This is a genomic window from Arcicella rosea (assembly GCF_040543805.1).
Classification (GTDB): Bacteria; Bacteroidota; Bacteroidia; order Cytophagales; family Spirosomataceae; genus Arcicella; species Arcicella rosea.
Map to the genome: position 1 here is coordinate 1 of NZ_JBEUMS010000003.1, position 57,671 is coordinate 57,671.

At 36.0% G+C, this 57,671-nt stretch carries 36 protein-coding genes (1 of these 36 running past the window's edge); 11 read left to right on the top strand and 25 right to left on the bottom strand.

Annotated features, from left to right (window positions below; all coding sequences use genetic code 11):
• Nucleotides 1-127: 127 nt before the first annotated feature.
• The 3 genes from ABID42_RS04760 to ABID42_RS04770 form a co-directional block, all read right to left on the bottom strand.
• Nucleotides 128-691: a helix-turn-helix domain-containing protein gene (locus ABID42_RS04760; protein ID WP_367282683.1), complete on the bottom strand. Its 564-nt coding sequence runs from the start codon at nt 689-691 to the stop codon at nt 128-130.
• A 6-nt stretch (nt 692-697) separates the two neighbouring features.
• Nucleotides 698-2,956 carry a TonB-dependent receptor gene (locus ABID42_RS04765; protein ID WP_367282684.1) on the bottom strand — a complete coding sequence of 753 codons (2,259 nt, stop codon included), beginning with the start codon at nt 2,954-2,956 and terminating at the stop codon, nt 698-700.
• Between the two features lie 104 nt (nt 2,957-3,060).
• Nucleotides 3,061-3,492, bottom strand: a complete 432-nt coding sequence (locus ABID42_RS04770) for an HYC_CC_PP family protein (RefSeq protein ID WP_367282685.1) — start codon at nt 3,490-3,492, stop codon at nt 3,061-3,063.
• A gap of 349 nt (nt 3,493-3,841) precedes the next feature.
• Between ABID42_RS04770 and ABID42_RS04775 the strand changes: the two genes are divergently transcribed.
• From ABID42_RS04775 to ABID42_RS04785, 3 genes are all read left to right on the top strand, one after another.
• Nucleotides 3,842-4,132: a DUF2752 domain-containing protein gene (locus ABID42_RS04775; RefSeq protein WP_367282686.1), complete on the top strand. Its 291-nt coding sequence runs from the start codon at nt 3,842-3,844 to the stop codon at nt 4,130-4,132.
• Entirely contained in the window at nt 4,129-4,488 is a 360-nt protein-coding gene (locus ABID42_RS04780; RefSeq protein ID WP_367282687.1) for a TM2 domain-containing protein, read from the top strand. The genes ABID42_RS04775 and ABID42_RS04780 overlap by 4 nt, the downstream gene beginning before the upstream one ends.
• 207 nt (nt 4,489-4,695) lie before the next feature.
• On the top strand, nt 4,696-5,598 hold the full coding sequence (locus tag ABID42_RS04785) for a hydroxypyruvate isomerase family protein (RefSeq protein ID WP_323256682.1): 903 nt from the start codon (nt 4,696-4,698) through the stop codon (nt 5,596-5,598).
• Between the two features lie 62 nt (nt 5,599-5,660).
• On the opposite strand, the gene ABID42_RS04790 is transcribed toward ABID42_RS04785, so the two are convergent.
• The 3 genes from ABID42_RS04790 to ABID42_RS04800 form a co-directional block, all read right to left on the bottom strand.
• The gene (locus tag ABID42_RS04790; RefSeq protein WP_367282688.1) at nt 5,661-10,487 is read right to left on the bottom strand and encodes an Ig-like domain-containing protein; all 4,827 of its coding nucleotides are present in this window, start codon (nt 10,485-10,487) and stop codon (nt 5,661-5,663) included.
• A gap of 117 nt (nt 10,488-10,604) precedes the next feature.
• A complete protein-coding gene (obgE, locus tag ABID42_RS04795) occupies nt 10,605-11,660 on the bottom strand; it encodes a GTPase ObgE (RefSeq protein ID WP_367282902.1) in 1,056 nt (351 codons plus the stop codon).
• 78 nt (nt 11,661-11,738) lie between these two features.
• Nucleotides 11,739-12,311 carry an adenylate kinase gene (locus tag ABID42_RS04800; protein ID WP_323256686.1) on the bottom strand — a complete coding sequence of 191 codons (573 nt, stop codon included), beginning with the start codon at nt 12,309-12,311 and terminating at the stop codon, nt 11,739-11,741.
• Between the two features lie 221 nt (nt 12,312-12,532).
• On the opposite strand from ABID42_RS04800, the gene ABID42_RS04805 reads away from it, so the two are divergent.
• Nucleotides 12,533-13,540, top strand: a complete 1,008-nt coding sequence (locus ABID42_RS04805; protein ID WP_367282689.1) for a Gfo/Idh/MocA family oxidoreductase — start codon at nt 12,533-12,535, stop codon at nt 13,538-13,540.
• Nucleotides 13,541-14,063: 523 nt separating this feature from the next.
• Here the strand turns inward: ABID42_RS04805 and rpoC are convergent.
• The 3 genes from rpoC to rpoB form a co-directional block, all read right to left on the bottom strand.
• Nucleotides 14,064-18,398 carry a DNA-directed RNA polymerase subunit beta' gene (gene rpoC, locus ABID42_RS04810; RefSeq protein ID WP_323256688.1) on the bottom strand — a complete coding sequence of 1,445 codons (4,335 nt, stop codon included), beginning with the start codon at nt 18,396-18,398 and terminating at the stop codon, nt 14,064-14,066.
• A gap of 52 nt (nt 18,399-18,450) precedes the next feature.
• Nucleotides 18,451-20,442, bottom strand: a complete 1,992-nt coding sequence (locus ABID42_RS04815) for a hypothetical protein (RefSeq protein ID WP_367282690.1) — start codon at nt 20,440-20,442, stop codon at nt 18,451-18,453.
• Nucleotides 20,443-20,523: 81 nt separating this feature from the next.
• On the bottom strand, nt 20,524-24,384 hold the full coding sequence (rpoB, locus tag ABID42_RS04820; protein ID WP_323256779.1) for a DNA-directed RNA polymerase subunit beta: 3,861 nt from the start codon (nt 24,382-24,384) through the stop codon (nt 20,524-20,526).
• Between the two features lie 623 nt (nt 24,385-25,007).
• Between rpoB and ABID42_RS04825 the strand changes: the two genes are divergently transcribed.
• From ABID42_RS04825 to ABID42_RS04835, 3 genes are all read left to right on the top strand, one after another.
• The gene (locus ABID42_RS04825) at nt 25,008-26,648 is read left to right on the top strand and encodes a M28 family metallopeptidase (protein ID WP_367282691.1); all 1,641 of its coding nucleotides are present in this window, start codon (nt 25,008-25,010) and stop codon (nt 26,646-26,648) included.
• A 139-nt stretch (nt 26,649-26,787) separates the two neighbouring features.
• Nucleotides 26,788-27,285 carry a hypothetical protein gene (locus tag ABID42_RS04830; protein ID WP_367282692.1) on the top strand — a complete coding sequence of 166 codons (498 nt, stop codon included), beginning with the start codon at nt 26,788-26,790 and terminating at the stop codon, nt 27,283-27,285.
• 274 nt (nt 27,286-27,559) lie between these two features.
• Nucleotides 27,560-28,273, top strand: coding sequence for a carboxypeptidase-like regulatory domain-containing protein (locus tag ABID42_RS04835; RefSeq protein ID WP_367282693.1), 714 nt, complete (start codon nt 27,560-27,562; stop codon nt 28,271-28,273).
• A gap of 83 nt (nt 28,274-28,356) precedes the next feature.
• On the opposite strand, the gene ABID42_RS04840 is transcribed toward ABID42_RS04835, so the two are convergent.
• A complete protein-coding gene (locus ABID42_RS04840) occupies nt 28,357-29,346 on the bottom strand; it encodes a sterol desaturase family protein (RefSeq protein ID WP_367282694.1) in 990 nt (329 codons plus the stop codon).
• Between the two features lie 440 nt (nt 29,347-29,786).
• On the opposite strand from ABID42_RS04840, the gene ABID42_RS04845 reads away from it, so the two are divergent.
• Both ABID42_RS04845 and ABID42_RS04850 read left to right on the top strand, forming a co-directional pair.
• Nucleotides 29,787-30,875 carry a Fic family protein gene (locus ABID42_RS04845; RefSeq protein ID WP_367282695.1) on the top strand — a complete coding sequence of 363 codons (1,089 nt, stop codon included), beginning with the start codon at nt 29,787-29,789 and terminating at the stop codon, nt 30,873-30,875.
• Nucleotides 30,876-31,125: 250 nt separating this feature from the next.
• The gene (locus tag ABID42_RS04850) at nt 31,126-32,358 is read left to right on the top strand and encodes an alkaline phosphatase family protein (RefSeq protein ID WP_367282696.1); all 1,233 of its coding nucleotides are present in this window, start codon (nt 31,126-31,128) and stop codon (nt 32,356-32,358) included.
• Nucleotides 32,359-32,363: 5 nt separating this feature from the next.
• On the opposite strand, the gene ABID42_RS04855 is transcribed toward ABID42_RS04850, so the two are convergent.
• The 9 genes from ABID42_RS04855 to ABID42_RS04895 all read right to left on the bottom strand — a co-directional run bounded on the left by ABID42_RS04855 (nt 32,364) and on the right by ABID42_RS04895 (nt 45,196).
• Complete coding sequence (locus ABID42_RS04855) at nt 32,364-32,774, bottom strand: putative toxin-antitoxin system toxin component, PIN family (RefSeq protein WP_367282697.1); 411 nt, start codon at nt 32,772-32,774, stop codon at nt 32,364-32,366.
• Nucleotides 32,774-32,992: a DUF8507 family protein gene (locus tag ABID42_RS04860; RefSeq protein WP_367282698.1), complete on the bottom strand. Its 219-nt coding sequence runs from the start codon at nt 32,990-32,992 to the stop codon at nt 32,774-32,776. Before ABID42_RS04860 ends, ABID42_RS04855 begins: the two co-directional genes overlap by 1 nt.
• 111 nt (nt 32,993-33,103) lie before the next feature.
• Entirely contained in the window at nt 33,104-36,478 is a 3,375-nt protein-coding gene (locus tag ABID42_RS04865) for a VCBS repeat-containing protein (RefSeq protein WP_367282699.1), read from the bottom strand.
• 280 nt (nt 36,479-36,758) lie between these two features.
• Entirely contained in the window at nt 36,759-38,396 is a 1,638-nt protein-coding gene (locus tag ABID42_RS04870; RefSeq protein WP_367282700.1) for a RagB/SusD family nutrient uptake outer membrane protein, read from the bottom strand.
• A gap of 10 nt (nt 38,397-38,406) precedes the next feature.
• Entirely contained in the window at nt 38,407-41,760 is a 3,354-nt protein-coding gene (locus ABID42_RS04875) for a TonB-dependent receptor (RefSeq protein WP_367282701.1), read from the bottom strand.
• Nucleotides 41,761-41,920: 160 nt separating this feature from the next.
• Nucleotides 41,921-43,039 (bottom strand): FecR family protein, encoded by a 1,119-nt coding sequence (locus ABID42_RS04880; protein ID WP_367282702.1) that lies wholly within the window; start codon nt 43,037-43,039, stop codon nt 41,921-41,923.
• 167 nt (nt 43,040-43,206) lie between these two features.
• Complete coding sequence (locus ABID42_RS04885) at nt 43,207-43,800, bottom strand: RNA polymerase sigma factor (protein WP_367282703.1); 594 nt, start codon at nt 43,798-43,800, stop codon at nt 43,207-43,209.
• Between the two features lie 106 nt (nt 43,801-43,906).
• Nucleotides 43,907-44,428 carry a DinB family protein gene (locus ABID42_RS04890; protein ID WP_367282704.1) on the bottom strand — a complete coding sequence of 174 codons (522 nt, stop codon included), beginning with the start codon at nt 44,426-44,428 and terminating at the stop codon, nt 43,907-43,909.
• 108 nt (nt 44,429-44,536) lie between these two features.
• A complete protein-coding gene (locus ABID42_RS04895) occupies nt 44,537-45,196 on the bottom strand; it encodes a pyridoxamine 5'-phosphate oxidase family protein (protein WP_367282705.1) in 660 nt (219 codons plus the stop codon).
• Nucleotides 45,197-45,289: 93 nt separating this feature from the next.
• Between ABID42_RS04895 and pdxR the strand changes: the two genes are divergently transcribed.
• The gene (gene pdxR / locus ABID42_RS04900) at nt 45,290-46,744 is read left to right on the top strand and encodes a MocR-like pyridoxine biosynthesis transcription factor PdxR (RefSeq protein ID WP_367282706.1); all 1,455 of its coding nucleotides are present in this window, start codon (nt 45,290-45,292) and stop codon (nt 46,742-46,744) included.
• Between the two features lie 138 nt (nt 46,745-46,882).
• On the opposite strand, the gene ABID42_RS04905 is transcribed toward pdxR, so the two are convergent.
• The 6 genes from ABID42_RS04905 to ABID42_RS04930 all read right to left on the bottom strand — a co-directional run bounded on the left by ABID42_RS04905 (nt 46,883) and on the right by ABID42_RS04930 (nt 57,026).
• Nucleotides 46,883-49,756: a glycosyl hydrolase gene (locus tag ABID42_RS04905; RefSeq protein WP_367282707.1), complete on the bottom strand. Its 2,874-nt coding sequence runs from the start codon at nt 49,754-49,756 to the stop codon at nt 46,883-46,885.
• Nucleotides 49,757-49,824: 68 nt separating this feature from the next.
• Nucleotides 49,825-50,145: a hypothetical protein gene (locus ABID42_RS04910; RefSeq protein WP_367282708.1), complete on the bottom strand. Its 321-nt coding sequence runs from the start codon at nt 50,143-50,145 to the stop codon at nt 49,825-49,827.
• A 29-nt stretch (nt 50,146-50,174) separates the two neighbouring features.
• Complete coding sequence (locus ABID42_RS04915; protein ID WP_367282709.1) at nt 50,175-51,629, bottom strand: RagB/SusD family nutrient uptake outer membrane protein; 1,455 nt, start codon at nt 51,627-51,629, stop codon at nt 50,175-50,177.
• A gap of 12 nt (nt 51,630-51,641) precedes the next feature.
• Nucleotides 51,642-55,016 (bottom strand): SusC/RagA family TonB-linked outer membrane protein, encoded by a 3,375-nt coding sequence (locus tag ABID42_RS04920; RefSeq protein WP_367282710.1) that lies wholly within the window; start codon nt 55,014-55,016, stop codon nt 51,642-51,644.
• 240 nt (nt 55,017-55,256) lie between these two features.
• Entirely contained in the window at nt 55,257-56,360 is a 1,104-nt protein-coding gene (locus ABID42_RS04925) for a FecR family protein (RefSeq protein ID WP_367282711.1), read from the bottom strand.
• A gap of 75 nt (nt 56,361-56,435) precedes the next feature.
• Entirely contained in the window at nt 56,436-57,026 is a 591-nt protein-coding gene (locus ABID42_RS04930) for an RNA polymerase sigma factor (RefSeq protein ID WP_323256734.1), read from the bottom strand.
• 352 nt (nt 57,027-57,378) lie between these two features.
• On the opposite strand from ABID42_RS04930, the gene ABID42_RS04935 reads away from it, so the two are divergent.
• Nucleotides 57,379-57,671, top strand: the 5' portion of a protein-coding gene (locus tag ABID42_RS04935) for a serine hydrolase domain-containing protein (RefSeq protein WP_367282712.1). Its footprint extends 1,222 nt past the window's final position; the window shows 293 of its 1,515 coding nt (coding positions 1-293); it begins with the start codon at nt 57,379-57,381; its stop codon lies off the right edge, out of view.

Consider the following 57,671-nt stretch of genomic DNA (forward strand, 5'->3'; position numbering starts at 1 on the left):
AAAGCTAAACTTTTGCATCGAGTTATTTCGGTCGTCCAAAGAAAAGAAAAATATGAAAATTCCGATAAATTTCCCTTGTTTTTGTCATAGAAATCGAAGGCGGAAATTACTATTTACCAATCACTACTTAAATCGCATCAATGGCTTTTCTTTTATGATTTTGCAATTCTTTAAAGCGACTGGGTGTTAGTCCCGTTACTTTTTTGAACTGATTCGATAAATGTTGAACACTGCTGTAATGCAATTGGTCGGCGATTTGGCTTAATGTCAATTCATCGTAAATTAACAATTCTTTTACTTTTTCTATCTTCTGGAAAATCAAATATTGTTCTATCGTCTTTCCTTCTACCTCCGAAAACAAGGTACTTAAATATTTATAATCTCTGCCAACACGTTCTGAAATCAGAAAAGAAGGCGTAATTTTATCGACATCCGCATCTGATTGATGCACCATTTCAATCACTACATTCTTTATCTTCTCAACAATTTTTTTACGTTTATCATCCAACAATTCAAAGCCAATATTTTCTAATTGTTTTGCTAAAGTACTTTGAATATTTTCGTCTAAATCCAGTTTAATTGTTACTTCACCCAGTTCCATTTGTTGTACTTCTATATTTAACTGAGTAAGTATTTGGCTAACCGCCATTTTACAGCGGTCACAAACCATATTTTTGATGTATAATTTCATGACAGCCTATTTAATTTTATAACGCATCCCCACATAAACCATTCGCCCAATCACTGGTCCCCAAACCATTGAGGCATCAAAATTTCTACCGAAAGGGTCATTCGCCGCAATAATCGGATTACTTTGTGTAAAGTTATTTAAGTTTTCTCCACCCACATACATTTCCCATTTCAAGAAAGCCTTCGTAACCTGTGCATTAATATTTGAAAAAGCAGGAGCGAAAACCTCTGGAGAAGTAGCAGAATGTACGTGTCCTTCTGTACTATTAGGAATACGACGCTTGCCATTCCATTGCCAAGTGAAATCAAATTTCCATTTATTGTAAGGCAAAGCATAAGCAATGTTGAATAATACTCTTTCACGGTTGACAAACTGTTTCGGCAACAAAGTAAGCTCACCCGTTGGGGTTAAAACATCATTTTGAACATCAAATAAACGATATGCCAATTTGGTTTCGATGCGTTTGCTTGGGGCATAATTTACTTCTGCCTGAAAACTATTCGAGAACGAGCGACCTTTTAAATTATAGAAACGGACTAAATCAGCATTTTCCATATCTACGATTAATTGGTTTTGGAAGTTGGTTCTATACACATCTAAAATGATAGTTCCTTTTTTGCCAAAGAGATAAAAATCGTTACTTAAACTCGCTCCGAAATTCCAAGATTCTTCTGGACGAATAACTTCTGGCACAGACAGTTGTCTGGAATTGACTAACATTCCGAAGTTTTCGGCAATGGCATTGGGCATTCTCCAACCTTTTCCTGCACTTAAACGAAGATGTGTTTCAGAGGTAATATCATACTTCAAATGCGCACGAGGCGTGAATCTTGTTCCGTAAAGGTTATGAAAATCTACTCTTCCACCCAAAACAAGCGTTAATTTATCAGGAATGGTTTCAGTATATTCTACAAAAGCACCTGGGACAGATTCGGTTCTTTTGAAAGTAGAATCAAGATACTTTTCGTTATAATCGTCTAACAAATAACTTAAACCAGCTTTGTATTGATGATTGGTATTTCCAAGAATGTTTTGATAGATTAAGTTAGCATACAAACCTTTCTGAGTACCCGAGTAGTTTTTAAAACCAAAATAAGAAACATTATCATGATAAACACCATTGACGATAAAACCTAAACCTTGATAAGGCTTTGTTTGATAGAGTTTGGCAGTTTTGCTAAAGAATTCATAGCGTTTGGTAGTACTTCCGAAACCATAAGCTTTGGCAGTATTGCGGTCGGTATCGGGATTAAAATTTACTTGTCCGCCCAGACGGTCTTCATAAAGTGCTTTAATTCCAAAAGAAGCCATCATTTTATCACTTTGATACTTCCAACGATTGATGGCGTTGTATTGAGTGTAAAGTGGTAAATCTAAAAAACCATCTTTGTTTTGGTCTAACTTAGTTTTTAAAGTACTAGCGTGCGTAAGCAAACCAACAGACCATTTTTCATTGATTTTATTGGCTAAATTCAAATTGATTTCTCCCCTACCCTGACTGTTCATGTAAGTATTCAAATACAATTTTTCGGCTACATCGGGTTTAGCTAATTCCACATTCAAAGCCCCCGTCATAGACTCATAGCCACTTACTACCGAACCAGCACCTTTGCCCACATCAATCGAAGAAATCCAAGTCCCGGGAATATAATTCAAACCAAAAGTGCTGTTTAATCCACGAATGGCAGGAATATTTTCAACATTGGTTTGGATATAATTGCCAGATAAACCTAATAATTGGATTTGTTTTGCTCCCGTTACGGCATCTGAATAACTCACAGAAACAGAAGCATTGGTTTCAAAACTTTCGGATAAATTACAGCAAGCCGCTTTGGCAAGAGCCTTTGAAGTAATGATTTCGGTATGAATAGGATTCATTCTATCCATTGAAGTAGCTTCGGCTTTTACAACAACTTCCGATAAAGCCGCATTTTCTGGATTGAGATAAATCTCTAAAAATTCTAAGGAATGAACCATCAACGTATCAGTTCTATATCCTACTGAGCTAACGATTAATTGATGGTTTTGGGGAGCTTTTGATAAGGAGAATTCTCCTTTTTCGTCGGAAGATGTTCCTCTTTGTGCATTCTGCCAACGGAGTGTGGCACCGATAATGGCTTCTTTTTTTCCGTCAGATTTTTTTTCTAAAACGATTCCACGAACAATTTCTCCACTTTGAGAAAAAGCCTGAAAGCTAAACACTATATTACTGATTATAAGGATAATAAATCCAGAGAGTCTTTTTAAAACAACAGTAGAATCCATGATTTTTGATGTTAAAATTTTTAAACGAAGAGGCTTTTGCTTATTTATCAATAATAAGATAACGCAATTACCTGAAAGATAACGTTTGAGATTCTAACAAAAAATCAGATTAAGAAAGACTGGATGAAAATAAGGCGTTCTCGCCCAAACAAAGGCGGAGCAGTATTGTAGTAATGAGGGATTTTAAAAGAAACCGACTGTGCAACCCAAGCAAATGTAGGTAAAACAGGTGTTTCTACCAACCAATCGAAAGCAGGAAAATGAAAATCTGCATTTACTCCTTGCGAAGCATTAGGAGTAATTTTATAATGCGTAACTGCATCAGAACAACACTTGGCTCTTTTGATAGTAGTCTTAGATGAACCATTAGTCATCTTAGCTTTACTGGCGCAACAAGAACGTTTGGGTTGCGTATAAGTAACTTTACTTTTACCACTAATTTTACAAAGATGCTCATACATAGCAAATCCAACGCTTGCGAAAAGCACTTGGAAGGCCATCAAAAGGCAAAATATGCGTATGAGTATTTTTTTCATTTTTAGCTTTGAGCTATGAGCTTTGAGAAGTAAGCTTTATTGTAAAATAGTAATTGGTAGCTGACAGCTTAAATCTCAAAACTAAAACTCATTGCTTTGAGATTTATTATAAAATCGTAATTGGTAGCTGACAGCTCAAAGCTCATGGCTCAAAGCTGATAGCTGTCACAAAGATACACATTTACAACATTACAAGTATTTATATTTGTTTCTGATAATGTTGCATAATTTTCTGATTTAAGAAGTATAAATATTTTCATCCTTCAAAACGAAGTATCCAACCATAAAAAAGACAATTGGTGTATAATTATAGCCAATATTCAGAAAATCAATCCACCTTTGATTCACAATGAAACGAAAACTCAATATCGAACTGATTTTCTGGCTAGGTGCTTTAATCTGGCTATTTTTTGATAATCCACTGGAAAATCATTTTACGCTTTGTCCGATAAAGAATTTAGGGTTTTCATTTTGTCCGGGTTGCGGAATTGGGCATTCGATTTCGTTTTTATTACACGGAAATTTAGAGCAATCATTTGAAAGCCATCCACTTGGAATTTTCGCTTTGATTGTCATTATTCACAGAATTATTACTTTAATAAAAACATACTTACCAACATTTAAACATACAAAACTATGAATCCGAACCTAATGATGATGCTTTCTAACCTTGAAGCTGAGGAAGCCATGTTTATCCAAAATTTAATCAAAGATTATTCAGAAGACCAACAAAAAACCTTCGTGATGATGTATCAAAACAAACGCCGTGACAGCACACTTATTTTAGTAACAACAGTGGTTGGTTTCTTTGGTTTTGCTGGTATTCAAAGATTCTTGACAGACCAAATCGGAATGGGAATACTTTATTTCTTTACGGGCGGTTTATGCTTTATCGGTACAATTGTCGATTTAGTAAATTATAAAAGCTTGGCTTTTGAATACAATCAAAAAGCCGCTTACGAAACTTTACATTTAATGAAAACTTGGAATCAATAATTTGTGGTACAATTTCCATAAAAGGCTTTCTATCAGGTATTAAAAACATTAATATCTTGTTAGAAAGCCTTTTTTTATTATCCTTTTCGTAAATCAACAGAGGTTATCAGGATTGTTTTTTCAAAAAAATATCCTAAATTTCATAGAATTTGAGTATTAATTCTTTCAGCTATACTCTTTAGGTTCAAATCAGGAATAATATAAACTATGGAAAAAACTTTTTCACGCCGAGCGGCTCTACAGGGAGTCGGTGCGGTAACTGCAACCATGCTTACTTCTTCGCTCAGCAATCGCATTGAAGCGGCAGACACACAGATAGGTGCCGCATTAAAAGGTCGAGTAAATCACTCTGCCTGCCGTTGGTGTTATTCATCTATTCCTTTTGAAGATTTATGTAAATCTGCGAAAGAAATCGGAATGCAAAGTCTTGAATTGACTGGACCTTCGGAATGGGAAATCTTAAAAAAATATGATTTGACATCTGCTATGGGTTGGCCAGAGGCTAACAACTGGGGAAATGGCATGGGTTTAACAAGCTGTTTCAACAATGTTAAAAATCATGATGCTTTAGTGGCTTTGTATGAAGATTTAATTCCGAAAGCGGCTAAAGCTGGTATTAAAAACCTAATTACTTTTTCTGGAAACAGAAATGGTTTAAGTGATGAAGATGGATTGATTAATTGTAAAAAAGGTTTGCAAAGAATCATGAAAACAGCCGAAAAACATGATGTAACTATCACGATGGAGCTGTTGAACTCTAAAGTAAATCACAAAGATTATCAATGTGACCATACTGATTGGGGCGCTGCTTTATGCGAAATGGTTGGTTCTGATAAATTCAAATTGCTTTATGATATTTATCACATGCAAATCATGGAAGGGGACGTAATTGCAACGATTAAAAAATATCATCAATACATTTCTCATTACCACACTGGTGGCGTTCCGGGAAGAAATGAAATTGACGATAGCCAAGAATTATATTACCCAGCTATCATGAAAGCGATTGTTGATACTGGTTATAAAGGTTTCGTTGGACAAGAGTTTATTCCAGCAAAAGCTGATAAAATTGCTTCATTAAAACAAGGTGTTTTAATTTGCGATATATAAAATAAAAAGCCTTTTAATTCTTGATTTGAATTAAAAGGCTTTTTTATTTCGAGTTGCTATACTTAGTTCATCACTAATACTTTCTTCACTTTTTCAAAACTATCTGTTTTTAGTTTAATGTAATAAACATTTCCGATTGAACCCGTCAGCTTTATCGTTTTGGGCGTATCGAATTTCCCAATTTTAAATTCTTCAATGATTTTTCCTTCCATAGTATATACTATTAATTCGGCACCTACTAAGTCTTCCACCACTTGAATCGTAATATCGCCAGAAGCACTTGGATTAGGATAAACATTTACTCCTTCAAAACTTAAATCTTGCGTATATTTATACACATTTGATGGTTTCGAATAGCACATCAATTTTCCACCCGGTAAGGCTACTTGATTATACACGACACTTGCCTGTACTTGATAATCACCATCTTTCTTTACTTTAATAGTTTTTGTGATAAAGCTCTTTTGGACTTCGTTATTGTACTTCCAAATATAGCCTTCTTCATCACCAGAGCTTTGTGCTTCTAAATAGAAAGCTCCAGCTTGTGAAATAACTGGCATCGTTGGAAGTGCACGTACATCAACCGTGATGCTATTAGAAGGAGCTGAAAAACATGAATTCTTATCCTCTACTCTAGCAAAATAATTCCCTGATTTATTGATAGCAATCGTATTATTTGACCCCGTCCCAAGAGAATCGTTAGTACTTTTAAACCAATAAGCTTTATTCGAATTTACCGTAGATAAAGTAACACTTTCGCCATCGCAAAATACAGTACTTGAAACATTAGCAATCTGCGGAGCGACTGGCAATGGATAAATATTTAAAATAATTGGTTGAGATGGTTTAGAAAGACATGCAAAAGCACTTACCGCCTGAACCGTTACATTTCCAGCCGTATTTACCGTAATTGTACTGCTAGTACTTGATGAAATACTCCATTTATAACTATTCGCTTGCACACCGATGGCTGTTAAAACAACATTTTTATCCGCACAAAAAGGGTTTGAACCTTTGATAGTAATAGACGGTGCTGAAGGTAATGGATTAACTGTTGTTTTTATCGTATCAGAGCTTGCGACAGATTTACAACCATTTGTATCAATCACTGTTACTCCGATTGAATTTGCTTTTTTCCAAATAAAAGTTCTTCCGTTGATATTACTTTGTAATTGTCCATCAACTGTCCATTGATAGATATTTTTGCTACCATTTGTGGTTGTACTTGGTAAACTTGCTTGCAATAAAGTACTGTCGCCATCACAGAAAATCTTAGGGCGAACAATTGTTAAAGTAGGTTTATTCGGCAATGGATTTACTGTTACTTTCAATACTTTTGAATAGGCTGAAAAACAGCCAAAAGTATCTCTTACTTTGACAGAATATCTTCCAGAAGTATCAGTTGTGATAGCTGAAGTCGTGGCGATTTCTTTCTGATTATCTTCATTTCTCCAACTATATCGGTCAACATTTCCGTTGGCAATCAACGCTCTTAAAGTAACATTTCCCCCTTTGCAAAAAGTAGCAATTGGCGATGCCAAAATACTAGCTGGTTGAGGTGCCTCACGTACATTTATTTTAACACTTTTCGATATTTTAGAAACACACTTTTTAACACTAATAGCCTGAACAGCATACTCTCCCGGCTCTGCAATAACAACAGATTGTGTTTTATTGAACACTGTACTATTAAGAGTATTCGTCCAAATATATTCACTTCCAATTACCGAAGACGACAAAGTAACGGTAGAATCTGGACAGAAAATTAATGGCCCATTCGCTAAAACAGTTGGAGTATTCGGTAAAGGATTTACCACCACAGTTACTGGATTTGAAGCATCTTTTGACTTACAACCTTTATCAGAAACAGCTACTACAGAAACGATAGAGGAAACTTTTACATCAATTTGAGCACTTGTTTGTCCATTACTCCAAATATAGCCTGATGAAACCGATGACTTCAACGTAGTGAAATCTTCATCACAAAATTCAAGTGGGCGACTAGCAGTAATCGTTGGCTTCGCAGGCAAAGGATTTACCGTCAACACAGTTATTAATGATGCCGCAGAAGTACAAGTATTTCCATCAGTATAAGTTAAACTATAGTTTCCAGCAGTATTTACCGTGATACTTTTTGTTTTCTTTCCATTATTCCATGAATATATCCCATTCCCTTTATTGTTTGCATTCAATACTGTACTGTCAAGATTACAAATACTAACTGCCGTTCCTTCTAATATAACTGGTGGGCTTGGATTTGCATTTACTGTAACAATCTGAGGTTCAGACGAAACCGAAAAACAACTATAGATATTTTTTGCTTTGACTGTATAAGTATCGCTTGCCGTTACTGTAATGCCATTTACCCCAGAAGTTTGTATGTCTGTTCCATTTATTCTACTCCAAACATTGCCATTACTAGTATAAGAAGAAGTTAAAACAACACTTCCACCTTCACAAAAAGTAGTCACGCCTCCAGCAGTGATAGTAGGTTTTGCAGGATTAACTGAAAGTACTAAAGCTTGTACTGCTGAAGTATCAGATACACAGCCAACTACGTTTTTTAACGTAACTGTAAAATTAAAAGTACCGTCTGTACTCACATCGGTTCTTGCAACAGTTAAGGTATTGACTTTTGATGAAAGAATGGTTGCTCCACGTTTCCAAATATATGAACTTCCACCACTGGTAGCCGTTAAGGTTTTAGTTTCTGAACCACAAATCAAGGTTGAACTTGGAGTAGTAATGACTGGTGTAGCTGGTTTTGGGGAAACTTTTAAACTGGCAGCTACCGAAGTATCTGAGAAACAACCAACTGAGTTCTGTAATATTACTCTGTACAAATAAGTACCTGCTTTTAACACATCATTACCCGTAACGATTAAAGCATTTATTTTTGAAGACAAAGTAGTAGTATCTCGTTTCCAAATATATGAAGTACCACCCGTTGTTGCTGTAAGTGTTTTAGTACTTATTCCACAAATCGCATTGGTATCAACTGGAGCAATAACAGGTTTAACAGGTTTCGGTGAAACCTTTAAACTAAGTATAACTGAAGTATCAGAAACACAGCCAACTGCATTTTTCAAAACAACTTTATAACTATAAGTACCAGCCGTTAAAACATCCGTTCCTTTAACTGATAATGTATTAATTGTTGAAGCTAATGTTGTGGTATCTCGTTTCCAAACATAAGAAGCACCGCCACTTGTAGCGGTTAAAGTTTTTACTTCTGTTCCGCAAACTAAGTTTGGACTTACAGATGAAATCACTGGAGTAGCAGGCTTCGGAGAAACTTTTAAACTAATCGCTACCGAAGTATCTGAGAAACAGCCCACAGCATTTTTTAGAACAACTTTATAATTATAAGTACCTGCTACTAAAACGTCTGTTCCTTTAACTGATAAAGTATTGATTACGGCACTTAGTGTGGTAGTGTCACGTTTCCAAATATAAGAAGCACCACCACTCGTAGCGGTTAAAGTTGTTGTATTAGTTCCACAAATTAAATTAGGGTTTACTGGCGAAATAATTGGCGTTACTGGCTTCGGAGAATATGTTAGATTGATGACCGCAGAAGTGTCAGAGGCACAGCCAACTGCATTGATAAGGACTACTTTATACTTATAAACTCCTGCCGTAATAAGGCTTGCTCCACTAATAGCTAAACTATTGGTCGTTGAACCCATTACTGTTCCGTCTCTTTTCCATGTATATGAACTTCCACCACTGGTAGCAGTTAACGTTTTTGTTTCTGTTCCACAAATCAAGCTAGAACTTACAGGCGAAATTACGGGTGTAGCTGGTTTGGGCGAAACGCTTAAACTTACAGCTACTGAAGTATCAGAAGTACAACCAACAGAGTTTTGATAAACTACTTTATAGTTGTAAGTTCCAGCCGTAGAAACATCATTCCCTGATACTGCTAAAGTATTAATCGTTGAACCAAGAGTAGTTGCATCTCGCTTCCAAACATAAGAAGTTCCGCCTGTCGTTGCTGTTAATGTTTTTGTATCAGTTCCACAAATTAGATTGGGACTCAAAGCTGAAATTACGGGCGTAGCTGGTTTGGGCGAAACTTTTAAACTAACAGCCACAGAAGTATCGGATGCACAACCAACTGAGTTTTGAAGAGCTACTTTATAAGTATAAGTTCCTGCAAGCGAAACATCATTCCCAGTAACAGACAAAGTATTTGTGGTTGAACCCAATACTGTTGCATCTCGCTTCCAAACATAAGAAGTTCCGCCAGTTGTTGCCGTTAATATTTTTGTATCAGTTCCACAAATTAGATTTGGACTCAAAGCTGAAATTACTGGTGTTGTGGGCTTCGGAGAAACCTTTAAACTAACAGCTGTACTTGTTGATGTACAACCTGTTGTACTATTAGTTGTTGAAACTGTGTAAGAATAAGTACCCGCTGTTGTCACAGAAGTTCCTGCAACTGATAAAGTTGCTGTGGTGATGCTTAAAGCTGTTCCATCTCTTTTCCAATCATAATTAGTTGCTCCACTGGCTACAATATTTCTAGTACTTGTGCCACAAACTGCCGTTACAACATCGCTCGGTGGAGTAACCGTTGGACCAGTAGGAACAATCTGCGTAACCGTAAAAGCACTTACTGAAATATAAGAACCAAGCGCAGTTTGTTTCACTTTTGCCGTGTAAGTTCCGGGTGTGGCAAGATAGGTTTGTGTTGAAGCAACTAAAACATTACTGGCATTATACCATTCATAAACAACATAGCCACTTGGTAAAGTGAGTTTAGAAGTTCCTGTACCAGTACAAGTATAAACACCAGCAGCAGTAATTGTTGGAGTTTGTGCAGACGATACCTTTAATGATAGGATCAACCAAATCATTAAAAGATATGAACAGCTTGTTTTCATAGTTATTGAGTTGATTGCTTTTGTTACAAACGGATGCTGTAATCAAATGGAGTTGATGGGTACTATAATAATCTACATTTCATTCATATTATCTGAAATGTAGATTATAAAATATTTTTACTCAGAATCACTTTCGAGTTGTTCAACATCTTCAGTAGCTTTTTCTACTGGTGGTTGAGCATTCTGTAAAGTTGTCCACAATAAATCTTTCAATTCTACCAAGCCTTGTTGCATCACTGAAGAAATCATGATATAAGGTAAATTCTCTGGAATTTGCTTAATGATTCTTTCTCTGTGTTCGTCAGATTCAACTAAGTCCATTTTAGAGACTGCCAAAATTCTTTCTTTATCCAACAAAGCAGGGTTATATTGCTTTAATTCATTGAGAAGAATCAAATACTCTTCTTCGATGTTTTCTACCGAAGCAGGTACTAAAAACAACAAAATAGAATTTCGTTCGATATGTCTTAAAAATCTAGTTCCTAAGCCTTTACCTTCAGCAGCACCTTCGATAATCCCGGGAATATCAGCCATGATAAATGACTTAAAATTTCGGTAAGCTACCACACCTAAATTCGGTGTTAGCGTTGTAAAAGGATAATCTGCAATTTCTGGAGTAGCTGCCGACATTACTGAAAGTAGAGTTGACTTTCCTGCATTTGGGAAACCTACCAAACCTACGTCAGCTAATACTTTAAGTTCTAAAACTACCCACATGTCTTCGCCTATTTCACCCGGCTGTGCATAGTGTGGAGCTTGATTTGTTGATGATTTAAAATTGGTATTCCCTAAACCGCCTCTTCCACCTTTTAATAAAATTACCTCTTCGTCGTGTTTAGTAACTTCTGCTAATACTTCACCCGTTTCTGGGTCTTTTACAATCGTTCCTAATGGTACTTCGATAATTGCATCTTCTCCTTGAAGCCCCGAACGTCGTCCGCCTTCGCCACCTTTTCCGTCTTTAGCAAAAATATGTTTTTGGTATTTTAGGTGGAGTAAAGTCCAGTGTTGTGAGTTTCCTCTCAGAACAACGTGTCCTCCACGACCGCCATCACCACCATCTGGACCACCTTTAGGTACGTGTTTTTCACGACGGAAATGGCTAGAGCCGCTTCCTCCGTGGCCCGAACGGACGTTAATTTTTACGTAGTCAATGAAGTTGGATGCCATGATATTTTGGATATTATTGATTGATTTAAAAATGGGTTACTTCTAGCAATATAAAATCACTACAAATAACCCACAGATAAATTATTTTACTGCATCAATTGCAGTACAGATATTAGTAAAAATTTCTTCGATATTTCCGATTCCATTTACTTTTGATACTTTGCCTTGGGCATCGTAATATGGTAAAACATGAACAGTTTTAGAGAAGTATTCGTCGATACGCTTCAACAATTTATCAGCATCGTCATCTGCACGACCTGATACTTTTTGTCTTTCAGCAATTCTATTTTTGATTTCGTCTTCGTTAACATCTAACTGAACTACACCATTAATTTTTTGTCCGTTTTTGGTCAAATAAGCATCTAATGCTTCTGCTTGTGTTACAGTACGTGGAAAGCCGTCAAAGATAAAGCCTTTTGCCTCAGGATTATTCTTTACTTCTTCTTCTAACATATCTATCGTCACCGAATCTGGTACTAAAAGCCCATCAGCTAAGATTTGTTTCACACGTTGCCCTAGTTCAGTATTATTAGAAATGTGCATGCGAAACATATCCCCTGTAGAAATATGTACTAACTGATACTTTTCAATTAATTTAGCTGACTGTGTTCCTTTACCTGCACCTGGAGGGCCGAATAAGACGAGATTTAACATTGGTTACACCGTTATTTTTAAAGTTCTTTATTATCGTTTTGTTATAAGACTACAAATTTACGAGAACCATAATGAAATATCAGCTAATTGTCTGATAATTTAGCAAATGAGGTATAGATGAATCAAAACTAGCGATGATAGACAAGGCAATATCCAGTAAACTTTACTAGTTTTATGCTTATTTTGTTAGAATAAATTTATAAACAGACTCCCAATAAATAATGCTCAATGTTGCGCTCATTGGTTTTGGTTTATCAGGTAGATACCTCCAAGCCCCATTTTTCTCGGTAAATCCTAATTTCAATCTTAAAACGATTGTTTCGAATAGTCAAAATCCAAAAGAATATTTTCCTGCTGTTGAAGTAATGAAAAGTTTGGAAGAAGTATTAGCCGACGATTCTATCGACTTGGTAAGTATTTGTTCGCCAAACGCTACACATTACGAATTTGCTAAAAAATGTTTGTTGGCGGATAAGCATGTGTTGGTCGAAAAACCTTTCACAGCAACCGCTGAACAAGCCGAAGAATTGATTCAATTATCGAAAGAAAGAGGTAAAATTATCTCTATTTACCAAAATCGTCGTTTTGATAGCGATTTTATGACAGTAAAAAAAGTAATTGAAGATGGTTTATTGGGTGATTTATTAAGCTATGAAGTGCATTTCGACCGCTACAAACCAATTTTAAATGCCAAGAAATGGAAAGAAACCAACAATGCTGCTAACGGTATTTTGTATGATTTAGGTTCACATATTATCGACCAAGCAATTGTGCTTTTTGGTACACCAGAAAAAGTTTGGGGTGAAACCTGTACGGAAAGAATAGGTTCTGAAATTGATGATTCTTTTGATATTAGACTCAATTATGGAAAGCTAAAAGTTACTTTAAAATCAAGTTTATTAGTGCGTGAAGAAGGTCCACGATATATTTTGTACGGTACAAAAGGTTCTTTCGTAAAGTATGGAATAGATGTACAAGAAGACCATTTAAAAGCGGGCATCATGCCAAATATGGATACTTTCGGCATTGAACCAGAAAGTAATTCGGGCATTATTAATACAGACATCAACGGTTTGCATTTCAGAGGAACGATAGAAACCCTAAAAGGCGATTGGGGAATACTTTTCCAAAATCTTTATGAAGCCATTACTGGAAAAGCTGAACTTTTGGTAAAACCAGAAGAAGTATTGGAGCAAATTAAGATTATGGAGCAAATTAAGAGATATTAAGCTGACAGCTTTTGGTCTTTGGTCTTCGGTTGTCAGTCAAAATTTACATTAGAGTTCACTCGAAGCGGTCTTATAGAGCAATCCGAGTGTATTAGAGTTCACTCGAAGCGGTCTTGTAGAGCACTCTGAGTGCATTAGAGTTCACTTAAAGTGGTCTTATAGAGCACTCTGAGTGCATTAGAGTTCACTCGAAGCGGTCTTATAGAGCACTCTGAGTGTATTAGAGTTCACTCGAAGCGGTCTTGTAGAGCACTCTGAGTGCATTAGAGTTCACTAGAAGCGGTCTTGTAGAGCACTCCGAGTGTATTAGAGTTCACTCAAAGTGGTCTTGTAGAGCACTCTGAGTACATTAGAGTTTACTTGAAGTGGTTTTGTTCAATGAAGAACAAATCTTAAAGTCAAAATCTTGTGTCTTGCTTCCTACATCTTTCAGTCTTCAAGTCTAAAATAAAGTCTTCAAATCAAAAAAAAATGCCCTCTGAAATGAATCAAAGGGCATTTTTTATATTGCTACAAAATTAGATTACACAATCCAACGAGCTTTACGATAACCTCCAACCTTTTCTTGGGCTTTGGCTTCTTTAGCTGTTTCAACTTGTTGTAATTCTTCTTTAGAAGTAATCACGTAATCAGCATATTTACGAACACCTGTACCCGCTGGGATTAAGTGACCAACAATTACGTTTTCTTTCAAGCCATCTAATGTATCAGCTTTTGCACGGATAGATGCTTCAGATAATACTTTCGTTGTTTCTTGGAAAGAAGCCGCAGAAATGAATGAGTCAGTTCCTAAAGATGCTTGAGTGATACCTTGTAAGTTTGGTTGAGAAACCGCTGGTGAAGCATCACGTACTGTAACAATCTTCATATCACGACGTTTCAATGAAGAGTTTTCGTCACGCAAAGCACGAGCAGAAACAATCATACCTACTTTCATTTTATCAGAATCACCTGCATCCATAACTACTTTCTTATCCATGATTTTATCGTTTTCCTCACGGAATAAGAATCTATCAACATTTTGTCCGTTCAAGAACATTGTATCTCCAGATTCAACGATGATTACTTTCTGCATCATCTGACGAACGATAGCCTCGATGTGCTTATCGTTAATCTTCACACCTTGCAGACGGTAAACGTCTTGGATTTCATTTACTAAGTACTCTTGTACAGCAGTTGGTCCTTTAATAGCCAAAATATCTGAAGGCGTAATAGCACCATCTGAAAGTGGTACACCAGCACGCACAAAGTCATTATTTTGAACAAGGATGTGTTTAGACAATGGCACCAAGTATTTACGTTCGCCACCATCTTTAGCACGTACATAAATTTCACGGTTACCACGTTTGATACCTCCTAAAGTAATAACACCGTCAATCTCAGAAACTACTGCTGGGTTAGATGGGTTACGTGCTTCAAATAATTCCGTTACACGTGGAAGACCACCCGTAATATCACGAGTTTTACCAGCAGCACGAGGAATTTTCGCCAAGATTTGTCCCGGTTTAATTTTCGTTTTGTTTTCTACTGATAAACGTGCCGCTACTGGTACGTTGTAAGCTACTGGTTCATCAGCACCTTTCACAACAACCAAGATTGCAGGGTTTTTAGTTTTATCTTTCGATTCGATAATTACCTTCTCACGTAAACCTGTTTGCTCATCGGCTTCTTCCTTGTAAGTAACATTTTCTTCGATAGCATCGAATTGAATAGTACCTTCAACTTCCGATAAGATTACAGCGTTATATGGATCCCAAGCACAAATTTCTTCACCTTTAGTAATCGTCTGTCCGTCTTTAACTCTCAAATAAGAACCGTAAGGAACGTTATTAGCGATAAATACTTGTTGAGGATTATTAGCATTCAAAATTTGAACCTCACCTGAACGACCCATTACAATTTCAACTGGTTTTCCTTCTGGGTCAACCGAAGAAACTGTACGCATCTCTTCAAATTTAATGATACCGTCGAATTTCGCTTTGATAGCTGCATCCAACGTTACGTTTTGAGCAGTACCCCCAACGTGGAATGTACGAAGTGTAAGCTGCGTACCCGGTTCACCAATTGACTGCGATGCAATTACACCTACAGCTTCACCGATACTTACCATTCTACCTGTTGAAAGGTTACGTCCATAACATTTAGCACAAACTCCATAACGAGTTTCGCAAGTTAATACCGAACGAATTTCGATTGAATCAATCGCAGTATCATCTACAGAAAGAGCTGCCTCTTCGCTGATTTCTTCACCTGCTGTGATTAATAATTTACCAGTAACAGGATCATACACATCATGGATAGATACACGACCCAAGATACGTTCTGATAATGGTTCAATGATTTCTTCGTTATCTTTCAATGCTGAAGTTTGGATACCTCTTAAAGTACCGCAATCTTCTTCATTTACAATTACATCTTGAGCAACGTCATGCAAACGACGAGTTAAATAACCCGCATCGGCAGTTTTCAAGGCTGTATCGGCAAGACCTTTACGAGCACCGTGAGTAGAGATAAAGTACTCTAATACGTCAAGACCTTCTTTAAAGTTAGAAAGGATTGGGTTTTCGATGATTTCACCAACCGAACCTTGTAAGTTCTTCTGAGGTTTCGCCATCAAACCACGCATACCACCTAACTGACGAATCTGTTCACGAGAACCACGAGCTCCAGAGTGCATCATCATATAGATGGCATTGAAACCTTGTTTGTCGTTCTCCATTTGATTCATCAAAGTATCAGTAATTTTCTTGTTTACTGATGTCCAAATGTCAATTACAGCATTATAACGTTCGTTATCTGTAATTAAACCCATCAAATAGTTATCTGTTACTTCAGATACTCTATCTTTTGCTTGCGCAACCAAAGCAGCTTTTTCTTCAGGAACGATGATGTCACCGATACCCATTGAAAGACCACCTTTGAATGCCATTTGGTATCCTAAGTCTTTAATATCATCTAAGAATTTCGCAGTACGAGCAACTCCAGAGATTTTAAATACCGTAGCAATGATTTGTTGCAATTTCTTCTTAGTCAACAATTCATTGATATATCCTACTTCTTCAGGAACGCAAAGGTTGAACAATACACGGCCAGCAACAGTTTTCACCATTTCGTCAACCAAAGTACCATCTTCTTTACGCACTTTCGCTTTTACTTCAATATTAGCGTGTTTAGAAACAACACCTTCGTTCATCCCAATTACAACTTCTTCGAAACCGTAGAACTTCATGCCTTCACCTTTCACTTCATATTCTGGTGTATGTCTACGTCCTTTAGTTACGTAGTATAAACCAAGAACCATATCTTGTGAAGGTACAGTAATAGGCGCTCCGTTGGCTGGGTTCAAGATATTGTGCGAACCTAACATTAAAAGAGATGCTTCCAAAATTGCTTCTTGTCCAAGTGGTACGTGTACCGCCATCTGGTCACCATCAAAATCGGCGTTGAATGCCGTACAAGTTAATGGGTGCAATTGGATTGCTTTTCCTTCAATTAATTTAGGTTGGAATGCCTGAATACCCAAACGGTGAAGTGTTGGAGCACGGTTTAGAAGAACAGGGTGTCCTTTCATTACGTTTTCCAAAATATCCCAAACTACTGGGTCTTTTCTATCAACAATTTTCTTGGCAGATTTTACCGTTTTTACGATACCTCTTTCAATCAATTTTCTGATAACAAATGGTTTGAAAAGCTCGGCAGCCATATCTTTTGGCAAACCACATTCGTGCATTTTCAATTCAGGACCAACCACAATTACCGAACGACCAGAGTAATCGACACGTTTACCTAGTAAGTTCTGACGGAAACGTCCTTGCTTACCTTTCAACATATCTGAAAGTGATTTCAAAGCACGGTTACCTTCTGAACGAACAGCATTGATTTTACGTGAGTTATCGAATAATGAATCGACAGCCTCTTGTAACATACGCTTTTCGTTACGCAAGATTACTTCTGGCGCTTTGATTTCGATCAAACGCTTCAAACGGTTGTTACGGATAATTACACGACGGTAAAGGTCGTTCAAATCCGAAGTCGCAAAACGACCACCATCTAAAGGTACAAGCGGACGCAATTCTGGTGGAATTACTGGTACCATTTTGATAACCATCCATTCAGGCTTGTTCTCGATACGAGTACCCGCTTCACGGAAAGCTTCAACTACTTTCAAACGTTTCAAGGCTTCAGCCTTACGTTGTTGAGAAGTATCGTTTGCTGCCGAGTGACGTAAGTCATAAGATAAATTATCTAATTCAGTACGTTTCAACAACATATCCAAAGCCTCAGCACCCATCTTAGCAATGAATTTCTGAGGGTCTTCGTCTGGTAATAATTGGTTTTCACGAGGTAATTTGTCGATAATGTCCAAATATTCGTCTTCTGTTAAGAAGTCCATTTTGTTAACACCATCTTCAGCTTTAACCCCAGCTTGAACAACTACGTATCTTTCGTAATAAATTACTTGGTCAAGTTTTTTTGTAGAAAGACCTAACAAGTAACCAATTTTGTTTGGTAAGCTACGGAAGTACCAGATGTGGGCAACAGGCACAACTAATTCGATGTGTCCCATACGCTCACGACGTACTTTTTTCTCAGTAACTTCTACACCACAACGGTCGCAGATGATACCTTTATAACGAATACGTTTATATTTCCCACAGTGACATTCCCAGTCTTTTGTAGGTCCGAAAATACGCTCACAGAACAAACCACCCATTTCTGGTTTGTAAGTTCTATAGTTGATTGTTTCCGGTTGAGTAACTTCTCCGTGTGATCCTTCAAGAATCGACTCAGGTGACGCCAATGAAATGGTTACCTTAGAGAACTCACTGTTTAATTTTCTATTCTTTTTGAATGACATATAAGAATGTATTTTATTGACGTTCAATTAATTATCAATCAGATGAAAACTATTAAAATATTACTTTTTCAATCGAAATCTCAGTAGAATCACTGAAGCCCCATTGATAAGGACTATCTAATTGAATTGATTTAATCTTGGTGTTTTTCAAACCTTTAGTATTAAAAAAGGTACTAGCATCTGAAAAACTCTTTACTTTAATATTGGCAATAACTCCTCCTTTTAATACCGATGGAATTACTCTAAACCTTTCTACACGATTATCGTCATAAACAAAGTTCACAAACAAATAAGGTGGCTGAAAAGCTAATCTGGTAACTTGTCCGAACAAAGAATATTTCAGGTTGAATTTTACAAAAAGTAATTCATCTGAATCAGGCATGTCAATCTTCTCAAAAGTCTTTACTGTAACTTTTTTCGCCAGATTGTACTGAACTGTTTTCTTGTTCATATTTTGCTTTAAAACCAACAGACTGTCGTAACCTACAGATTGTTTAACGGCAAGTGTATCAACAACTTTGTAATTGGCAAGCATACTCAGTTTTGTTCTGTCTTCATCCCAAAAAAAGTACTGTTCTCTGTAAGGAAATTCCTGATATAATAAATAATCTGGAGCCGTAGCAGATTGATACTTCTGGGCATTCAAACTATCTAAGTAACCAGAATATGCCTGATAAGTTTGCACAATGGGTCTTGGATTATACTTTAGTTTATTAACCATAATATAAGATATTTCCCAAGGCAAAATATCAACTGTTCCTTTACTCAAATACTCATTTACCGAATGGGGGAAACTTCTTTCAAGGACATCTTCTTTGGTATAAGTAATATTTTCATCATCAAATGAATGACTAAAAAATCTTACTACCGAAGAAGTACTGATAAAAGTACCGATGCCTTCAAGAGTGGATTCTCGGTGTTGCCAATTTCCTAAGTCTTTCTTAGCTGTTGGCAAAGCTGAAAATACGTAATCTCTTAAATTGCCCGTCCAGTACCAATGAATCGCATTTCTAAACAAAAGACTACAGAGAATCAAAACGATTACTTTTATCTGTATTTTTTTGCTGTTTTCAACCAATAAGATTAACCCTATCATTACTGGAAAAAACAAGAAAAAACCATATAAATTGGTTGATGATAAAGAAGCAAAACTTTGTTTATAACTCAAAAACAAAGACATTGCTATCAAACAAATCACATAGAAACGGTCTGCAATTAATTCCTTATTGTTCACTTTGAATGGTAGATAATCCCAACAAATTCCTAGAAACAGAGATATTATCACCAATAATGCCAATAAAGCTAAAACAAGCCTAATTCCATTAATATCGTTCATCACAGCCTGAGCATCTATATATCCATCAATTAATTTTACACCTGATGTCAGGTAAATCAAAATATCAGTTTGTAATATAAATGCCAGTATTAACATCAGTACGATAGTCGAACTTGCTAAAACTGTGGCAAACTTTATTGTTAAATAACGCCTTAAAACAAAGAACAATAACGAACCGAACCATATTACTAGCATCGCTAGGCTTAAATTCAGTTTAATAAAAAAGGCAATAATCGTAATGATTGTAACGATACCTAAACTGTAAATTTTCTTATTTTGTAAAAAGAGTAACAAAAATCCTATTTGAAGAATCAATAAGGTAAATGATAAATCTCCTACAAAACGATAAGGAAAAAAACACAGCCCAGCAAAAAACAATGCAATCACTTTTGATGCTGACTTTTTTACGATTTCAATGATTAATACAACAAAACCGACTTGTATTAATAAATGAACTAGAAAAGAAACGAGTTGATAAACAAAACCACTTGGAATATAACCTGTATTTAAAAAACCCAAAGGGCCATAAGTAAACAAGAAATCCTGTCCGAAACGAAATTTATTTTCAATCGCAACTTTCAATGCAATACACCAAGAGGGGTCGAGTCCTTTAGTATATTCGTGAACACCTTCAAATGTTGGCATCAGAAAAAAAATCATCCACATCCAAGCAATCCAAACGAAGGTTTTTTTTGAATATTGACGCATAAATTACTGATTGACCTTTACATTTTACGTTTCTTATATTTTAATTGGCACACGATTACTCGTGTGCCAATCTATATATTATTACTCTAAAGTAATCTCTAATGCTAAACCTCTTAATTCGTGAATCAATACGTTGAATGATTCTGGAATACCTGGTTTTGGCATGCTTTCTCCTTTAACGATAGCTTCGTAAGCCTTAGCTCTACCAATCACGTCATCAGATTTCACTGTCAAGATTTCTTGCAAGATATTAGCTGCACCAAATGCTTCTAATGCCCAAACCTCCATTTCACCAAAACGCTGACCACCAAATTGAGCTTTACCACCCAATGGTTGTTGTGTAATTAATGAGTATGGTCCGATTGAACGAGCGTGCATTTTATCATCAACTAAGTGACCTAATTTCAACATATAGATAATACCTACTGTTACTGGTTGGTCAAACATTTCTCCTGTCAAACCATTGTATAAGTAAGTACGTCCCCATGATGGTAAACCTGCTTCTTCTAATTCTTTCGCAACCTCAGCTTCAGTACCACCATCGAAGATTGGAGAAGCGTATTTACGACCAAGTTTTTCACCTGCCCATGCTAATACGGTTTCATAAATCTGACCGATGTTCATACGTGAAGGTACCCCAAGTGGGTTCAACACGATTTCAACTGGTGTTCCGTCTTCCAAGAATGGCATATCTTCATCACGTACAATACGGGCAACAACCCCTTTGTTACCGTGACGACCCGCCATCTTATCACCTACTTTCAACTTACGTTTCTTAGCGATATATACTTTCGCTAATTTCACGATACCTGCAGGCAATTCATCTCCTACTTCTAAAACAAACTTCTCACGTTTGTAGCGACCTACTACTTCGTTACGACGAACGTTATAGTTTTTCACCATTTGTAACAACAAGATGTTGATTTCAGATTCTTCAGTAGCATTTTCAAGAATTAAGTCAGCTAATAAGTTAGCTTCTTCAGGAACGCTATATGAACTATCGTCACGGTATAAATTTTTAGCTGGGAACAACGCTTCCTCGATCATACGACCAGTCAATTTCGTTCCTGCTTCAATAATTACCGTTCCGAATTTATGCTTGATACCACCAGAAATTTTACCTTCTAACAATTCAATCATCTTACCAATCATCATTGCACGGATGGCAGTCAAATCTTTTGATAATTGTTTTGATAAAGAAGCGATTTCTTTCTTAGCTTTCTCACGTTCGTCTTTATCTTTCTTAGGACGGCTGAAAAGTTTTGTATCAATTACAACACCTTTCAATGATGGAGGTGCTTTTTTAGAAGCATCTTTTACATCTCCTGCTTTATCACCGAAGATAGCACGTAGTAATTTTTCTTCTGGAGTAGGGTCAGATTCTCCTTTTGGTGTAATCTTACCAATCAAGATATCTCCTTCTTTTACTTCAGAACCTACACGAATTACACCGCTTTCATCCAAGTTTTTCACAGTTTCTTCTGCTACGTTCGGGATTTCCGCTGTTAATTCTTCCTCACCACGTTTTGTATCACGTACTTCCAATTCAAATTCTTCAATGTGAATAGAAGTAAAAATATCATCACGAACAACTTTCTCAGAAATTACAATCGCATCCTCGAAGTTGTAACCTTGCCATGGCATGAAGGCCACTTTCATGTTACGACCTAATGCTAATTCTCCTTGCTGAGTAGCATATCCTTCACAAAGTGCTTGTCCTTTCGAAACTCGCTGTCCTTTACGAACGATTGGTTTTAAGTTGATAGTAGTATCTTGGTTAGTTCTACGGAATTTAATTAATTTATATTCCTTAGTATCTCCATCAAAACTTACTAAATATTCTTCTGGCGACATATCGTATTTTACTACGATTTTGATACTGTCAACATATTCAATTACACCGTCAGCTTCAGCAACAACTAAAGTACGTGAATCTAAAGCAACACTTGCTTCTAAACCAGTACCTACAATTGGATTTTCAGGACGTAATAATGGTACAGCCTGACGTTGCATGTTTGAACCCATCAAGGCACGGTTAGCATCATCATGTTCCAAGAAAGGAATCAAAGAAGCCGCAACCGATACAATTTGGTTTGGTGCAATATCCATTAATTGAGCCTCCTTAGGATCTACTAATGGGAAGTCACCTTCAAAACGAGCTTTTACACGGTCTGAAGTAAATACGCCATCTTCGTTGTAACGAGCATTTGCTTGTACAATGTTTTTGCCATCTTCTTCTTCAGCAGTAAAGAATGTTATTTCATCTACTTTCACTTTACCGTCTTCAATAGTACGATAAGGTGTTTCGATAAAGCCCATCGAGTTGATTTTAGCATGCACACAAAGTGATGAAATCAAACCGATGTTTGGTCCTTCTGGTGTTTCGATAGTACACAAACGACCGTAGTGTGTATAGTGAACGTCACGAACCTCAAAACCTGCACGTTCACGAGATAAACCACCTGGTCCAAGTGCTGAAAGACGACGCTTATGCGTAATCTCAGCCAATGGGTTGGTCTGATCCATGAATTGTGAAAGCTGGTTGGTACCAAAGAATGAGTTGATTACTGACGAAAGTGTACGAGCATTAATCAAATCAACTGGCTTGAAGTCTTCGTTATCACGAACGTTCATACGTTCTTTGATAGTACGAGCCATACGAGCCAAACCAACACCAAACTGTGCATATAATTGTTCACCTACTGTACGAACACGACGGTTAGACAAGTGGTCAATATCATCAATTAGTGCTTTTGAGTTAATTAATCCGATTAGGTATTTCACGATAGAGATAATATCTGCTTTCGTTAATACTTTTGTTTCCATCGGAATATCATGTCCCAATTTCTTGTTGATTCTATAACGACCTACTTCACCTAAATCATAACGTTTGTCAGAGAAGAACAAGTTTTGGATAATATCACGAGCTGTTTGCTCATCAGGTGCTTCTGTATTACGCAACTGACGGTAAATTTGCTCAACCGCTTCTTTTTCTGAGTTCGATGAATCTTTCTGTAAAGTATTATAAATGATGTTGTAATCATTCACGTTCATATCTTCTTTATGAAGAATGATTGTGTCTAAATCAGCATCAATGATTGTATCGATATCGTCAGAAGTAATGGTAGAATCACGTTCTAATAATACTTCGTTACGGTCGATAGAAACTACTTCACCTGTATCTTCATCTACGAAATCTTCTTGCCAAGTTCTTAAAACCCTAGCAGCCAAACGGCGACCAACAGCTTTATTCAAATTAGCACGATCTACTTTGATTTCTTCTGAAAGTCCGAATAAATCTAAAATGTCTTTATCAGAACCATAACCAATAGCACGCAAAAGCGTTGTTACTGGGAACTTCTTCTTACGGTCGATATAAGCATACATTACGTTGTTAACGTCTGTAGCAAATTCAATCCAAGAACCTTTGAATGGAATGATACGAGCTGAATATAATTTAGTACCATTTGTGTGACGGCTCTGAGAGAAGAACACACCTGGAGAACGGTGTAATTGAGAAACGATTACACGCTCAGCACCATTAATTACGAAAGAACCACGCTCAGTCATGTAAGGGATATTCCCTAAGAACACTTCCTGTTCGATAGTTTCGAAATCTTCGTTGTCGGTATCGTTACAGATAAGGCGCAACTTTGCTTTCAAAGGTACTGAATACGTAAGACCACGGTCGATACACTCATCAACAGAGTATTTCGGTGGATCTACTGAGTAATCAATAAAGTGAAGGACAAAGTTTTCACGAGAATCGGCAATTGGGAAGTTCTCAGCAAATACTTTGAAAAGACCTTCGTCAGTACGATTCTCCGCTGCGGTTTCCAACTGGAAGAAATCCTGAAACGACTTAACCTGAATATCCAAGAAATCTGGGTACTCAAGTAAGTTTTTGACTTTGGCAAAAGAAATTCTGCCCGTTTTTGTCATCTGTGTCAAGGCTGTTACTGTTTTGAAGTTTACAATCTGATATTTCTTAATCGGTAAAATGTAAGGGCAATAAAAAAGTCTTTGATGTTCAACAATGGAACATCAAACTGGAAACTTTTGCATTGAAATACCTTTCAATTCCGAATAAAAACATATCTAAAAATTCTTTAAATCAATGACTTACAGCAAATTAGCGTAAGCAAAAAATGAAGCCTCGTAGAAGTGAGTAAATTATTTCCCTTGCATTCTTCCTACGAAAAAAGTATGTGTCTCGGAAATAACTACCTTTATTAAAACTCAATGAGATTTCGTCGAATTTCAACTAGCTTGCAAAAGTACAGATTTTAATTTGATTATCAAGGGATTAGACTAGAAAATTTAAGAATTTTTCAATTTTATTTAATCCCTTCAAAGAATAAATATAAAGCATTACAAACTCAGGCTTTGTTAAGTATTTTTGTAAAAGGCTGTATGCTATAAGCCTTTTTGCATCTTGGCTAAGAGAAAAGCTTGAGCTTTTATGTTTACCTATATCATCTTAAACTAAACAACTTTAAGTCAATCATCCATTGATTATCAATCACTAAATCACAACTCACTCATTCACTCAATAATTCATCAACATGAAAAAAAGCTTATTAACAGGAATTTCACTCTTATTTCTATGTTCACAAACCTTACTTTTCGGGCAATCAGTTCCTAAAAAAGCCGTTCAAGCTATCAATCCTGATGCGATTAAAGCCACGATGACTTATCTTTCAGATGATTTATTAGAAGGTCGTCAGCCCGGAACACGTGGTTTTGCGTTGGCTTCAAAGTATATCGAAACACAGTTTATGGCTTTGGGTTTGAAGCCCGCCATCAATGGTAATTCTTATTTGCAAAAAGTACCGCTTAGAAAAGGCATCGTCCGAGAAAAAGAAAGTACTTTATCTTTGTTCGTCAACGGAAAAGAGGAGGTTTTAGACTACAACAAACACTTTATTTTCAGTCCAAATTTTATCAATGAATCTTCTGAAATCGAAGCTCCTTTGGTTTTTGTAGGCTTTGGCGTTCATGCTCCCGAATTGAATTATGACGATTACCAAAACATTGATGTAAAAGGTAAAATTGTAGTAATGCTCAATGCCGCACCAGAATCTTTTGGTTCAAACGAGCGTGCATACTTTACTAACAATACCGTAAAATTCAATGAGGCAATCAAACGTGGAGCGGTCGGTGCAATTTCTTTCAGCGTACCAACCGACAAAAGAAGTACTTGGGATGCGACAGTGCGTCGCTCGAAACAAGGCTCTTTTAAATGGTTGGACGAAAACAATATTGCCAAAGACGGTTTCCCAGAATTGAAAGGAATCGTTACTTTAAACAATGAATATGCCGAAAAATTATTCAGTAATTCAGGCAAAAAAGCGGAGGAAATTTACGCCAATGCTAAAGCCAATAAAGCTCAATCCTTTCCTTTAAACATCTCTGCAAAACTGAAAGTAAAAACGGCTTATCAGTTTGTGCAAGGTTCAAATTTAGTAGGAATAATCGAAGGAAGCGACCCGAAATTAAAAGATGAGTACGTAGTGTATGCCGCTCACCTCGACCACTTCGGTATTGGTGCAGCCGTGAAAAATGATTCTATTTATAATGGAGCTCACGACAACGCTTCTGGAGTTTCTATCCTTTTAGAAATTGCCCATGCTTATCGTGCATTGCCCAAAACTCCCAAGCGTTCTATCATTATTGCAGTGGTTACGGGCGAAGAATATGGCTTATTGGGTTCTGATTATTTCGCTAATAATCTTCCTATCAAAGATGCCAAAATGGTAGCCAATTTAGCGATTGATATGCCATTTTTCTTTCATCCGATTTTAGACATTGTACCTTATGGAGCACAACATTCAAGTCTTTCAAAACAAGTAGCACAGGCTACGAAAGTGCTGAATTTAAAGGTTAGTCCCGACCCATTTCCTGAGCAAGTGGTTTTTGTAAGAAGCGACCATTTTAGTTTTATCAAAAAAGGTATTCCAGCATTGTTTATCAAAAGTGGCTTTATGACTGTGCCAGAAGATAGCGTTGACAGAAGTAAATCGGACGTAGCTTGGCGAAGTACCATTTACCATACGCCACAAGACGACATGAATCAGCCCTTCGACTTCCAAGCAGCGGCAACACACGTAAAAGTAAATTTCCTAATCGGCTATTTCACCGCCAACGAAAGCACCGCCCCAACATGGAACAAAGGTGATTTCTTTGGAGGAAAGTTTGGGAAATAGCTTTTAAGCTGTAAGCCTTGAGCTTTGAGTTTTTTATTTAAGCATAGCTTTTCAGAGTCGTATTGATTTTGGGAAGCTATGTTTGTTTTGAGGGAATTGTATTTTAATTTTGATGTAGGATATTTTTGAATTGTTGAAAATGAAAATAATAAAAATAGTTTTTAGAATTGTAATCTTGATGATTATCTGCATTTCTGTTAATGGGCAAATTAATGATTCAAAAATAAGACAACATGTTTTAGAAAAAGGTGTTATTGATAGCTTGTATATATTTGGAAAGTGGAGAACGAACGGACAGTCGGAAACTCATTTAAAGTATTTAGGGATTATAAAAACTAAAAATGGAAAAAAATTTAAGCTTATAAATTCAAGCTGGTTTTGGGGTATTTCAAAAAGAGCGACATCTCGAATTTTAATTTTTAGCGATAGAAACAATTATGTTGGAAATTATTATGTGAATATGATACATGACTTACCAAATAAATTACGAAATGGAAAACTCATTTTTAAGAATATAAGTAATGATTGTGACAATCAAGTGACAACAATAATTGATTTGAGAAATGGACTTCCTAAACGAATTTTCAGACAATGTAAAAACAACGGTGGAGATTGGTTTAGTTTTGGAATAGAATGATAAGTACACCTCGCTTTTCGAAGTATTATATTTTGTTACAAATATAAATCAGTCAGAGGCTGCTTATCATTTGATTTATTGTTCGTGAGACATGAATGAAAACTAATTATACTTTATTTATATGTATTTGAACAAAGCAATTAATTTTATCATAAGTTAATATTTTGTACCTCTCTTTTTTAGAAAAAGCATTATATTGCGTATATCCTTTGAGGTAAAACATCGAAACATTCAAATAACTCTATATTTTTAAAACTTAAACTACAAATTCATTATGAAAAAACCGTTTATCATCACTTTGTTTTCAATTTTTTATTTGTTTTCCTGTTCAAAAAACGCCGATTATGTAAACCCACAAAGTGATATTATTGGCTACGTAAAACTTTACGATGCAAGTGGTATTCCACTTGAAGACAATAGTGGCGTTTCAATTATTGCTGAGCAAAATGGAAAAACCTTAAGTACCAATTCTGACAAAGCAGGCAAGTTCACTTTTAGTAAATTGGAAACAGGAACGTATAATTTTACATATTCAGGAGTAAATATTCCGACAACAAAAAAATATGGGGTAGTACACACAGGTATCGGAACTAACTTTATTGGAAGTTTAAACATTAGTAATAATCCTGATTTTAAAATCAATTCTTTTGAAGCAAAGGTGGCATTTACAGGAGCATATAATCTACTTGGAACTTATTCTAAATCAGAAAGTAGAACAGCTATTGTTTTCTTTTCAAAAAGTAGTAATGTTAGTAAAGAGAATAACATACATTCCCAAGCAGTTAGCTTAACAAATGGACAATTTTCTACATCTAATTGGGCTAGTTCAAATTTAACATCAAGAGGCTTTGTCCTCGGTGAGACAATATACGCAATTGCTTACCCAACAGCATTATATACAAACGCATATATTGATTCAGAGACAGGGAAGTTAATATATCCAGCATTGGGAGAACCGAGCGGTGTTAAGTCTTTCGTACTTCAATAAATTGAGATAAACTTTCATGATATTACTCGACAGTTTGATATTTATTCTCAAAATGTCTAGTAATATCATGAGTATTATAAAGTTCACAGCTTAACACTCTCAAAATACTCTTTCTTCACAATCGTTGCAGTTTTGTGGTTGCCAGAATGATGCCAGCCGGGGGGCATAAAAATGTATAGAACCTTGTCTTTGAGCGTTGGAGCTTGGTAAACGTCTTTCAACAATAAAGTGATTTCACCAAAATAAGCATCTAAAAAATCTCCTGATTTCATCGGTCTTGTAATGCCGTATTCAATGGCTTCTTCGTGTTTTTCGTCTTGCAAAGTACCAAAAGCTTTGTCCCAAATATTCAGTAGATTACAAAAGTTGGTATCCATATACAAAGGGTTTTTGGCATGATGTACTCTATGATGCGAAGGCGTAAGAATGATTTTATTCAAAAATCCCAGACGAGCATCTACCATAATGTTTTCGCCAATATGAATAAAAGCTCCCCAAGTACCGTCTATAAACATGATGAGAAACAACAAAGAAGGATTTACACCCAACAAAATGCAAATTGTAGTACGAATAATGTCAGCATAAGGGGCTTCCAGAAAAAAGTGTGTGTAGGTCACCGATAAATTCATGTATTCGGGTGCGTGATGCGTAGAGTGCAAACACCAAAAAAGGCGTACTTTATGCCCCAAGAAATGATAAATAAAATGGGCAAATTCCCACACTACATAACCATAAATAAACCAATACCAAGTAAATTCAGTCTTGAAAATGGCGTAAGGTTCAAAGAAAGCAATGCAAAGCCCGACCATTCCGATTGAAATAAAACGAGAAATAAAGCGGTTGAAAACGTAAGTGAAAAAAGAGATTTTGTATTGCGTAAAAGTAAGTCGGCGATAAAATAAGGCACGGATAATTTCAACAAGCAACAAAACGGGAATCAGTGGCCCCAAAGCTTTGCCGATGCCGTCTTGGGTTAATAAGGCTTTGTAATTGTCTGTTTCGATAATTTCAATCAGTCCGCCAAAATTAAAAAAGCCGACGATTTCGTTATAAAGTGTTTCTAAAAATTCCATAGATATTTAGTGAGTTGTGAATGAGTGATTTTTGAATGATTGTCAATAAGCTATCGTCCACTCATGGCATGACTATTTAAGTCATTTTGAGAAAGGAGAACATAAGGTTAGTCATGCCTGAGTATTTTAGTTTTGTCTAATCAATAAAAGCGAAAATATAAATACTGTTAATAAATACTCTACTGATTTGTAGGGAGATATTTTATTGAGTGATTTTTAATGACCTAAGTATAATTTTCCCGAAATCCGACATCCCAAATCCAAAATCCCATTCATCACCAAGTATAGAGATATTAGGCAATAGGATTCCCAAAGAAATCTCTCAATGAATTTTATGCTCCAAACAAATGTAAATTTTACCATCGTAATACAAACAAGAGTAAAAAAATCATATTTTTACTCTCGAATTAAAAACGAGTGTAACCTTTATCTTTGAAAATATGATTGATTTTGACCGTACAAAGCCGTACAATGCCTTGCCTCCTTTACCTCCTCAGATAGATATTGAAACAAAAAATATACTCCGCAAAGCAATTTCGGCAGGTAGAGCATTAGCTCAGCTGAATGGGACTTTACTTAATTTGCCCAATCCAACTTTATTTTTAGATACCATTTATTTACAGGAAGCAAAAGCCAGTTCTGAAGTAGAAAATATAATTACTACCAACGATGAGTTATATCAATCGCTAATAGCAGAAAAAAAGGTAGAAAATACAGCTACGAAAGAAGTTTTAAGTTACAAAGAAGCTCTTTGGTTGGGTTTGGAACAGCTTAAAACAAAGCCGTTCATTACGACAAATCTGTGTATTAAAATTGTTCAGTGCATAAAGCAAAATAATGCGTCCATTAGAGTTACACCCGGCACAACATTAGCTAATAGCCAAGGCGAAGTAATATATACGCCACCAAGTGGAGAAAGTATTATCAGAGACAAGTTGGCTAATTTAGAAACCTTTATCAATGAAGACAATGGAATTGACCCACTAATAAAAATGGCATTATTACACTATCAGTTTGAAGCGATTCACCCTTTTGCAGATGGTAATGGAAGAACAGGTAGAATCTTACTATTACTATACCTCAAACTATCAGGTTTGCTTGACACACCAGCCATTTACCTAAGTGAGTACATTATCAAAAACAAGGTGGAGTATTACCGCAATCTAAGAAATGTAACGGAACATAATGATTGGGAAAACTATATTTTATATATGTTGGATATGATAGAGGTAACTTCGATGAACGGATTGAAAAGACTGAATCGTATTACAAAGGAAATTGACACAACTTCAACCGAAATCAAAATGAAACTACCGAAAATCTATTCTAAAGATTTGGTAGAAATTTTGTTTCGCTTGCCATATACCAAAAAGCAACATTTAATAAACGAGAATTTAGGAAACTCAAAGACAGTAGGAAATTATCTAATAGCATTAGAAGAAAATGGATTTTTACAGTCTGTGAAAGTTGGAAAAGAAAAACTGTATGTAAATCAACGCTTACTGGAAATCTTAGAAGGAAAGTACTAAGAAAATATATTTTTAGCCAGTATAACCAAGATGATTCCTACTGTTTCTTATCGTTTTAGCTTTGGTGACTTGTTTTTATACCATAAGTATATTTTTCCAAAAATCCGACATCCCAAATCTCTCCGCTTATTAACAATTAAATAAAATAGAGAATGATAGACTTGTGAAGAAGAAGTATGAATTTTGTTGAAAAATAGCTTTTAGCCTTTGGCAACCAGCTTTCATTAACAAACGAGTGATAGACAAAACCATGAAAATCTTCCAAATTCTTTTTTATATTCTAATTATTTCATCGACAACCTTAGCACAAAAAACAGCTAAAAAAGTGGTTTTTATGATTGTAGATGGCATTCCAGCCGATGCCATCGAAAAAGCAGAAATGCCTAATTTAAAGAAAATTAGTACTATCGGAGCATACAAAAGAGCATTCGTTGGTGGTGAAAAAGGACAATACTCACAAACGCCGACGATTTCGGCAGTGGGCTACAATAGTTTGCTAACAGGTACTTGGGTGAATAAACATAACGTTTGGGGTAATGATATTAAAAAACCGAATTATCATTATTGGAATATTTTCAGGTTATTGAAAAGTCAATATCCCGAAAAGAAAATAGGCGTTTACTCTACATGGTTAGATAACAGAACCAAATTGATTGGCGAGTCTTTAGCCAATGCAGGCAATATTAAAATGGATTTTGTAGCTGATGGTTATGAGTTGGATACGCTTACTTATTCACACGATAAGCAAAGTGAATACATTCATAAAATTGACGAAAAAGTAAGTGATGAAGCCGCCAAAAGTATCAAAGAAAATGCGCCAGATTTATCGTGGGTTTATTTAGAATATTCTGATGATATGGGACATAAGTATGGCGATAGCGAGCAATTCACTAAAGCTTTGGGTTATGTGGATAATCAAATTGGGAAAGTGTGGGAAGCGATAGAATATAGAAAGAAAAACTTTAAAGAAGATTGGCTAATCGTAATTACGACTGACCACGGAAGAGATGCTAAAACAGGTAAAAATCACGGTGGACAGTCGGACAGAGAACGTACTACTTGGATAGCAACCAATGCCAAACTGCTAAATAATTACTTTCAAGAAAACCAACCTGCTATTGTGGATATTTTACCAACGATGGCTCGTTTTATGGGATTGAAAATTCAAGCAGAAAATCTTGTTGAAATGGATGGAATAGCCTTAATCAATCCTGTTTCAGTAGCTAATCCGAACGCAGTTTTAACAAAAGATAGTTTACAAATTTCGTGGAAAGCCTTAGAGAAAAAAGGCAAAGTAAAAATTTGGCTGAGTACAACCAACCATTTTGAAGAAGGAGGCAAAGACCTCTATGAATTAATCGACACCGTACCGAATGCACAAGAAAGTATTTCGGTAGATGTAAATCAAAAAAAATCGTCCTTCTACAAAATTTTGATAGAAGGACGAAATAATACGGTGAATCGTTGGGTTTTGGTGAAGTAGTTTTGTCATAATTTATTCATAATTTCCTTAAACTCCATTAGGGACACAACTCTTATTTGAGGGAAATCAAGAGATTTTAGTATATTAAAATCTTTATCATTGGTAATGAGATAATCGGCGTTAGTTGCAATTGCTAAATCAACAAATTTATTATCATCAGGGTCATTTTCAATTAATTGCCATTTGTAAAATGGCTCTGAGAAGATAGCATTTGGAGCAGAGGCAAGAATTGACAATACCAATTCTGCTGTTAACTCAGAATATCTTTCTATAAGTTTCTCTTCGTATTCAGTCAAAATCTCATTACTCACAACCCATTCAAAAAGTTCGTTTTCAAAAGCTTGATAAAGCCAATAATAATTACTTTTAGGAGGAATAGAAGCTAAAAGGCAATTTGTATCTACGACTACTCTCATTAAGATTCTTGGTTTAACATTTTATCAAAATCCTCTTGAGTATAGCCTTTTTCTTCGGTAATTCGTTCTAATTCTTCATGCAACTGTGCGGTATAATGTTTTACTAAAACTTTTTGTAAATCATGCGTTTGTTCATCTGTCATAGGTCTATTAAATAGCCTTAACAAGCTTACTTGTAAAGCATTAAGACCTTTATTGGTAGCTGGATTCGTAGTCATAGTTTATAATTTTTATATAACAAAAATAACTATTTTATTCAAAAAATAAGCATTTTAAAATGATTCAACTCAAAACCAAACTCTAATTCTGAGTTGAATCATAAAGAAAAATTACTTCATTTTTTCACGCTTCAAAACTCCTACTTTATCCGAATTTCGAGTATAAATCATGACTTTGTTTTGATTGGCTAATTGAATCGTGCTCATATCTCTGACATCACCTTTTAGCATTAAACCAGCTTTTTGATTAGGAACTGAAGTAAATTTACCCTTTCCATTTCCTAATAAAAGCGAACCCATCGAAGCATCATTTTTACCCAACTGCACACGCCACGGGTAGAAATTCCCTGCTACAAGTATGTCTTTTTTACCATCTTGATTAAAATCCTCAACCGTAATACAGGAAGCTAATGAAACTTGAGCAGACAAAGGAAAAGTTTTAGCAGTAAATTTACCATTGCCTGCATTTTCAAAATAGGTAGTGCTTAATGTATTAATTTTTAAAGTATTGGCTCCTTTAAGCTGTTCTGGCGAAAGTAAATCTTCTAACCTAGCCTCCGCATAATCTTTATATTTCAAAAATTTCTTCCTAACAACTGGCAATTGATTGGCCAATTCATCCAATGAAGCAAGTGGATAGCTTTTGCCTTGGACATAATAGCAAATCAATGGATCGATTGTTCCATTTTGGTCGAAATCTGCATAGCAAAGCGTAACAGGCTCTTTTTCAGAAGCTTTAAATTGCGTATTCTGTCCTAAGTTTCCAGCAATAATATCTAAATCTCCATCATTATCCATGTCTTCAATCACGACTTTTGCCCAAAATCCGTTGGTGTTTTCTAAGCCATACTTTTGGGTTTGATTGACCAATTGTCCACGCTGATTTTCATAAATCGTAATCGGCATAAATTCTCCTACAATGATTAAATCTATCCAACCATCTTTATTGATGTCTGTCCAAGACGCCGAAGTAACGATGCCTGGACGACGAAGAGACGACTCTTTTTGTTCAGTTGCATATTTAAAAAGAGGCTTCCCTCCTTTACTTTCATTCCTTAATAAATAACAATAATCAGGTTCTGGAAAGCGACTTGGCATCGAACGACCACCTACGAAAACATCCAAATCTCCATCTTTGTCATAATCGGCAGTGGCAACACAACTTCCATTACTCGTTAAATCAGGTAAAGCTCCAGAAGCGTTGGTAAAAATGCCTTTCCCGTTGTTTAGATAAAGTTGGTCTTGATACAATGGCGCATGGGCTTCTAATTCTGCCCCTCCTCTGACGATGAATAAATCTAAATCTTTGTCATTATCAGCATCAAAAAACGTTACTCCAGCATCTTTTGCAAAACTTTCCTTTACCCAAGGCTGAGAAGGCGATTTTTGAAATGAACCATTACTTTTTTGCAAGAATAATTCTCCAGCCTTTTGTTGGTTTCCACCGATAAAAACATCCTCTAATCCATCTCCATTTACATCTCCTTTGGCAATAAATGGTCCTTGTTTGGAAAGCTGATAAGGCAAAAGCGATTGATGTTTAAAATCGACAAAGGGTGTTTCTTGATGTTGATAATTTAGATTTGACGTCAGCGTATAATCTGAAAAGAGTAGTGACGGCTTCAATTCAGGTTGAATATTTGGAGCAATTCCCGTATTACTTTGAATCGTAAGTGTTGTATCAGCTTTGACGTTATTTAAAGTTGTTACTTTACCATTTGTCCAGTAAATTTTTAATGTTTTAATCTGTTCATCTTTTCCTAATCCAAAGTGTAAAGAAGGCTCAACACTACTCTGAAAACCATGTGCAGCATACAATTCTTGCATTTGGCTACCACTTTTGGTTTGTAGCAATACTTTTGCTCCAAGTCCAAAAGTATTGGCTGTATTTTCTTTTAATTTTAGTTTGATATAATGATTTTCAGAAAGCTGACGACTACGATTTTCAAAAACCATGGCTGACGAATTACTGTTATTTACAACCAAATCCAGGTCGCCATCGTTATCTAAATCAGCATAAGCTGCACCAGTACTGATAGAAGGTTCTGCCAAACCCCATTTTGCTGTAGTATTTTCAAAGATTAATTCTTCATCCGTATTTTTATTCAAGAAGCAATAATTACTTACTTTGGTGCTAGACATCTTTTTGATTAATTCCCAAGTATTGATTTTCTGTCCTTCTGCTCGGGCTTTATCGGCTTCTTCTTGATAAGTATATTTCAAGAAATCCATATTGGTGTAATCTCGCAAGTAACCATTGGTAATGTACAAATCCTTTTTACCATCATTATCCAAATCACAAACTAATGGACTCCAACTCCAATCTGTATTCGACATTCCAGCTAATTGTCCGATTTCACTAAATTGCGGAATTCCTTCCTTGTTATTTCCAACATTTACTTGAAGCATATTTCGCATATTTTGATGATGGAAACCGCTATCGACTAACAATTTATAAGTATCGTATTCATCAGGACCTTTCAGTAATTTTTGACGATGATTATCTTCTGGAAGCATATCCATTGTGATAATATCAGCTTTATCATCATTGTTAAAATCAACAATATCAGAACCCATCGAAAATTTAGAAATATGCCCGATACTCCCTTTAAGGGTTTCAGAGAAATTTCCATTTTTCTGATTGAGGTATAAAAAATCTTGTTCGTTATAATCGTTTGTTACGTAAAGATCAGGCCAAGTATCGTTGTTGACATCGCCAACAGAAACGTTCAAACCAAAATTCAAGCCACTCCCATGTATTCCAGCTTCGTCACTTACATCATTAAAGAAGCCCTTATCATTTCTGTAAAGTCTATTTCCATATTGAGGATGTCTTGTTTTGCGAAGTCGTTGTGTATTAAAAAAGGCATTATAGAACATTTCAGCATGGTTTACCATAAACATATCTAGGTCACCGTCTTTGTCCATATCAAAAAAAGCAACTTGTGTTGTGTAAGTTCCAACAGCATCTAATCCATATTTTGCAGCACTTTCCACAAAAGTCGGAATACCATTTTTAGTGCCAGTGTTGATGTACAATTCATTTTTACGCTCAAAATCCGTCCCAGGACCAGAGTAACATACATAAATATCCAATTTCCCATCGCCATTCACATCCGCCATGCTTACTCCTGTTTTCCATTTTTCTCTTCCTGCCACACCAGCAATTTCTGTAATATCTTCAAAATGAAAAGAAGCATCTCCAGATTTCCCTTTGTTGAGATATAATTTATTAGGCACCATATTTCCAGAGAAATAGATGTCTGCTAAACCATCATTATTCACATCGCCGATGGCAACACCGCCACCGTTGTACAAATATTGATACTCTAATAAATTAAGATTTCCGTCTTCTTGAATATTATTCACAAAGTTAATTCCCGAATTTTCAGGCTTAACAAGCTGAAAAAGGGTTTCATCAGAAGAAGCCGTATTACAGGCATAAATAATTGGAAAAAGCAGTAAAAGGATGAGTCTTGGTTTCATTAGAAAAAATATTAATAGTAAATATGAGTCATCCCGAATTTTCTTTTAAAATAAAGAGGTAGAGAAAACTTCATCGTTTTTTGGATTTATTCTCGTCCTTACTTTTTGCCTTGATGCAAAAAGTAACAAAAAAATCAAGAATTCCTAAACTCGCTCCGCTCAAACAGTAGGAATTCATTGTCCATCAATCATAAAAAAGCGGTCAAATTAGTTTTTCGACCGCTTTTTTATGATTTAAAATTCGAGATGACTGATGATTTGTTAGTCAAATCTCAAAAATCTACCAACCAGCAATTTGCTTGGCAGCAGGGTTTTTGTCAATTTCTCCTTGCGGAATTGGCAATACATATAATTTAGAGGGAAAATTTCTTGATTCAAAAGCATAACGTGTGTATGTCACGGTATTTCCTGTTTTACTTACTTTCGTACCATAAAGAGGTCCATTCAATAAACTTTCAGCAATTTTCCATCTACGAATATCAAAGAAACGATGTTCTTCAAAAGCTAATTCAATTCTACGTTCGTTTCTGATTTTAACACGCATTTGTTCTTTCGAAAGTCCTGTTTCTAAATCTGGCATTCCTGCTCTTTTTCTGATGGCATTGATGGCATTATAGATAGAAGCATCTGGTCCCGTAGCTTCATTTTTTGCTTCAGCATAATTCAACAACACTTCTGCATATCTGATAAAAATCCAATCTTGATCGCTACTTTTTGTATAAATAACGTATTGCTCTTCGTGGAATTTACGAAGCATATAGCCTGTTTTAGTATCTTCTGGTTTACCTGTTACATCTGCACCACCCGGAAATAATTCAATTAATCGTCCACGAAAAGTAGAGCCATTATGTACAACAGTTGCTTCAAAACGAGGGTCAAGATTTGTGTAAGGTTCATTCGCTTTATACAAAGGCGAAGTAGCTTGTGATTTTCCGTCAAGCATTTCATAAGAATCAACAAAATTCTGAGTAGGCACATTACCGCCCCAACCTGCATCACTTCCTCCTTTGATTGATGGCGGTGAGTTAACCACATCAAATCCATTATTCAAGCCAAAATGTACTTTATCTGGTGCTTGAAATTTCTTTGCAAAAACTACTTCATTATTATTTTTTGTTAGAAATAACGTTCTGTAATCGCTGAATAAAGTATAGTCTGTATTGATAACTTTATTGGCTGCATCTGCTGCTGCTTGCCAACGTTCTGCATACAATAACACACGACTTTTCAAGGCATTCGCCGCTCCAGAAGTTGCTCTACCCGCTTCGATTGCTCCTTTTTTAGGAAGTAAAGAAGCAGCCTTATCCATATCAGCAATGATAAAATCAACTACTTCATCATACGTTGAACGAGGCAATTGAAAATTATCATTCAAAGTCAAACTTTTACTGATAAGTGGTACTCCTGTTGGTGCACCTCCTGTAGCCTTCATTCCATACAATCTTAAAAGTTCATGATAAATAAATCCTCTCAAGAAGTATGTTTCGCCCATCAATCGGTTTCTAAGCGTTTCATCTTTTAGTCTTACAAGGTTCTCTAGTGCAACATTCGTTTTTCTTACTAAAGCATAATAGTCGCCCCAAGTTTCACCCCAAGGAGTTCCCGAAGGTAAAAAATTACCAGATTGTAATTCATTAGAGTGCGTCCAAGGCATGCAAACGTCGCCATCATCCGTAACACCGTCTAATAAATAAAGTCCTTTAGCCCATCCTTGGTAATTACGGTCAAAACCTGAAGGCATTCTACCGTAAATCGCATTAACAAATTGCGTTGCTCCTTGTGGGTCAGTCCAAACGGTTTCTTCTGTTAAAGAATCTTTGGGTACTTGATCAAGAATAGCACTGTCACAACCCAAAAGTATTGATATGCACAAAACTGTACATTTAAATAGTAATGTATTTTTAATGATTCTGTTCATCTTAATGTCTTTAAAATTTAAAGTTTACACCTGCATTCCAAATTCTAAACTGCGGATAATCCCACCCTCTACCACTTGCATTTTCTGGGTCATAATTTTTAATTTTCGACCACGTCACAATGTTATTTGCATTAAAGTAAATGCGCATTCCTTTGATAAAATTTTGCTTTAATAATTCTACAGGAAGATTATAAGCAATTTCTATGTTTTTAAGACGTATATAAGAAGCATCTTTCATCCAGAATGAAGATTCACTGTGGTTAAGATTACTTACATCAATTAATACACGAGGTTCACTAGCATTTGGATTTGATGGCGTCCAACGGTCTAAATTTGCTTTCAAAGCACCAGCACCCACAAAAAATGGCCATGCTCCTTCTCCAGCATAATATTGATCTACATTGGTAGCTCCTTGGAATAAGAATGAAAACTCAAAGTTTTTGTACTGTACATTTCCACTATAACCCAAGATGATTTCAGGCGTATTAGACTTTCCGATAGCTACTCTGTCAAGGTCATTGATTTTGCCATCTTTGTTAATATCTTCGAAACGAATATCGCCAGGGGCAGTTTTACCAATTTGAGTTGGCGCATTGTTCACTTCCTCTTGTGTCTGGAATAATCCAATGGCTCTTAAACCAAATTGTGTATAAAGTGGCTGACCAGTTCTTCTGATATTTGGGTTTTCAGAATTGGCTTCGTCAATATAAATGATTTTGTTTTTCACAAAAGTGAAATTTCCACTCATTGAATAACGCAAATCTTTATTTACTTTATTTCTGTGTCCTAAGGTAAATTCAACACCTCCGTTATTAACTTTTGCCAAGTTTTCAATAGGCAAACCAATACCAAGAAGACTAGGAACAGAAAGGTTTCTATCAGCCAAAATATCACTTCTTTTATCGAAGAAATAATCAACACTTGCTGTTAACTTTCCTTTCCAAAGTGTTGCGTCAACTCCGACATTAAGCTTTTTAACCGTTTCCCAAGTTACGTTTGGATTTGATAAACGGCCTTCGTCAATACCCGGTTGTACATTTCCATTACCAAAAACAGCCGAACTATTTACATAATAAGATTGTAAGTAAAGGAATCTTTGATTTCCTAAACGGTCATTTCCTAAGATACCGTAAGAACCACGAATCTTTAAGTAATCAATCGTTGATGATTGTTTCAAGAATGACTCTTGTGAAATTACATAACCCAAAGAAACTGATGGGAAAAAGCCCCATCTTTTACCTGAAGCAAATTGTTCTGAACCGTCGGCTCTAAAACTACCTTCTAATGTATATTTATCATCATAAGACCAGTTAAATCTACCAACAATCCCTTGTCTTCCGCTACTTCCTGAATAACCACTGTTGTTACGATTGGCAGCAGCACCAAAGTTTATCTCATCAATCCCTAGATTAAATCCATCTCTTGAAGACGACAAAGAATTCCAAGTTTGTTTAGTTTGCGTATAAAGTAGTAAACCTGTTAATACACTTGCTCCAATCGTCTTTTTATAATTCAAGTGCGTTTCTAAAGTTATTGATTGGTCATCGTAATTTCTTTGGTCTAACAAACTAGCTCCTTTTGCTCCCTCCACAAAAGTTCCATCGGGAAGTCTGTTATAAAAAGGAATTTTAGTGAAAGTCCAATTTTTATCTCCTGTAAAGGTTTTGTCATAAGCAGCGATACCTTTTATTGATAAGCCCGGAATAAAAGGTAATTGTTGTTCTAATTCTATTCTACCTCTAAACGACTGAATCCCAGTTTTTCTGTAACCATTATCAGGAAGCGTTAAATACGAAGGTCCATTAGAATATTGTCCGTTCGACCATTGTATTGGCGCTCTATTCGGTGGCGTTCCCGACATCCAGCGAAATACTTCTGTTGACGCAACGTTGTTTGTTTTTTCATCACGACCAGAAATGTCGAAAGATAATTTAGTAGTGCTTGTTACATTGGCATCTATGTTTGTTCTAAAATTATATCTATTAAATACGTTTGAAGGAATAATCCCGTCTTGTTTTAAATAACCAAAAGAAGTTGCATAACGGATTTTATCAGTACCGCCAGTAGCCGAAAGGTTATAACTACGCATGAGAGCGTTATTTTTTAATACCGAAAACCAATCTGAATCTGGATGAGTATCTGGACTTGAATGTGTACGATACTTCTCTAAGTCGTCTGCTGAATAAAGTGGCGATTTTCCTTCGTTCGCTAAAGCTTCATTGTAAAGTGATGCAAATTCATACGAATTCAAAAATTGAGGATTTCTGGTTCGCTCTTGTACACCAATATTGGTAGAAAAATTGATTTGCATTTTTCCTTCCGCTCCTCTTTTAGTTGTTACAAGAATTACTCCGTTCCCCGCACGGATTCCAAAAACAGCCGCACTTGCAGCATCTTTCAAGATAGAAAAAGACTGAATTTCACTTGAATTCAATTGAGCAAAATCGCTTGAAGAACGAACAATACCATCAATTACAAAGATTGGAGAAGCATCTCCCGTTGTGCCAATCCCTCTGATATAAATATTTGAAGCATCTTTCCCCGGTTCACCTGAACGCTGTGTAGCGATAAGCCCAGCCGTTTGCCCAACCAATGAATTACTCAAGTTTGGTGAAGGATTTTGCGAAATTTCTTTTGGAGTAACAACTGATACAGCTCCTGAAATTTCACTTTTCTTTTGCGTACCATAACCCACTACAATTACTTCGTCAAGATTTCCAATATCTGCTTTTAAAACAACATTCAATGAAGTCTGCTTGCCAACTGCTACTTCTGCTTTGATATAACCCACCGAAGTAAAAACCAACACTGTTTGCTCGTTAGGAATTGATATTCTATACTTTCCATTTGGGTCGGTCGTCGTACCACGAGTCGTCCCTTTAATTTGAATACTCACCCCAACAAGTGTCTCTCCTTTTTCATCCGTAACCGTCCCTGTGATCACCTCTTCAATTTTTTCGGATTCTTGAACGATGTTGGTTTTGTTTTCTACTGGGGTTTCGTTTTTTCTTTTTAACAGAATTTGTTGACCAGACACCTCATAATTAATACTTAGCGGAGATAAAAAGTCCGTCAAAACTTCTGATAGAGGTTTGCTTTCAGCATCAATTGAAACTTTTCTTTTTGATTCAATCAATTCTGGGCTATACATAAAATTGATTCCTGCTAGTTTTTCAATTTTCTGTAAAACATTCTCTACTTCATTCTTTTTCAAATGAATCGTTACTTTTTTGTTTAACAAATCTTGTGCTTTGGTGTCATGAGCAAAAGAAAAGCTCATGCACAAAACTGATAAGGCGATTTGCAGTAAACTGATTTTCATGATTTTTCGTAAAATTTGATACGATGGCAATTTTTTTTTCATACTTTTGAATGATTTGTTAGTTGGAAAGAATTGGCAAAGCAATCCCCTCATCCATTTCTGGATGTTTGTGTCGAAGCAAAGCGAAGGGGACTTTTCGGGTGAATGATGCGGGAACATCATTCACCCTTTTTTATAATTGGTTTTTAGGGATTAATACGATTTATTTACAGGGTTTTCCAGTGATAATAATTTGTCCATCAGAAACTTCGTAACTCGCTTCTGTGATTGAACAAATCCATTTTAATTTTTCAAAGAGTGGCTCATCGCCAAGTTTAGCGGTAATGCTACATTTAGACATCACTTCCTCATCATACACAATATCAACACCATAAGATTTTTCAAGAATGCCAAATACTTCTGAAATGGGTGTTGCTACGAATTCAAATTTTTGATTCTCAATTGGCAAGGTTAATATCACAGGATTATCAACAATGGCTTTCACCAGTCGAATTTCCTGTCGTTGATAAATGGCTTGTTGATTGGCGGTCAAAACCATTCCTGTTAATTCACGATTATTTTTAAGTTGAGTGGCGTTATTATCTGTTTGGGTAAATACCGATACTCTTCCTGTTTTCACAATTACTCTGATGTCTTTGTCTTTACCAAAAGCCTTGATGGTAAAACTTGTACCCAATACTTTTGTTACTAATTCGTTGGCATATACAAAAAACGGACGTTCTGGATTTTTGGCTACTTCAAAAAAGGCTTCTCCAACCAAGTAAACTTCTCTTTTGTCAGCATCAAAAGCTTTTTTATAGCTCAAGCGACTGTTCTTCTGTAAAACAATAGAACTCCCATCAGGCAATTGAACCAACTTACTTTGTTCTCCTTCATTAATTACTTCTACCAGTTCATTACTTACTTTTGCCTCTAAAACTTGTTGTTGATACAATGCAAATTCTTGTTTACTAGCATCTTTATTCAGCACAAACCAAGATGCTCCAAGCAATACAATCACTGAAGCCGCAACTGCCCAATAGCGTTTCCAAAGTGGTATTACTTCGGTGATTTCTATTTCTTCGACAATCGTTTTTTCTTCCTTTTTAGCATTTTGAATAGCTTTCTGAATTTGTAAATCAATATATTGTTCTTCTAAATCAACAGATTTACCTTGTATCGAAAGCAAAAAAGCGCTTGCTCTTTCAACTAATTCCTTTCGGGATATATCTTCAGCTACCCAAGATGTCCAATAAGCATCATCTTGTGCATTTTTTTCGAATACCCAAGTTCTAAAACTTGTATTTTCTAATAGCTCTTGAAACTCTTTATTAGTTATCATATAAATGATTAAATAGACATTCTACTGCTAACATCCTTAAAATGCTTTTCGGATACTCACAAAAAAGACAATTTTTTAAAAAAATTATACAATAAATATTTTCATGCTATTTTTTCAGCACGTTAGGAAGATAAAATACTGTTAAAATGGAATTGGAGAAAGAAAGACTAACAGATAAACCAACAAAAAAACATCAAAATGATTTCCCAATTCTCACGAAGCGTTGCCAAAGCTCGTTGAATGGTATTACTGACTGATTGCGGTTTGATTTGAAGTAATTGAGCGATTTCCTCCACACGAAGGTCTTGGTAAAATCGCAAATAGAGTATTTCTCGTTGCCTTTCTGGCAACTGTTGTAAAGAGTAGGAAACTTTATGAAGCATGGTTTTTGAAGATTCTTCTTCGATAAAAGAAGTTTCGGAAGAATCTTCAAAATGAATATCATCAAAATCATCTTCCAAAGGCACAGCTTTGAAAGTTTGTAAAGTCTTGAAAAGTTGATTTCTGAAAGCTCTCAGTAAATAAAACTTCACCGATTCCACTTCCGTTAGCGAAGCCCGACGAAGCCAAAGTTTAATAAGTAAATCTTGAATGGCATCTTCAATGATTTGACTATTTGAAGTAAATTTTCCACCATAATGCACCAACGTCTTATAAAACTGTTTCGACAGTTGAGTAAAAGCCACCTCATCGCCCTCTCTGAAAAGATTCCAGAGTATTTGCTCTTGCGATAGTTGGTTGCTTTTAATATTGTGGTTCATGTTTCAACATAAAATTTACACGAAATAACCAACAATATCTAAAAATAACAATACTTTATATTTTTAAGAATACTTTCAAAGATTAAAGAAAGAGTATTTGGTAAGATTACCCAACCAAATATCGTTCATCAATTATCTGTAAATGGTGCGTGCAATGCCCTAAAATGGCATAGCCTAATCCACGTACAGAAATAGTAAAATTGCTGGCAATGCCTTTTTCATTCAACATTTCTTCATTGAAACTTTTGAATAAAGTAATGGTCGCTTTTCGGACTGCTACGAATTCTTCTAATAAATCTTGAATGTCTCTTTGTCCAGCATTAGAAGTATCGCCATACAAAACTTCGTCGTAGCCAGCCAAAGCGGTTTTGTCTTTTCGGGCAAAACGCAAAGCACGGTAAGCAAAAATCCTTTCGGTATCAATCACATGACCAATTACTTCTTTAATCGTCCATTTATCGGGTTGATACTTAAAATTCAATGTTGCTTCGTCCAAAGCAAGTATTTTTTGCATTAGCGATTCTTGGTTATCATTCAAGCCTTTTAATAATTCAACGGTATTTACTTTGTTGATATAATTGCTAAAATTTCCAAAATTTTCTTCGGGTAATGGAGGTAGGATTTGCATGTTTTTTTAATTGTGATTTAGTGAATTGTGAATGAGTGAGTTAGTGATTTTACAATTTAGTGAGTTGTGAATTAGTGATTAAAAATTCACAACTCACTAATTCACAATTTAAACCTCATTCACAACTAATTTACTAACATATTCTGGAACAGGTAAATCAAATTGCATTTTTGGGTCAGTAATGGGTGTTTGGGCTTGCAATTTCAGCGGTAAAACTCCTGCCCAAACTGGAAAATCATAATCTTCTTGATCATCGTTTGGTGGTCCACTTCTAGTTTTGGCCGAGGCTTCTTCTAAAGGAAATGAAATAATCATTGTTTTTTGCATTTCACTTTTTGAAGGCAAACGTACATTGTCCCAACGTCCTGAGATAAATTGCTCGGTAATGGCAATCAAAGAATCCCAACGTTCCTCTTCGTCCGTCACAACTGTTCCTTTGGCAAACATCACCACCGAACGATAATTGACAGAATGACTAAACGCCGACCTTGCCAAAACCAATCCATCAATTAAAGAAACACTCAAACAAACTGTTCTGCCGTCGGCAATGGCTCGCATAAAATGACTGCCTACTGAGCCATGAATATATAATTTATTGCCAATGCGTCCGTACCCCGTGGGAATACACATCGGAGTTTCTCTTTCTACATAAGAAACATGACAAAAAAGTCCTTCATCTAAAATACTGTAAATAGTTTCTTCAGTATAATCTCCTTTTTTTGCCGCACGGCTAATTTTTGTTCTTTCAGTAATTGGTAATGTTGCCATAATTTTAAAGGGTTTATCTTCAAATCTTTCTGCAAATCTCTATCTTTACTGGCTTGTTATAGTATGCCACAATTTTAACATCAAGTAGTCCAGATGGAAATACCTTTTAAAACTTTAATCGATATCAAGAAGGATTCTTCATTGCCAGTTTACGTACAAATTGCTAATGAAATCATCAAAAATATTCAATCAGGTATTCTGAAAAAAGGCACAAAATTGTTGAGTTCTCGACAAATGGCGGAGCTTTTGGCACTTCACCGAAAAACCGTTGTGGCGGCTTATGATGAATTGTATTCACAAGGTTGGATTGAAATTTTGCCTAAGAAAGGCACTTTTATCGCCCAACATCTTCCGAATGTTAAGCCTGTTCAGCTCTCCAAACAAGATTTTGAAGCAAAGAGTAAAGAAGACTTTTCGATGAATTTCACTAAAAATACTTTGGTGAAAATCCCTCCAATTATTACGCAAAGACTGGCTTTTAATGATGGTTTGCCTGATGTACGTTTAGCTCCTCGTGATGAACTAGCTCGTTTATATGCACATTATATCAAATTTGGCGAGCCATCAGTTTTGCAATATACTTCTGTGTATGGAGCTCTACGTCTTCGTGAAGTTTTTGCCAAAGTATTGAACGAAACTCGTGGAATGAATACTTCGCCCGAACAAATTATTACAACTCGTGGTAGCCAAATGGCGATTTACTTGGTGGGTTTAGCCCTTTTTGAAAAAGGTGATGAAGTAATTGTTGGTGATTTGAACTATCCTGCGACCAACATGACTTTCGCTACGTTAGGTGCAAAATTGAACACTATTCCGATTGATGAAGAGGGAATTGTGGTAGATGCTATTGAAGATATTTGTCGGCAAAAATCTATCAAAGCGATTTATGTTACTTCGCATCATTATCATCCTACTACGGTAACGCTTACGCCAGAACGAAGAATTAAACTCTTGGCTTTGGCAGAAAAGTATCGTTTTTATATCCTTGAAGACGATTACGACTACGATTTTCATTATGCCAATCGACCAGTTTTACCTTTGGCAAGTGCCGACCGACATGGTTTGGTGGTGTATATTGGTTCTTTTACCAAAAAAATTGCCCCAACATTTCGAGTGGGCTACGTGGTGGCGAAGCAGGAAATTATTGAAGAATTAGCCAAATTACGACGCATCATCGACCGACAAGGCGATACTATTTTAGAATTGTCCTTGGCTGATATGCTGGAAAATGGCACGCTGAAACGGCACGCCGCTAAAGTGTTGAAGATTTACAGAGAACGGCGAGATTTTACTTGTGATTTATTGAAAAACGAATTGGGCGATGTTATCAATTTTAAAGTACCAGACGGCGGTATGGCGATTTGGGCAAAGTTTGACAAAAGTATTTCTTTGATAGAGCTTGCTCCAAAATTAATTAAAAACGGTTTGTACATTTCAGATGGAGCGGCATATCCAACAGAAAATGCGTGCAGACTGGGCTTTGCTTCCATGAATTTTAAAGAGACTGAGGATGCAGTGAAGATTTTGAAAAATGGGATTTTTAAATAATTATGATGTAAATAATTAAACTTGTAGCGGCAACCCTTGCGGTTGCCGTTCTTGATAATAACCATTCTGACGAAACGGCAACCGCAAGGGTTGCCGCTACTGCAATCACATAGATTTTGGGGGATTCTGTTTTATATTTTATTCTCCCTTCAACAAACGCACAGGTCCCAAAAGTCCAGAAGGCATTAATTTCCAATCGGGTTTGATGGTGATATTGGTTTTGGTAAAACGTTCGTTTGCAGGTTTTTCACGGTCGCCGATGAGTCGGTTTCGCCAAGTATTTACTATTTCTATTTCCAATTCATTACCTTTTTCTTTCAATAAACCTTTTACGGAAACGCTAAAAGGTGGACACCATAAAATGCCTAAATCTTTGCCATTCAATTTTACTTTGGCAATGCCTACATCTTTTACTTCACCCAAATCTAAGTACTCATTATTTTGAAGATTGCTTACATCAAACTGCGTTTTGTAAATAGCTGTGCCAGAATAATACTTGATTCCTTCTTCTGGGCGTTCTGTCCAGTCATACAATTTATCAAAAGTCGTCCAATTTGTTCCGCCCCATTTTGGGTCAAAATATACTTGCCAAGTAGTATTTAAGTTTTGCTTTTCTTGATATTGTACAAAATCTGTATTTTCTGTTTTGGGTACTTGCGACAGCTTTTTTCTAAAAACAACAAAGACTGAACCGTAAGGATTAAATGCTAATGGAATACTAATTTGCCCATTCGCTAAAGTATAATTTTTAGCAGGAATAATGCTTCCCGTAACAGCATCCCACAATTCTGGTACTCTGTCACCAATGCTAAAATTTGCAGTTACTTGTGCTTTTTTTTTATTCTGACTACTGATAAAGTAAAAATCCATTGCTCCAGCTTTTCGGTGGATATAATCAAAGTTTTGTGTCGCTTCTTTATTCGTCCATTCACAATCGGGTAAAATGTGATTGGCTTTCAGTACTTCTCTGGCAGTTTTACCCCAAATGATTTTGCCTTTTCCATATTGTTTTTCGCCTGTTGTACTTTCATCATTTCCCCAAATTTGTTGAGCAATTTTGGCTCTTTCTAATTCAGCATTTGGCGATGCCACCAAACTGGAGGTACTCAATGGTTTTGTTCCGATTATTGTTGCTCCTTCTAAGAGTAATTGTTGTACTTTTTTCAAAGCTTTCAATGATAAAATCTTATGATTTGGCAATACCAAAACTCGATAAGAATCACCATGTGGTAAATAGATTTTACCATCTTTTACTGATAGTGCTAATAATCTATCTTCATTAATTACGTCATAATCATATTCTGGTAAAGCTCCTGCGGGGTCATCGGCTTTGTAGCGTGCTAAGTTCGGTGCATGATCGCCATAATAATACAATACATCGGCTACGGCTCTGCCTTCTTGCATCATATAATGGCAACGACTTAAGTATTGAATAAATGCCGTTGAATAATTCCACCAAGTAACATTCGGATTGAAATGCGTTCCCGCAAAATACTCTTGTCCGGGCAAGCCCATTTCTTTGGGCGAACAAGTAAAAGTATGTAAATAAATTAGGTTTAAACCTGCACAAAATTCATGGTCTGCACTGGGTTTCATATCTGACCAAATAACGTCATTCCAATGTGGTCCAATCGTTGTGAAAGATTCTGCCCCAACCAATTTTTTATTATAAATCTTTGCGGCACTGGCTGCTTGTTTTACAAAAAAGCGGTCAATGTCTTTTGAGCGATGTGGTGAAGGCGACCAAAATTCACTCATCATAATTTCAGAATGTCCGTAGTTTTTCAAGCCATCAAAAGGGCCTGCATGTGGGCCTGCCGACTCAGGTTGTATCCCCATGCCATACTTTTTAGCTCGTAAAGCAAATACTTTGTAATGATTATCCGAAATACAATCGCTCAAAGTTTTTCTTAAATCATTCAAGAAATTATTACTTGCTTCACGGCTTTCAATGATTTTTCCTGCCAATACGGGCAAATATGGAATGGGGTCATAGCCCCTTCTTTTTTTGAATTCATTTTCAAAACCATCCGACCAGTTCATTCCTCCTGCTTCAAAACTATCGGTTTGTAAATAGCGTAAGGTTTTACCCGCCATTGTGCCAATCATTTTTAGTAAAGGCTCAACATTGGTATCCCAGTAACGATTAAAATGTTTTTCGCTGGTATAGTCAATCACCATGCCTTGCCATTTGCCACTTGAGGTAGAAACCTCCGCACCCGTTACGGTGTAGCCCATGCGTAAAATAAGCCAATTCCCTTTGGGCGCTTGCCAGTGGAGTTTGCCATTTTTTACCCATTGCGATACATTGATTACTTCTTTTTTCTGAGCATCCTCTTCGCCAGTTGTAGCAGGAATATCCACTAACAAAGGTCTGGTTTCGGGTACAGACCAGCCTACTTCACGAGTAGCGGCTTTGTTTTCAAAATCTTTGATAGGTTTGCGGTCTTTAATCCCTTTATCTGGAATTGCCAAGACTACAATTTCTCTGTAGAAATCATCTTTGATTTTGGGCAAAGGCAAAGTAATATCAACCATTTTACCACCTTGTAATTGGGTTTCAGATGAAACTACTTGCTTGGCAGCTTCGGCTGGCTTAATATCGGGACCACCCAAATTCCAACCGCTTTGGATACTCAGTGACATCACTAAACCCAAACGATTCGCTTCTTTAATGGCGTGTAAATAAAGTGCTCGCCAAGCTTTTGAGCCAAACATCGGACCTTCTGGCACATCGCCATTTCCTCTTTGATTGTAGCCACCCGCATCAAAAATACAAGCTCCACTAAAACCTTTGGCTTTCATTTCTTCTAAATCACGAGTAATGGCTTCTTTGGTAACATTACCATTCAGCCACCACCACCAACAACGAATACCGAATTGTTGGGTTGGTTTTTGGAAAATATCTTCAGTAATAACTGTTGCCTTTTGTTGAGAAACACTTCGATAACTTGCTAGTAAACAAGCTAATAACAGAAAGAGTAAAGGAGTTTTTTTGCGAATATTATTCATGGAAAGAGTCTTTTAGAGGAGCGAGAATCGCAATAAGGTAAAAGATTAGACAACTTTTTGAAAGTTGCCTAATCTGAAAATTTTCCAACATTGTTAATATAGCCACCTGCAATGGTAATATTAGCGACTGCATTCATGATATTACCGCCTGCAATGCTAATATTAGCGACTGCATTTATGATATTATCACCTGCAATGCTAATATTAGCGACTGCATTCATGATATTGACACCTGCAACGGTAATATTAGTGACTGCATTCATGATATTGACACCTGCAATGGTAATATTAGCGACTGCATTTATGATATTGCAACCTGCAATGGTAATATTAGCGACTGCATTCATGATATTGCAACCTGCAATGGTAATATTAGCGACTGCATTCATGATATTGCAACCTGCAATGCAGAAATTATCTACTTCGTTGTCGTGATTTGCGTTTCACGATATGGATAAGGGAATTTCAATGCAATTGTTGCAAATGAACTTGGTAGAATATAAGACTTCAAAGCTTTTTCTTTGATAGCATGAGCCGTCATTACCGCTACAGCATCACCAGTACGCACTAAGTCGAACCAACGGTGATTTTCAAAAGCTAATTCTACCCTTCTTTCTTGCTGAATAGCCGCTCTCATTGCTGATTGTGAAGTAATATTCGTTTGCGTTTTAGCCGACAATCCTGCTCTAAGACGTATTCTATTCAATAAATCAAAAGCCGTTTGATTGGGGAAACTAATCTCATTCAAAGCTTCAGCTTGCATCAATAACACATCCGCCAAACGAGTAACGATAAAGTTATCTCCCGTATTAAAACGCTCTAAATAAGGTGGATTCGCATACTTCTGAATATATGGAACAACTTTCTTAGAAGTAGGATCGGTAAATGCTGTATTGATAGATGCCGTAAAACGCTTATCGCCAACTTCATAAGCATCCATAAGGTCTTGCGTAGGAATATTCCAACCCGCTGCTGCACCAGATGCCAAAGCAAAACCAGTAACGATAGTTCCTGAATTATAAGGAGCAAATGAATAAGCAAAATTGCTACTCTTCCCACCTGGTCCTTCTACGTATTGAATTTCAAAAATAGATTCAGCCGTGTTTTTCTTCTTGAAATTATCAGCATAATTGGCATTTAATTGATAAGCACCTTCCGTTTCAATGGTTTTTAATAAATCATTGGCAGCAGTATAATTCTTTTGGGTCAGATATACTTTTGCTAATAAAGTTTTAGCCGCACCAGAAGTAGCTCTACCTAAATCAGCGCCTAAAAATGAAGCTGGAAGTTTTGCAATTGCTACTTTAAAATCATCAATAATGGCTTTATATACTTCTGTTTCAAGTACTCTTGGAGCAGTAGCGAAGGCATCTTCTGGAGAATTTACTTCTTTCAAAATCAAAGGCACATCACCAAATACTCTTGTTAAGTTGAAGTAATAAAAAGCTCTTAAAAAACGAGCTTCGCCTTCTAATCTATCACGAGTGGCTTGGTCGAATGTAGCTGAAGAAAGCTTCGTCAATAAAAGATTGCAACGACTGATGCCCAAGTAACTTGCACTGAAAAATGACTGAAAATTAGCATTCTGGTCGTTTTCTCTGAATTCATCCAACTCTTCACGAATCGTTCCAGAGCGGTCGGATGTGTTTTGTTGATAAGAAGTATTATCAGAACGCATTTCAGCAAAAAGCCATAAAGAACCCGTTTGAATTCCTTGAAGCGGAGAATATGCCGCATTCACAGCTTGAATAAATTGCTCTTTGGTTTGATAGAAATTATCTACCGAACCGTTTGTATCAGGCGTTAATTCAAGGAAAGAATCCTTACAAGCAACTAAAGCCAAAGAAAGTAATAGTATCGTTATTTTTTTCATGTCGGTTCTTGATTAAAATTTACAATTAACTCCTAAAGTATAAGTTGCCGCAACAGGATAACTACCATAATTTACGCCCGGAGCTAATGAATTACTACCATTGAAACCTACTTCAGGGAATGAACCTGTATAAGAAGAAACCGTGAAAAGATTTTGACCAGAAACATAAGCTCTTAATCCTTTGAAGTATTTCTTAGGTTTGAAATTATAACCCAAAGTAATGTTTCTCACAACCATATAAGAACCATCCATTACCCAAGCATCACTAGTATTTCTTGAAAAAGAATCACCTGCCAAGGCAGAACCCGCACTTTGAATTCTACCAGTTCCTTGGTTATTGATGTCTTTGTAAGCATTAATTACATCTTTGTGAAGATTGAACACGCCATCTTGGTTGTAAAGAAATCTTTTGTAAAAATCTAAGATTTGTCCGCCTTGCGAGCCATTAATAAGCATTGAGAAATCGAAATTACCATAACTTACACGGTTGGTCATGCCCCAAATAAAGTTTGGATACGGACTACCGATAACGGTTTGGTCGTTTCCATCAATCTTTCCGTCTTTGTTAATATCTTCAAAGCGAATACTTCCAATCGTTTGCACCGAAGCACGAGGATATTTCGTTAAATCTTCTACTGTATTAAAGAAACCACCTGCCATTTTATAGCCAAAGAATAAGCCCATTGGTTCGTCAAGCATGGTTACACTTCCATTATCTCCAGATTGAATTCTGGTTCTATTTCCTAAACTGATTACTTTATTTCTGTTGAAAGAAATGTTGAAATCAGTATCCCAATGGAATTTACCTTTATTGATGTTTCTGCTACTTAAAGATATTTCTAAACCTTGATTTCGTACATTTCCTAAATTGGTAATGGTTGAATTAAAACCCGAAGAAGAAGGAATATCAATACTTTGCAACATACTTTCTGTAAATCTTTCATAAAGTTCGATGATAAGATTTAACTTTCCTTTCAATAAAGAAGCATCCAAACCAATGTCTGTTTGTTTAGATTGTTCCCAACCTAAATTGGTATTTCCCAGAGAATTAATCGCCTGACCTGTTACAATTTTTCCACCAAAAACATAATTATCTAAGCCCAATAATTTCTGAGCAGTAAAGTTTCCGATATTATTGTTTCCAGCTAAACCGTAACTTACTCTTAGTTTTAAATCATCAACAATGTCGGATTTAGGAAAGAATTTCTCTTCTGAAACTCTCCAACCAACAGAAGCAGAAGGGAAAGTACCCCAACGATTATCCAAACCAAATTTTGAAGAACCATCTCGTCTAACTGTTGCATTGAATAAATACTTGTCTTTATAAGCATAAGTAGCTCTTGCCAAATACGAAAGTAAAGCTCCTTTTCCACCACCAGCCGAAGCACTTACGCCCGTTGCAATAGCCGAGTTAATGGTTTGAATAACATCATCTGCATAACCATTTCCATTAACTGTAGTTGACTTAAATATCTCTTTCTGAGCAGAATACCCTACCAAAGCCGTAAATCTATGCTCCTTAATGCTATGGCTATAAGTAAGAGTATTTTCTGATAACCAGTTGAAAGTACGAGCAGAGTAATTACTTCCCGTAGCCAAAGTTGGCGGAGGATTACGGAAACCTCCAACGGTTGATGGAGTAAATTTATCCTGTGTATCAATCAATAAATCGGTGTTGAAAGTAGTCAAGAATTTAAGATTCGGTAAAATTTCTATGCCCAAATAAGTATTTGCCAAGGTACGGATGTTGTTTCCGTAATTAGTGGTATTTACCAACATATTTACAGGATTGGCATTATTGAAAAATCCTGCCGAAGTAATATTGGGCGTATAAGTACCATCAGCTTGATAAACAGTCGGGAATGGACTATTCAAATAAGATTGTGTAACAATGGCAGTATTGAAGTGTCCTTCGGTTTCTGCTAAATGCCTGATAGTAAACGAAGGAGAAATATTTAATCCAACCGTGATTTTCTTAGAAATATTAGCGTCAATATTTCCACGAATTGAAAAGCGTTGAAAATCAGTATTCAATAAAACACCTTGTTGATTAAAATAACCCAAAGAAACCATCGAACGTAAATTTTCAGTTCCTTTTGTAATCGTTAAATTATAGTTTTGCATAGGTGCATTTCGGCTCATTGCATTAAACCAGTTTGTTCCTGCACCAATACTACTTGGATTGCGATAAGCCTCCGCAACAGTATTAATATCAAAAGCTTGTCCTTTAATCGCAGCTAAACCTTGCGCAGCATCAATTCTATTCTGAGCAAATTCCGATGCACTCATTACTTGTACTCTGTTACGGTCTGGAACTGTTTGGATTCCCGTATAAACATTGAATTCTATATTGGTTGCTCCATTTTTAGCATGTTTAGTCGTAATCAAAACAACGCCATTAGAACCTCTCGAACCATAAATAGCCGTAGAAGAAGCATCTTTTAAAATACTGATAGATTCAATATCATCAGGAGAAATCGTACTTAATGGATTGGATGTTTTGCTGTAATAGTTCGTCATCGGGAAACCGTCAATTACGTACAAAGGGTCATCACCTGCACCAATAGAGCCAGAACCTCGAATCCTGATAACAGGACCACTTCCTGGCGTACCCGAAACTTGGCTTACTTGCACACCCGCTACTTGTCCTGCCAATTTTTGGTCAACACTGGTAACAGGTAAATCTTTGATGTTTTGAGTTTTAATAGTTGCTACTGCACCTGTTACATCACGGCGGTCTTGGGTACCATAACCCACTACCACAATTTCTGATAAAGTAACATTATCAATTGCTAAAGTAACGTTGATGGTACTTCTATTCCCTACAATAATATCTTGAGGAAGATAACCCACAAAGGAAAAAGTAAGTACACTCTGAGCATCAGGAACTGCTATTTTATATTCACCTTTACCATCTGTTGCTGTGCCTTTAGAAGTATCTTTTACTTTGATTGTTACGCCGGGCAAAGGTTCTCCTCTATCATCAACTACTTTTCCTGTAATAGTGATTGCTAAGTTTTGTCTGAAATCGCTGTCAAAATCTTTCATTTGCATCAATTTCAAATCACTCAATTGCTTGCTTAGAATGATGTACTTGTCCGTTACTTCATAGTCAATCTTGTAGGGTTTTAATAAATTATCAAGAATTACCGCTAATTTTTCATTGCTGAAATTGGCAGAAATTACTTTGTCTGAGGGAATAAGATTTTGGATATAAGTAAATCTGATTCCTGCCGAATGTTCTATGCTTTTCAGCACACTTTTCATATCCCTTTTATCGGCATGTAAGGATATTTTCTTTTCTAAAATAGTCTGGGCACTCGTATGAGCAAAACTCATACTGGTAAACAGCACTGCTATAAGAAATTGTTGAAAAGATAATTTCATGATTTTTAGAAAAATCTGGGGAATTTTTCGATGTTTTTCCATACTTTTGAAATGGTTTTGTAAATGGTAAAAAATTGCAAAATGCTTCCCATCCTCTATCTCATTAGCGTGCGAAGAAGAGGGACAAATTAAAGTCGGTTGATGCTGGTACCATCGGCCGGCTTTTCCATTAAAAATAAATTGGTTAAGGAATTATGCTGTCATAGTAAATTATTTAGGTTGGTAATTATTGATTGATTTTTATTCACATCCTTTACTGTAAACGACAACCTGCCCGTCGATAATTTCATACCTCGCTCCTATCGTTTTACAGACTACTCTCATTTTTTCAAACAGTGATTCATTTCCTAAGGGAGCCGTTAAAAAACAAGCTTTCATCAAATCTTCATCATAAACGATTTCAATGCCGTAGGCTTTTTCTAATGTTGTAAAAACCTGACTGATTGGTGTATTATCAAATTCAAAATTATGATAGTTTGAAGGCAAAACTAAAATGTCTGGCAAAGCAACCAAAGTTTTATTTAACCTATCTGTATTACGTTCATAAACAGCTTGTTGATTAGGTTTTAGCACCACGCCTTTTAATTCATCTTCCAGTTTTTCATCTTTCTCAGTAGCCGATTTATTAGCAAAAACTGATACTTTTCCAGTCTTTACCGAAACCACAATATCTTTGGCATTTTCGTAGGCTGTTACTCTGAAACTTGTTCCCAACACTTTAGTAATTACTTCATTGGCATATACCAAAAATGGACGTTTAGGATTTTTAGAGATTTCAAAAAAGGCTTCTCCCGTTAAATAAACGACTCTTTTACTCGCTTCAAAGCCTTTTTTGTATCTCAGTTTAGAGTTCTTTTCTAAACTTACTACACTACCATCACTTAAATATATTTTCTTAGTTGTACTTCCTAGGTTTACTTCTTCAACCAAATCTGTATCAGATTTTGAGCCACTGAATATTGTTGTGTATAAAGATGATGATTGGTTTTGACTAAACCACCAGTATGATAAACCTACACAAACTACTAACGCTGCCGCTATACGGAGATATGGAATTTTTAGTCTGAAAAATCTACCGCCTAGTTGTCTATCTTCATTACTTTGTACCTTTTGTTGAATATTGTCCCAAATCTTTGTTGTTTTTTCAACAGGAAAATGTTGTGCTTCAGCTTCCCTCAAACCAATAATGAGTAAGCGAGCATCTTCAACTACAGCGCTTCTTTCTGGAAATTGCGCCAAATAATGATTCCAAAAGGATTCGCTTTCAGCATTGGGTTGCAATACCCAATTTTTGAAATAATCATCTGCTACAAAATCTTCTATTTCAAAATTTTGATAATTCATCGACATAGTTTTAACGTCTTACATTTACTAATGCACAGGAATGCTTCTTTTAATCCATTTTTTTATAAAAATATTTTAAAATTTATCCAAGTAATTAGCAATCAATACAATAAGGATTGGGTAAATGACATGTTCTTTTAAAAATCGTAAACCTGTGTAGATAAACTTACAGGCAGATTGGTAGTTTACGCCCATCAGTTGCGCCACTTCTTCATTACTGAAATCATGGAAGAATCGTAGATTAATGGCTTCTTGCTGGCGTTTTGGCAGTTTTTGAATGGCTCTTTTTAAATGATTGAGTTGAGATTCTTCATGTTCTTGAAGAATCATACTGTATTCGGTTGATACTTCGTTCAACCAATCTGGCAAAGCTTGGTTTTCGTCAATAATATCAAAATTGTTTTTCTCTTTATTACGATAAATCTTATTTCTTAATGCTTTAAACAAGTAAAATTTAATAGAATCTGTTTCCGAAAGATTATTCCTACTATTCCACAATTCATAAAATAAATCCTGAATACTGTCTTCAATCAAACTTTCATCTTGGGTAATCTTATGTCCATAATTCAAAAGTGCTTGAATGTATTGTTCATAAATCATGGCAAATGCTTGTCTATCACCTTGTCGGAAGGTGTTCCATAGTACTTTCTCGGAAGTAAGACTCATCTGGCTTTGCATCTGCACTAAAAAGGAAACAGTATGATAAAATACAATTAAAAGACCTATAGGATAGGATAATTGCTGAATAAATTTGTATAAATATAATAGCAAAAATTCTTCGTTAGAGCCAATTCTCTTTATTTATCTTTCAACAACGCTAAAAGACAGAAGTAATCATTTTATAATCAATTAATATACAATAACTTAACAGTATTTTCAAAATAAGAAAAAGTAGGTTATTCCAATTTTCTTGATGTTGGGCTAATTAAAATTAAAGTAGATTCTTCTGTAAGAATTTCACAAAATATTAAGTATTTTGAATCTCTTTTCAAACCGTATTCTTCATCCAACAAGCATCATGAACTATCAAAAACTACTTTTCCTTTTTTGCTGTAGCATTGCCATTACGTTTAACCAAGCAAAAGCCCAAGACGAGCGACTAAAAAACATCAAAGAAGCTTTACCGAAAATCGACCAAATTTTTAAGGATTATGCCGAGAAAAACCATTATCCAGCGTTCGTTTATGGCTTGGTGTTAGATGGAAAATTAATTCATTCAGGAAATATTGGCTATACTAATCTGGAGAAAAAAGTATTAGCGACCAATCAGTCTGATTTTAGAATTGCCAGTATGTCCAAAAGTTTTACTGC

Excerpts from the sequence above, each read along its gene's own strand:
- ABID42_RS04760 (WP_367282683.1), bottom strand. The coding sequence starts at position 691 with ATGAAATTATACATCAAAAATATGGTTTGTGACCGCTGTAAAATGGCG.
- ABID42_RS04765 (WP_367282684.1), bottom strand. The coding sequence starts at position 2,956 with ATGGATTCTACTGTTGTTTTAAAAAGACTCTCTGGATTTATTATCCTT.
- ABID42_RS04770 (WP_367282685.1), bottom strand. The coding sequence starts at position 3,492 with ATGAAAAAAATACTCATACGCATATTTTGCCTTTTGATGGCCTTCCAA.
- ABID42_RS04775 (WP_367282686.1), top strand. The coding sequence starts at position 3,842 with ATGAAACGAAAACTCAATATCGAACTGATTTTCTGGCTAGGTGCTTTA.
- ABID42_RS04780 (WP_367282687.1), top strand. The coding sequence starts at position 4,129 with ATGAATCCGAACCTAATGATGATGCTTTCTAACCTTGAAGCTGAGGAA.
- ABID42_RS04785 (WP_323256682.1), top strand. The coding sequence starts at position 4,696 with ATGGAAAAAACTTTTTCACGCCGAGCGGCTCTACAGGGAGTCGGTGCG.
- ABID42_RS04790 (WP_367282688.1), bottom strand. The coding sequence starts at position 10,487 with ATGAAAACAAGCTGTTCATATCTTTTAATGATTTGGTTGATCCTATCA.
- ABID42_RS04800 (WP_323256686.1), bottom strand. The coding sequence starts at position 12,311 with ATGTTAAATCTCGTCTTATTCGGCCCTCCAGGTGCAGGTAAAGGAACA.
- ABID42_RS04805 (WP_367282689.1), top strand. The coding sequence starts at position 12,533 with ATGCTCAATGTTGCGCTCATTGGTTTTGGTTTATCAGGTAGATACCTC.
- rpoC (WP_323256688.1), bottom strand. The coding sequence starts at position 18,398 with ATGTCATTCAAAAAGAATAGAAAATTAAACAGTGAGTTCTCTAAGGTA.
- ABID42_RS04815 (WP_367282690.1), bottom strand. The coding sequence starts at position 20,442 with ATGCGTCAATATTCAAAAAAAACCTTCGTTTGGATTGCTTGGATGTGG.
- rpoB (WP_323256779.1), bottom strand. The coding sequence starts at position 24,384 with ATGACAAAAACGGGCAGAATTTCTTTTGCCAAAGTCAAAAACTTACTT.
- ABID42_RS04825 (WP_367282691.1), top strand. The coding sequence starts at position 25,008 with ATGAAAAAAAGCTTATTAACAGGAATTTCACTCTTATTTCTATGTTCA.
- ABID42_RS04830 (WP_367282692.1), top strand. The coding sequence starts at position 26,788 with ATGAAAATAATAAAAATAGTTTTTAGAATTGTAATCTTGATGATTATC.
- ABID42_RS04835 (WP_367282693.1), top strand. The coding sequence starts at position 27,560 with ATGAAAAAACCGTTTATCATCACTTTGTTTTCAATTTTTTATTTGTTT.
- ABID42_RS04840 (WP_367282694.1), bottom strand. The coding sequence starts at position 29,346 with ATGGAATTTTTAGAAACACTTTATAACGAAATCGTCGGCTTTTTTAAT.
- ABID42_RS04845 (WP_367282695.1), top strand. The coding sequence starts at position 29,787 with ATGATTGATTTTGACCGTACAAAGCCGTACAATGCCTTGCCTCCTTTA.
- ABID42_RS04850 (WP_367282696.1), top strand. The coding sequence starts at position 31,126 with ATGAAAATCTTCCAAATTCTTTTTTATATTCTAATTATTTCATCGACA.
- ABID42_RS04855 (WP_367282697.1), bottom strand. The coding sequence starts at position 32,774 with ATGAGAGTAGTCGTAGATACAAATTGCCTTTTAGCTTCTATTCCTCCT.
- ABID42_RS04860 (WP_367282698.1), bottom strand. The coding sequence starts at position 32,992 with ATGACTACGAATCCAGCTACCAATAAAGGTCTTAATGCTTTACAAGTA.
- ABID42_RS04865 (WP_367282699.1), bottom strand. The coding sequence starts at position 36,478 with ATGAAACCAAGACTCATCCTTTTACTGCTTTTTCCAATTATTTATGCC.
- ABID42_RS04870 (WP_367282700.1), bottom strand. The coding sequence starts at position 38,396 with ATGAACAGAATCATTAAAAATACATTACTATTTAAATGTACAGTTTTG.
- ABID42_RS04875 (WP_367282701.1), bottom strand. The coding sequence starts at position 41,760 with ATGAAAAAAAAATTGCCATCGTATCAAATTTTACGAAAAATCATGAAA.
- ABID42_RS04880 (WP_367282702.1), bottom strand. The coding sequence starts at position 43,039 with ATGATAACTAATAAAGAGTTTCAAGAGCTATTAGAAAATACAAGTTTT.
- ABID42_RS04885 (WP_367282703.1), bottom strand. The coding sequence starts at position 43,800 with ATGAACCACAATATTAAAAGCAACCAACTATCGCAAGAGCAAATACTC.
- ABID42_RS04890 (WP_367282704.1), bottom strand. The coding sequence starts at position 44,428 with ATGCAAATCCTACCTCCATTACCCGAAGAAAATTTTGGAAATTTTAGC.
- ABID42_RS04895 (WP_367282705.1), bottom strand. The coding sequence starts at position 45,196 with ATGGCAACATTACCAATTACTGAAAGAACAAAAATTAGCCGTGCGGCA.
- pdxR (WP_367282706.1), top strand. The coding sequence starts at position 45,290 with ATGGAAATACCTTTTAAAACTTTAATCGATATCAAGAAGGATTCTTCA.
- ABID42_RS04905 (WP_367282707.1), bottom strand. The coding sequence starts at position 49,756 with ATGAATAATATTCGCAAAAAAACTCCTTTACTCTTTCTGTTATTAGCT.
- ABID42_RS04910 (WP_367282708.1), bottom strand. The coding sequence starts at position 50,145 with ATGAATGCAGTCGCTAATATTACCATTGCAGGTTGCAATATCATGAAT.
- ABID42_RS04915 (WP_367282709.1), bottom strand. The coding sequence starts at position 51,629 with ATGAAAAAAATAACGATACTATTACTTTCTTTGGCTTTAGTTGCTTGT.
- ABID42_RS04920 (WP_367282710.1), bottom strand. The coding sequence starts at position 55,016 with ATGAAATTATCTTTTCAACAATTTCTTATAGCAGTGCTGTTTACCAGT.
- ABID42_RS04925 (WP_367282711.1), bottom strand. The coding sequence starts at position 56,360 with ATGAATTATCAAAATTTTGAAATAGAAGATTTTGTAGCAGATGATTAT.
- ABID42_RS04930 (WP_323256734.1), bottom strand. The coding sequence starts at position 57,026 with ATGAGTCTTACTTCCGAGAAAGTACTATGGAACACCTTCCGACAAGGT.